This is a genomic window from Pseudomonas sp. 2 (assembly GCF_056627435.1).
On record NZ_JBWXNG010000015.1, the window covers coordinates 57672 to 115342 of the forward strand.

A 57671-nucleotide genomic window follows, 5' to 3' on the forward strand; every position below is an offset into this window, starting at 1 on the left:
CTCACGAATATCGTCCAGCGCCAGGTGGGTGCTGCCCTTCTTGAACTTCAACTCCGGTGACCAGCGCGCGGCCAGTTCCTTGAGGGTCGACACGTCCAGATTGCGGTAATGGAAGTAGTTTTCCAGGGTCGGCATGCGCTTATAAAGGAAGCGACGGTCCTGGCAGATGCTGTTGCCGCAGATCGGCGAGCTGCGCTCGGGCACCCACTGCTTGATGAAGTCCAGGGTCATGGCTTCGGCTTCGGCGGTGGAGATCGTGCTCTCGCGCACGCGCTGGGTCAGGCCCGAGCCACCGTGCTGGCGGGTGTTCCACTCGTCCATGCCAGCGAGAATTTCATCGCTCTGGTGCACGGCGATGACCGGGCCTTCGGCCAGGGTATTGAGTTCGCTGTCGGTGATGATGGTCGCCATTTCGATGATGACGTCGTTGTCGGGGTCCAGACCGGTCATTTCCAGGTCGATCCAGATCAGGTTCTGCTTGTTCTGCATATGTCGGCTCCTCAGCGTAGGCGCGCAGTTTAGCTCAAGAGCCGTGCTAGACTCCGCGCGTTTTACTCAATCAGCAACATCCTGCACTCCGAGAACGAGACACTGAACACCCATGGCCAAACGCCAACTCAACCGCCGCCAGAACTGGCGCATCGAAAAGATTCAGGGCGAACGCGCCGCCCGCGCCGCCAAACGTGAATCGCAAGCCTTGGAAACGCTGGAAGGCGGCGACCTGGGGCCCGAGCAGACGGGCCTGGTGATCGCGCATTTCGGCGTGCAGGTGGAAGTCGAGGCGCAGGATGGCGAATTGGCGGGTCAGGTGTTCCGCTGCTACCTGCGCGCCAACCTGCCGGCGCTGGTCACCGGCGACCGGGTGGTGTGGCGTGCGGGCAACCAGGGCACTGGCGTGATCGTCGCCCAGCTGCCGCGCAGTACCGAGCTGTGCCGCCCCGACACCCGAGGCCAGCTCAAGCCGGTGGCCGCCAACGTCGATCTGATCGTGATCGTGTTCGCACCGATGCCCGAGCCCCATGCCAACCTGATCGACCGCTATCTGGTGGCGGCCGAACACGCCGGCATTCGCCCGCTGCTGCTGCTGAACAAGTACGACCTCATCGACGAGCAGAACGCCCCGGCGCTCAACGCGCTGCTGGCGGTCTACCGGACGCTGGGTTACCCGGTGCTGGAAGTCTCGGCCCACCACGGCAACGGCATGCAACAGTTGCAGGATGAGCTGGACCATCACATCAGCGTGTTCGTCGGCCAGTCGGGCGTGGGCAAGTCGTCGCTGGTCAACAGCCTGCTGCCGGAAGTCGGCACGCGGGTCGGGCCGCTGTCGGAATATTCCGGCCAGGGCACCCACACCACCACCACCGCGCGGCTGTTCCACTTCCCCCGCGGTGGCGACCTGATCGACTCCCCCGGCATTCGCGAATTCGGCCTGGGCCATGTCAGCCGCGCCGACGTCGAGGCCGGCTTCATCGAATTCAACGACCTGCTCGGCCACTGCCGCTTCCGCGACTGCAAGCACGACCGCGAACCAGGCTGCGCGCTGCTCAAGGCCCTGGAAGACGGCCGCGTGCAACAGCAGCGCATGAACAGCTACCGCTCGATCATTGCCAGCTTGCCTGAAGACAGCTATTGAAGTGAGATCAGCCCCGTAGCAGTCACCGCCCCATATAAACAAAAACGCCGCGATCATCGCGGCGTTTTAGTTTGAACCGGCTATCAGTTCTTGGTCTCGTCGATCTTCAACTGCCCTTGATCGAAGATGTTCAGCTTCTGCCGGATCTCGTGCGGCTGGGCCTGTGGGTCGACCGCCGGGACACGATCAGAGAACAATCCGACTGCCCCTTGTCGAACAAATATTTGCTACGAATACAACGCTGATCATTACTGCCCGAAACGGCTCTTGCGCACTGTTCTTCAAGCATATGAGCAAAGAAACTCGCACAACCACACATTATTCAATATTAAAAAACTGTTTGCCGAACTACATATTTTTATGCAACGTAGAAATGCATCAACGGCTAGCAGGGCACTCTTAAAACCATCGCCACTGCTGCAAATGGAATAAAACAACAATACTCAGGAGCGTTAAAAATGCCCGACCAAATCAATTTGCCACCCATTATTGTCCGGCCCGATCCCGTCACACCGCCGCCAATTCCTTTCCCGGCATCTCCCGTTCTGCCACCGGTTTATGTGGCGCGACCCTTGCCTTGGAGCGAGCGCTTCTCCAGTGTGTCATCAATGTCAGAATTGGGAAAGCGCGTAAACCTTAGCCACCCCAACTCAAGTACTGCGGTGTACGTCGTCGTTCGAACTACTGCAGAGGCCATGGATAGAGACTACGCAACGCGTAGACAAAACATCGCCGCCAGTGTCAAAAGTGAAATTGCATCAGCCATCAGCGGTATCTCTCTTACGGCCATTGAGCATCTGATTCGCAAGAGAACGGCAGTAGGCATACTACTAACTTTAAAAACCGAAGAACTCCACCTGGCTCACCAAACAGCCAATGCGTTTTATGGGAGCAGCCCACTCAATCGTAACCACGTCGACTTTGTGAACAAATTCTATAAAATCAGGAGATTCACGGATCCTGACGAGCCTTTTAGGCAATGGATCGCATCCTACAGCGCAGCCCATGAGGTACCGTTACTCACAGAAAGCATTCAAATTCTCCATCATCTCTCTGCATCTCTCGACGCTGAAATCGGCGTCGCGCAAGCTCAACAGGCACTGGCGGCCGAAGCACAGCGCCAGGCGGAGGAAAAAGCTCAACAGGAAGCAGCTGCCGAAGCTAAACGGCAGGCCAAAGAACAAGAGCGACTGGCAGCGGAAGAACAAAGAGCATCAGAAGAGAAGCGCAGGCTGGAGGCCGAGGCCACAGCTGTAAAGATGGCCAATACTTACCATTTCAAAGGCGCCGTCGCGATTGCGCAACCGTTGTTTATAACAGCGTCGGGCATAATCGCCGTTGCAGAAACTGCGACACTCACCTTGCAGGCAGCCATCCGGGCTGCGATCGCGGGGTTAACGGCCGCAGCAGCCAGCGTCGGAGCGGGACTATTCGTGGGCGTATCGGCTTTGATTTATTCGCCCAAATTAGGCAATGGCGAGCTGCCCCAAAGCTACTCATTCAGCACTCCCCTATCGGATATTCTGCCCGACACTCAAGAAGACCTGCACGCCATCGCCAAGGCTGGGGGCTCGATCGAACTGCCATTTCGATTGGATTCAAGAACCGGCGACCAGGACGTTTCAGAGCTGATCGTGGTGAGTACCGGCGCGTCTGGTGTGTCCTCATCGGTAAAGGTCGTCGCTGCTACGCACAATCCGGTGAACAATACCTACAGCGTTCAAACCACCGAAACTCCGTCGAAGACTTTGATCTGGACGCCAGCTGAAACGCCTGGCAGCAGTTCGACTACGCTACCATCCGAGGAGCAGACACCCACAGTCATTGCCGGCTCAAGCGTAATGCCTGTTGAGGGGAGAATTGATTCGTTTCCTCAAGTCGCGGAAGTCACGTTCAACGACCGTATTGTCATCTTTCCCATAGACTCGGGGCTTCCTCCCATCTATGTGATGTTTAGCAATCCATACAAGGGTGCCGACACCAAAGGAAAATATAGCGGACGAATGTATAACCCCAATAACGCGGGAGGACCCACACAAGATCTGAACTGGGAAACCGCTACGATAACTCAAGCAGGTATTGATCTGGTCAAGCTGCACACTGGGAGATTTGAAGCGTCTGCAGCCAATGACGTCATGATTGATCGGCTAAGCAAAATCCTCAGTAAGGAGATCGAATCAACAGATATCGACAAGCGATTCTATACACACGAGATACGAGAGCTTGAACGCTACAGAGCACTTGGGATCGCAGACAATGTACAAGGGGACGTATGGAATAATGCCCATACGGCCACGCTGGAAGATTTCAAATTGAAGGACGACCCCAACCTGCTTTACACATCGGAAGCGACAGACGCCTATTACGAACAACAGTACGGAAAGCAACCATGACTCACATCAATGAAATTGTGAAAGCAGAAACTCCGAAAGACGTCATACTCTTTATCACCAGAGACAACAACTCTATATCCTATCCAAAGCTGGACATGCTGTACAGCCTGAACAAATGGGTTCATTTCGCTCATAACTTAGAGCTACAACAGCTCGTTGACAGCATGGAACAAGAAGGCTTGATTTTGCGCGGCAACGGCGGCATAAGAAAAGGCCCCAACTGGAGAGCGCCTGCTTTTCTTACTGATAACAAATACCCTATAAGCAAGCCATAGGACTCTGAACAGAAAGCCCAGCGTCTGCTGGGCCTTCTCAAAAACGCACATCTCAAGCTTTATCGCTTAGATACAGGTGTGAGATTGATACGACATTGACAAATATAGGCAACCCCACTAAACCTCCACATATTCATTCATATAAAAAGAACAATCCATCCATTTAGGACTACACCGAAGCAGAATTACTTAATTTAGTTCGCGCCCTATGCGACGGTGGCCAAGGTCCGAGAAGGAGGACATTAAAAACGTATTGCTATTCAAACAGCTTACTGAACACCTTGCCGGATCTGATCTGATTTTTTATCCAGAAGAAGGCCGCGAGGACAGCCCCGAGGGAATTGTGAAAGAAGTCAAAGAATGGCGTGCAGCCAATGGTAAACCCGGGTTTAAGCCAGAGTAACCCATCGCATTCACCAGCAAGCCGTCCCACAAGGATTGTGGATTAGCTGCAAAAACAAAAACGCCGCGATCATCGCGGCGTTTTCGTTTGAACCGGCTATCAGTTCTTGGTTTCGTCGATCTTCAACTGCCCTTGATCGAAGATATTCAGCTTTTGCCGGATCTCGTGCGGCTGGGCGTAGGCCTGTGGGTCGACCGCAGGGGCCGAACCGTTCGAGGCGCCTGGCTGGCCAGCCGGTGCCGGGGTGGGCGCCGGTGCCGGGGCTGGCTTGGGTGCGCCGCCGGCGTTCTGGTCGCCCTCGATCCGTGCCTGGGCCTTCTTGGTCAGTACGGTGATGTCGATCCGACGGTTGATCGGGTTCATCGGGTTGTCCTTGTCGTACAGCGACGACGAGGCGAAACCGACCACGCGCGCCACCTGCGGATCAGGATACCCGCCCGCGGTCAGCGCGCGGCGTGCGGCGTTGGCGCGGTTGGCCGACAGTTCCCAGTTGCCGAAACCGTTGTTGCCCACGTACGGCGTGGCGTCGGTATGGCCGCTGATGCTCACCTTGTTCGGCACTGTTTTGATGGTGTCGGCCATGGCCAGCAGAATGTCTTCGAAATACGGTTTCAGCCGCGCACTCCCGATGTCGAACATCGGCCGGTTTTCCGCGTCCATGATCTGGATGCGCAGGCCGTCCTGGGTGATCTCGAACAGGATCTGGTCCTTGAACTTGGCCAGTTGCGGGTTCTCGTTGACCTTGGTCTGCAGCTCCTGGAGCAGCATTTCCAGGCGTTCCTGCTCGACCTGCTCGGCCGCCGCTTCCTGCTGGTCGGCGTCCACCGGCACCTTGTCCGGGGCCGGGGTGGATTTGACTTCAGGGTTGAGCGTCTGGTCCGGCGACATTTCCGGCGAGCCGCCCAGGTCGATCACGTAAGGCGAGCCGCTGTCGGAAAAACCGACAGGGTCCTTGAAGTAACCGGCGATGGCGATCAACTGCTCAGGCGTTGCCGAGGACATCAGCCACAGCACCAGGAAGAACGCCATCATGGCCGTCGCGAAGTCGGCAAAGGCGATTTTCCAGGCGCCGCCGTGGTGCCCTCCGCCAAAGCGCTTGACGCGCTTTACGATAATCGGCTGATTATTTTCCATGGATCAACGACCGCGAACAGCTTGTTCCAGCTCGCTGAAGCTGGGGCGGTGGGCCGGATACAGGACCTTGCGGCCGAACTCGACGGCCAGCGAAGGCGGCACGCCCGAGGCCGAAGCCACCAGGGACGCCTTGATCGATTCGAAGACGTTCATCTCTTCCTTGGCATCGTGGGCCAGGCACTGCGCCAGCGGGCCGAAGAAGCCGTAGGCCGCGAGAATACCGAAGAAGGTACCGACCAGCGCCGCACCGACGTGCATACCGATCGCCGCCTTGTCACCGGAACCCAGGGACGCCATGGTCACCACGATACCCAGTACCGCCGCGACGATACCGAAACCAGGCATGCCGTCGGCAATACCGGTGACCGCGTGGGATGGGTGTTCGAGTTCTTCCTTCATGCTCAGCAGTTCCATGTCGAACAGGCCTTCGAGCTCGTGGGGAGCCATGTTGCCGGACGACATGATGCGCAGGTAATCGCAGATGAACGCGATCATGCGGGTGTCTTTGAGCACGCTGGGGTATTTGGCGAAGATCGGGCTGTTTTCCGGCTCTTCGATATCGCCCTCGATGGCCATCATGCCTTCACGACGGCTCTTGTTGAGGATCTCGTAGATCAGGCCCAGCACTTCCAGGTAGAAGGCATGGGTGAACCGCGAGCCGAACATCTTCACGGATTTCTTGATCACGTGCATGGTCATGTAGCCCGGGTTCGCCTGCAGGAATGCACCGAACGCGGCACCGCCGATGATCATCACCTCGAAAGGCTGGATCAACGCAGCAATCTGACCGTGGGAAAGTACGTAGCCGCCGAGTACGCTCGCGAAAACGACGATGATGCCGATAATTTTTGCCATAGGTAGAAAATACTTACTGAGTCGGGTTCATGGTCATTGTGCGAGAAGCGCTCAAAACTCTTGTTCTCCTTATCGGCACCAGTGCGCGAGACTATAGTCAAATCAGGCGAAAATCCTGCCTGTTGTCTGGCTCGGGCACAGCAGCGCGAAGGCCAGCATGATGCCACCATTCGACGCCGATCAAAACCTCCCAGCCGTATGGGTCTTGTGAATGCAATCAGATAAAGCTTCGACGCTCCTCGTTCCGCAAACTGTCGACACCTGGCTGACGCAGCTCGACGGCATTGCCCTGCCCGTCCCCGCCATCGCCCACGCCAAAGTGCAGTCGGCGCTGAACGACAGCCGCAAATCATTGCGCGATATTGCCGATCTGATGCAGGACAGCCCCGCCCTGGTGCTCAGCGTGCTGCGGGAAGCCAATCAGCACAGCGGTGGCCTCGCAGAGCCTGCCGAAAGCCTTGAAGTGGCGCTCAACCGCCTGGGCCTGGCGCGCACCGCCACCCTGCTGGCGCGTTTACCCAGCGTGGAATTGCAGCAGATTCCGGTGGCGCTGCGTCAGTTGCAGTTGATCAGCCAGCACGCGACCCAGCAGGCTTATGGCCTGTTCGCCAACCAGTTGGCGCGGCTGTGGCAAGACATCCATCTGGGCAGCCTGTTGTTTCTCGCGCCGCTGTGGCCCATGGCGCTGGCTCACCCCAAGCTGCTGGAGGAATGGGAACTACGGGTTATCCACAAGGGCGAGTGCGCCAAGCGCGTGGAAAAGGCCCTGTTTGGCGTGCGCCTGCTGGAAGTCTGCCAGGCGCTTGCCGAGCGCTGGCGGCTGCCGATCTGGGTCACACAGGGTTACAACCTGTTGATGAACGAGCAACGCAATCTGGTGAAAGTGCTGCGCATCGCCCACGAGAACGAAGAGCCGCTCAAACAGCAGCAGGCACTCGACGCCGACCTGCCGTTGCGTCGATGGCTCAATCAACCCGCCAATACCATTCTGCTGGCCAACGGGCTGGCGCTGTCGGCGCAACAGGCCTGGGATACCCCGCACAACCTGCGCTGGCAACTACTGACCAGCCTGTATCTGCAACAACCGCTGATGGAGCTGCAACAGCAGGTGCACCAGAACGCCGCCGCCAGCGCCCGCCAGCATGCCGCGCCGGGCGTCTGGCATCCGGCCGAAGCATTGCTCTGGCCGTGGGACACGCGCCGGGTGCACAAGGGCCTGCTGCCCGCGCCGCCGCCGTCGGCCGAGGCGATACAGACCTGGCGCAAGCACTGCGGCGATCTGCTCAAGGAGCCGAGCGTTTTCACTAACGCCATGCACCTGACCATCTGCGCCCGCGAGGCGCTGGAGGCTTGCGGCATGCAGCGGGTGGTGCTGATGATGCTCGACCGCAAAAACGACTGCCTGCGGGTGCATCAGATTGCCGGGGTGGACAAGGCCGCCGCCGCGTTGTTGATTCCCTACAAGGAGAGCACCGTCCTGCAGCGCCTGCTGGCACAGGCCACGCAATTGCGCCTGACGCCGGGCAACAACGCGCAGTTTTCCGCGCTGCTGCCGCCTCAGTTGCGCGGCCTGTTCAGCGGGGAAAACCTGCTGATTCGTTCGCTGGCCAGCAATGGCCGGGTGCTGATGCTAGTGGCGGCCGATCAGGGCGGCGGGCCGTTCTCGGAGGTCACCGTGCAGGCCTTCGGAAAAACCGGGCAATGCATCGAGAAGGCACTGACCACCTTTAGCCAACGCAATGGCTGACAGCTGAGCTACAATTCGCCTCTTTTTCGCGATCTGGAGACCTCACATGTCTGCCTTTTCAAGCTTGCCCCTGGTGATCGAGCCCGCCGATCTGCAGGCACGCCTTGGTGCTTCAGAGCTAATTCTGGTCGACCTGACCAGTGCCGCCCGTTATGAGGCCGGCCACATTCCCGGCGCGCGCTTCGTCGATCCGAAGCGCACGCAACTGGGCCAGCCACCGGCGCCGGGCCTTTTGCCGACCCAGCCGCAACTCGAAGCGCTGTTCGGCGAACTGGGCCACAACCCGGACGCCGTCTACGTGGTGTACGACGATGAAGGCGGTGGCTGGGCCGGGCGTTTCATCTGGCTGCTGGACGTCATCGGCCATTCGAAATACCACTATCTGGATGGCGGCGTTCTCTCCTGGGAAGCCGAAGGCCTGCCGCTGTCGCGCGAGGTGCCTGCCGCAGTTGGTGGCCCGGTGCCACTAACTCTGCACGACGAACCCACCGCCACCCGCGAATACCTGCAGAGCCGCCTGGGCGCCGCCGATCTGGCGATCTGGGACGCTCGCGGCCCGCTGGAATACTCCGGTGAAAAACTGGTCGCAGCCCGCGGCGGCCACATCCCGGGCGCGGTGAACTTCGAATGGACCGCCGGCATGGACAAGGCGCGCAACCTGCGCATCCGCAGCGACATGCTGCAGATCCTCGAAGAGCTGGGTATCACGCCGGACAAAGAAGTCATCACCCACTGCCAGACCCACCACCGCTCCGGCTTCACCTATCTGGTGGCCAAGGCGCTGGGCTACCCACGCATCAAGGGCTATGCCGGATCGTGGGGCGAATGGGGCAACCACCCGGACACGCCGATCGAGAAGTGACCCGACACCGGGCCTTCAACCTTTTTTCGAAACACCTTAGGAATCTTGATGAAACAGCGTCTGTTTATCCTTTTCCAATACCTGCTGCCGCACCACCTGCTCTCGCGCCTGGCCGGCTGCGTGGCCGAATGCCGCGTGCGCTGGTTCAAGAACGCGTTCACCCAGTGGTTCGTGCGTCGCTATCAGGTCGACATGTCCCAGGCCCTGGTCGAGGACTGCACCGCCTACCCGCACTTCAACGACTTCTTCACCCGCGCGTTGAAGCCCGGCGCCCGCCCGCTGGACGAAACCCCCGGCGCGATTCTGTGCCCGGCCGACGGCGCAGTGAGCCAGCTGGGCCCGATCGAACACGGCCGCATCTTCCAGGCCAAGGGCCACAGCTTCAGCGCACTGGAACTGCTCGGTGGCGACGCGCGCCTGTCGGCACCGTTCATGGGCGGCGAGTTCGCCACCATCTACCTGTCGCCGAAGGATTACCACCGCGTGCACATGCCGTTGGCCGGTACGCTGCGCGAGATGGTCTACGTGCCGGGCCGCCTGTTCTCGGTCAACCAGACCACCGCCGAAAACGTGCCTGAGCTGTTCGCCCGCAACGAGCGTGTGGTGTGCCTGTTCGACACCGAGCGCGGGCCGATGGCCGTGGTGCTGGTGGGCGCGATGATCGTGGCTTCCATCGAAACCGTGTGGGCCGGCCTGGTCACGCCGCCAAAGCGCGAGCTGAAAACCTTCCGCTATGACGAAGCGGCACGTGCGCCGATTCATCTGGAAAAAGGCGCAGAGCTTGGCCGCTTCAAACTGGGCTCGACCGCCATCGTGCTGTTCGGGCCGAATCAGGTGAAATGGGCCGAAACACTGGCCGCAGGTTCGCCAACGCAAATGGGTCAGTTGCTGGCCACCCCCGCTCAGGCCTGATTATTGCCTGACATATCGTGACAAAGTTTTTTGACGGGCTGGATTCGCCGAATGCAGCCCGCCAGAAACCTTCATGAACCCGACGTATCATGGCCGATACAATATCACTTTGATATTAAGACTGTGATTGCAGAACGATGGTGGTAAAGTCGTTTATCGGCGTTGTAGGAAATTTCGCTTCCAATTGACGTAAACTTGCTCGTTTCGCTCGGCCTGCGCACATTTATCGATGCAGTTTTTCGCAGCCTTTCGAGCCAGTAGCTTTTGGAGTTAACCCGTCACATGAGTAATTTGAGCCTCCCTCTGTTGTTGCGCGCGCCCGTGCCGACGCAGTCGAGCCTGTCGTTCTGTGACGCGACGCCGAAGGACCTCAAAAGGTGGATCTCCACCCTGCCAAAAGCCAACCTCGGCGAAATGGCCCGCCAGCTCTATCAGGGGCTCGGCGAACTGAACCAGCTGCTCACCCCTAGCGATAACCGTCTGCAATTGCTCGAGCTGCTGCGCCCAGAAGTGTTTTTCGTGTGCAAGCACCTGGAGCGGCACTTTCTCAACCAGTCGGTAGTGCTCGAAGAGCGCCCGCGCAAGGTCGCCAACCTGTGCCAGGCGCTGCAAAGCCACTTGGCGATCGGCTACAAACAGATCATCGCCAAGGTGGCGCCCAAGCTCACCCGCGACCGCATCACGCTGCTGGCCACCGCCCTGCAACGGGCGCTGCATTGCCTCAACGGCCCGCTGATCCGGGCCAACCAGCTTTACTGCCCGGTGCAGGACGGCCTGTGGCTGGAGCTGCACCAGATCTACCAGATCGCTCGCCAGCTCCAACTGCACAACATCCCGGTCGCTGACAATCAGGCGCACCACACGCGCACCCTGACGGTGGAACAGACCTACATCGTCGCGCTGCTGATGGGCTGTTCCCGTTGCAACCAGATGCGCCAGCACAACATCGGAAAACTGGCCGATGCGCTGGATGCCTGGAGCGCCATGATCACCCTGCAACAGCCGCTGGATGAGACCAGCCTGTACGCCGTGGCCCATGGCACCGACGCTGCGCCGCGCTACACCTCGCTGTTTACCGAGGAGCAGCGCAGCAAGTTGCTGGGGATCAATCCCCGGGCGCTGTCGGCAGCCTTGCAGCGCTACATTGACACGCCCGTCGAGCAGCGCTCGCAATCTTATCTGCACGTGCCGCCGGGCCTTTCGGTCGACGTTTTGCAGCATCTGGCTGCGGCCTGGGGCGATGTCTCGGAGCGCGCCTTTCAGCGCATGCCGGGCCAGGGCACGCTGACCGTCTGCGTCGGCATGAGCGCGCTGCACTATTTTGTCGGCGGGCAAACCTGCTTCTCCGACCTACTGCTGGTGCCGGCGGCGACCGTGAGCAAGATCACCGAATACACCCTCGAACCGCTGGAGCCCGCGCGGCATGACCCGTGGGGCCAGGCCATGGACGTGCAACGCACCGGCACTTCGTCGACGATGCTGCCGTTCGAGGAAATCGAATACCAGCGCGACGAAGCCGATGGCGGCGCGCCGGCTTCCGATGCGCAGAAGGGTTTTCCCACCTACAGCCTGAATATCGTCAACCACAGCCCTGGCGGCTATTGCCTGGCCTGGCCCAAGGATGTGCCCGACCAGTTGCAGGCCGGCGAGGTGATCGGCATTCAGGATCACGGCCATGGCTGGAGTATCGCGGTGGTGCGCTGGGTGCGTCAGGTGCGCAGCGGCGGCACGCAAATGGGCGTCGAACTGATCGCGCCGTTCGCCCAGGCGTGTGGCATGCAGTTGCTGCGCGAAGAACAGAGCAGCCAGTACCTGCGGGCGTTGCTGCTGCCTGAAGTGCGGGCCATCGATGTGCCCGCCACCGTGGTCGCGCCCCGCTTGCCGTTCGAGGACGGCTCCAAGGTGATGATCAACACCAGTGGCGACGAACGCCGCGCGACCCTGAAAAACCGCAAGGCGACGACCGGCAGCTACAACCAGTTCGAATATCAGATTCTGGAAGGACCGAAGAAAACCGCCCCGGACGCCAACGCGCCGGAGCAGGAATTCGATTCGTTGTGGACGGTATTGTAGCTGAAGGCAACACAGACTTGTGGGAGCCGGCTTGCTGGCGAAGCGGTGTGTCATTCAACACATGGGCGTCTGATCTGACGCATTCGCCAGCGAGCCGGCTCCCACATTATCGCCTCAATTTAGGCGCTGCGCCCTTCGCGATCGCGGAAGCCCAACAGGTACAACACACCATCCAGACCCAGCGTCGAAATCGCCTGTTTGGCCGATTGCTTGACCAATGGCTTGGCGCGGAATGCCACACCCAGGCCCGCGATCGCCAGCATCGGCAGATCGTTCGCGCCATCGCCCACGGCAATGGTCTGCTCCAGGCTCAGACCTTCCTTGCTCGCCAGCTCGCGCAGCAGGTCGGCCTTACGCTGGGCATCGACGATCGGCTCGACCGCAACGCCCGTGCACTTGCCGTCGACCACTTCCAGCTCGTTGGCGAAGATGTAGTCGATGCCCAGTTTCGCCTGCAGCTGACGGGCGAAGTAGGTGAAGCCGCCGGACAGGATCGCAGTCTTGTAACCCAGGCGCTTGAGTTCGGCGAACAGGGTTTCGGCGCCTTCGGTCAGGCGCAGCGAAGCACCGATTTCATCCAGCACCTTGATGTCCAGGCCCTTGAGCAGCGCCAGTCGCTCCTTGAAGCTGGCGCGGAAATCCAGTTCGCCACGCATGGCGCGCTCGGTGATTTCCGACACGCGGTCGCCCACGCCATGGGCCTTGGCCAGTTCGTCGATGACTTCGGCTTCGATCAGCGTCGAGTCCATGTCGAACACGGCCAGACGGCGATTGCGGCGGAACAGCGAATCTTGCTGGAACGCGATATCGACGTTCAGCTCCTGCGCCACGTGCAGGAACTCGGCGCGCATCTGCTGGGCGTCGGCAGGCTCGCCGCGCACGGAAAACTCGACGCAGCCCTTGCCCTTGTCGCTCGGCATGTCCAGCGGCATGCGCCCGGAAAGGCGGTCGATGCGGTCGATGTTCAGGCCGTATTTCGCAGTGATCGCACTGACCGTCTGCAACTGCTCGGCCGTGACCTTGCGGGTCAGCAGCGTGACGATGTGCCGGTCCTTGCCCTGATCGTCGACCCAGTGCTGGTAATCGTCTTCACTGACGTGCGTGAACAGCACCTGCTGCCCCAGTTCATCGGCTTTGGCCTGGACCTGATCCAGAACCTTCGAACCGTTTTCGGTATCCGGAATCTGCACCAGAATGCCGAACGACAGCGTGTCGTGGATCACGGCCTGACCGATATCCAGCACATCGACGCCACCCTGGGCCAGAACGCCGGTGAAGGCCGCAGTGAGACCCGGACGGTCTTCGCCGGTGATGTTTATCAGGACAATTTCGCGCAAGGCGCACCCCCGCAGTGGAAAAAAACCGCATTCTACGCACTTTCAGTGACCACCGGGCACAGCGAGCGCTTTGCCGCATCTGGGTCGCTCGCTATACTGCGCCCCAACTTCTCCAAGAGAGCCGTGCTCAGTGAACCGGCCCACGCCAGTAAAAACCGATAATTTCTTCTTGCTGATCTTCCGGGCATTGCGTCACCGACGCGTTCCGATAGCTTTGCGCATCGCCAGCCACAACGTGATCCTCGTCGCGCTGGCGCTGGTGATCTACGCCTGCGTGATGGGTTTGCAGTTCAAGCAAGCCATGCACGAGCAGGCCGACGCGCTGGGCCAGGCCCTGACCACGCAAACCGCGACCTCGGCCACTGAGCTGTTGGTGTCCAACGACATCCTCAGCCTCAACGTGTTGCTGGGCAATCTGGTCAAGAACCCGCTGGTGGCCCACGCGGCCATCTACAGCATGGATAACCGCATCCTTGCCGAAGCCGGCCAGCGCCCGAAAAACGGCCTGCTGGGCGAGGCCGAGGGCCTGTACGAAATCAAGATCACCTTCCAGGACGTGGTCGCAGGCACCCTGCGCATCAGCCTGGACATGAGCCAGTTCCAGCAGCCGTTGACCATCAGCCTGCAGAGCATGGGCATTCTGGCCGGTATCCTGCTGGCATTGGCGCTGGCCCTGAGCCTGCGCCTGGGTCGGCACATCTCAACGCCCATGCTGCAATTGCGCATGTGGCTGCGTTACATCGACCCGTACACGCCGGCCACCGATCGTCAGGACGAGATCGGCGACCTGGCGCGTCAGCTCAAGGCCTCCTACGCGCCGCCGGAGCCTGAGCCAGCGCCCGTTCCGGAGCCTGAGCACGTCGACGAAGACGACGATGCCTCGCCCGAGTTCGACGCCAGCGACCTGAACGACCCTGACTTCGACGACGCGCCGAAACCGCGCGCAACGGCCATCCCGGCCCGCCGCATCGTGGCCGAAGAAGACCAGGAAGACGAAGACGACCCGTTCGCCGACCTGCGTGACGAAACCCCGGTGGCCGCTGCAAAGCCTGCTCCGCGCCCTGTTCTGCCGGTAGTGCCGCTGACCCCGCAATACAGCGCCGTGCTGGCCGTGCAGCTGGGTTCGCAGGAGCAACTGCGTCGCCTGCCCCGCGCCCGTCTGACCGAACTCCTGGATCGCTATCGCGACTGCATCGACCAGGCCGCCTCGTTGTACGACAGCGAACTGCACACCCTGAACGACGGCAGTTCGTTGATGGTCTTCAGCACCCAGGACAGCGGCGATGACTATCTGACCAACGCCATTTGCTGCGGCGAGCTGCTGCGGGCCCTGAGCCACGCGTTGCAGATCGAAGTGGCCGACAGCGGCATCACCCTGCAATTGCAGCTGGGCCTGACCCTGGGCGAAGGCCTGCACGGCATGGACCAGATCGACCTGCTGCTGACCGAAACCGCTCAGGACGCACTGGCCCTGTCGCAACACAGCCGCAACCTGCTGCTGGTGGAGCGCAAGATCAGCGAAGACCACACCATCCGCCAACGCGCCCGCATCCGCCCGATCGCCAGCCCTGAGGGCGCCAGCTGCGTGGAACGCCTGATGGAGCCATATCCGTCGATGCTTGAACGCCAACTGGCGCGCATGCATGAGGCGCGCAAGGTTTGATCAGCCGTACACGGTCTCTGTAGGAGCGAATTCATTCGCGAAGGTGGATCAGGCGATAGAGATGCGTCGGACGTGCCGGCCAATCGCGAATGAATTCGCTCCTACAGGGATTACAACCCCGATCGGCATCCGTAGCAGCACGACTTGCCGGCGGTAATACCCTCAAGATCGATACCGCCGGCAAGCCGGACGGCTACAAAAGATCAAAAGCGTCGATATGACGCCCACAAAAAAGCCCGCATCGCTGCGGGCTTTTTTGTGGGCCGTGATCCTCAGAAGCGGAACACTTCCAGATCGGTGCGGATGGGCGAGGCCATCGGGATCTTCGGCTTGTCCTGATCGGTGCGGGTCTTGGCTGGCTGAGCGGCTTTCTTAGGCTCTTCGGCAACCAGAGGCTGAGCCGCGACAGGCTTGACCGCAGCGCTGAGCTGCTCTGCAAGACGCTGCAACAGCACGCCCTGGGCCTTGACCTGAGCGGCCGAGGTACCGGCATGGGGCTCTTCCAGGTGCACCAGCTTGCTGTCGCGCACGGTGCCGCGGCGGTCCAGCAGGCGCCATTGGGCGTCGAGTACCGCAGGTTGATTCTCACCGGAGTCCAGGCGAGTGATCGACAACACCACCTGCACATCCGGCGTGAAGTTCGCCGCCGCAGGCGCCATCACCACGCGCTGGCTGTCGAGCTTCCACGCCAGTTGGCGCAGCAGCAGTTGATCGATGTCGGCGGAAAGACTGCCCGCCCAGCGACCGTCCTTCGAAGCAGTCAGGCTGCCATCGGACTGACGCTGCAGTAATGTTTCCCGTTGCAGGTAGTCAGCAACGGAAACCGGCCCGAGCAATACAGCCACGCCGGCACTTTGTTTTGGTTGGCCTGGCTCGCCGCTGTCCAGTTGATAGAGCGATTGAGGCTGATGAACACTGCACCCGGCCAAACCCAGAACGCCGGTTAACAACAGAACAAAAGGAACGCGTAGAAAATTCATCATTCCGTCCAGGTGGGCACCCTAAATCGGGCCCACAACGTCAAATACACAAGAAACATGAAGGCACTCAGCCACGCTGGCGCCAAAGGACGTCATATCATCCGTGAATATGCCCGATGACTCCAGCGATTCTGCGTCGATCTTGGTGACAATACGAAGATCAAGCGCTGAAAACGGCCGTTTACGTAGCGCTTTCCACTAATAATGCATCAACTCGCTGGAAACCGCGTGGTAGCTTATTGCCACGTCTGCCTCGCTCACCCTTGTAGTGATCGAGGTCATCCGGTTTCAGAGACAGCGTACGCTTCCCAGCCTGAAGCACCAGTGTCGCGCCCTCGGGAATGACCGCCAGATCGGTGACGTATTCCTCGCGGCTGGCCACTCGATCCCCTGGAATGCCGATGATCTTGTTGCCCTTGCCTTTGCCCAGTTGCGGCAGATCGCTGATCTTGAACACCAGCAGGCGGCCTTCGGTGGTGACCGCCGCCAGCCAGTTGTTCTCGCGATCCGGCACCAGACGCGGCAGGATCACCTTGGCGCCCGTCGGCAGGCTGACCAGGCCCTTGCCCGCCTTGTTCTTGGCCTGCAGGTCCTCGCCCTTGACCACGAAACCGTAACCGGCGTCGGAGGCGATGACGTACAGCGCCTCGTCGTCCGGCAGCAGCACGCATTCAAAGGTCGCCGCTGGCGGCGGTGTCAGACGGCCGGTCAGCGGGTCGCCCTGACCGCGCGCGGATGGCAAGGTGTGCGCCGCCAGCGAGTAGCTGCGCCCAGTGGAGTCGATGAACACGGCAAACTGGTTGGAGCGACCCATGGCCGCCGCCTTGAAGCCGTCGCCGGCCTTGTAGGACAGCCCTGTCGCGTCGATGTCATGGCCCTTGGCGCAACGCACCCAGCCTTTTTCCGACAGCACGACGGTCACAGGTTCGGTCGGCATCAGTTCGTTTTCGGACAGCGCCTTGGCCTCTGCGCGCTCGACGATGGGCGAGCGGCGATCGTCGCCATAGGTTTCCGCGTCCTTGAGCAGCTCGGTGCGCACCAGCTTCTTCAGCTTGGTCTCGCTGCCCAGCAGCGCCAGCAACTTGGCCTGTTCCTTGAGCAGTTCGTCCTGCTCACCGCGCAGCTTCATCTCTTCCAGACGCGCCAACTGACGCAGACGGGTGTCGAGGATGTAGTCGGCCTGAATCTCGGACAGCTCGAAGCGCGCGATCAGCTCGGCCTTCGGGTGCTCGGCGGTGCGGATGATGTGGATCACTTCGTCCAGGTTCAGGTACGCAGTGAGCAAACCTTCCAACAGGTGCAGGCGCTTCTCGACCTTGTCCAGGCGGAACTGCAGGCGGCGGCGCACCGTGGTGATACGGAACTGCAGCCATTCGCTGAGCAGCGCCTTGAGGTTTTTCAGCTGCGGCTTGCCGTCCAGGCCGATGATGTTGATGTTCACCCGGTAGCTGGATTCCAGATCCGTGGTGGCGAACAGGTGCTGCATCAGCTCGTCGGCATCAACGCGGTTGGAGCGCGGGATGATCACGATGCGGCACGGGTTTTCGTGGTCCGATTCGTCGCGCAGGTCGGCGACCATCGGCAGTTTCTTGGCCTGCATCTGCGCGGCGATCTGCTCCAGCACCTTGGCACCGGAGACTTGATGCGGCAATGCGGTGACCACGATGTCGCCGTCTTCGGCGCGATACACGGCGCGCATGCGCACCGAGCCACGACCGCTTTCGTAGATTTTCAGCAGGTCGGCGCGCGGCGTGATGATTTCCGCTTCGGTCGGGTAATCCGGGCCTTGCACGTGCTCGCACAGCTGCTCGATGGTGGCCTTGGGCTCGTCGAGCAGGCGCACGCAGGCCGAAGCGACTTCGCGCAGGTTGTGCGGCGGTACGTCGGTGGCCATGCCCACGGCGATACCGGTGGTGCCATTGAGCAGGATGTTGGGCAGGCGCGCCGGCAGCACCGCTGGCTCATCCAGCGTGCCGTCGAAGTTCGGCACCCAGTCCGCCGTGCCTTGGCCCAGCTCGCTGAGCAGCACTTCGGAATAGCGCGACAGACGCGCCTCGGTGTAACGCATGGCCGCGAAGGACTTCGGATCGTCCGGCGCACCCCAATTGCCCTGGCCGTCGACCAACGTGTAGCGATAACTGAAGGACTGCGCCATCAGCACCATGGCTTCGTAACAGGCCGAGTCGCCGTGGGGGTGGAATTTACCGAGCACGTCACCGACGGTCCGCGCCGACTTCTTGTGCTTGGCGTCGGCATCCAGCCCCAACTCGCTCATGGCGTAGACAATACGCCGCTGTACAGGCTTCAGGCCGTCGCCGATGTGCGGCAAGGCGCGGTCCATGATCACGTACATGGAGTAGTTCAGATAGGCCTGTTCGGTGAAGTCAGCCAGCGACCGGCGTTCTACGCCGTCCAGGCTGAGGTCAAGGGAGTCGCTCATGCGGGCCTCATCATTTTGTCGTCTGGCGCAGCAGCAAGGTGCCGCCGCGCTGGGTGAATTCGAGTTGTTTGATGGCGCTCATGCCCAGCAGCACCTGATCGCCGTCCAGGCCGGGCACCACCAGGGCGCGCACGTTATCCAGGACGATATCGCCGATTTGCAGGCGATCCAGCGTGGTGCGGAACGCCTCGGTGCGGCCGTTGGCCGTGCTCACCTCGACCTGCGCCCCACGCTGCAGCTTCAATTTTTCAGCCACCTCTTGCGGGATCGCGACGTTGGTCGCCCCGGTGTCGAGCATGAACTGAACGGGGCGGGCGTTGATCTGCCCCGTCATCACGAAGTGCCCCTGGCGATTGCTCACCAGTTGCACCTCGACGTAACCGTCCCCGTGTTGGGAGGTCACGCTGGTATTGGGATTCTCCTGACGCTGCTCCCACTCGCCAAAAAACCGCGTCGCCAGAAACAGCGCCGCGGCCCAGACGATGATCAGCATCAGACGCCCGGCCCGTTTGCCGGGTGGAGCCTGGGTCAAGGCTTGCCGCTCCAGCCGCCCTCAGGCGCAGCGAAGCGCCAGACGATGGGGCGTTTCTCGCCATCGGCGCGGGCACCGAAATTGTTGTCGGTGCCCACCCAGGCGCCCGTCTCGTCAATGATCAGCGCTTCGGTCAGGCCGTATTTCTGATCGTAAAGCCGGTTGGGTTTCAGCGCCTCTTTGGCGAACGACCAGCAGGTCTCCAGTTGCCCGGTTTCCAGGGTCCGCCGGCAGATTCGGTACGCCGCGCGCTCAAGGGTGTAGAGCTTGCCCTTGTACAGCGAAATGTCGGAGAAGTCCTTGGACACCGACTTGCCGCCCAGTTGCGGCGGCAGAATGTCGTTGCCCGACTCGACCTTGAGGATGCAGCTGGCGTCGCACTGCCAGCCGTCGTTGCCCAGCTTCGCCGTCAGCAACCCGCGCTTTTCCCGCTCGGCGGCCAGCCAGATCCGGTCACCCGCCGGGTTGATCGCAATGCCTTCGAAAATCGCATTGAAGTGCTGGAGCATGCCCGCCGCCTGCGCTTCCTGAACCAGTTTCTGCGGCAGGTCGAGCCAGGTCGGCGCGCCGTCCACCGGCACTTTCAGCACCGTGGCGTAGGCTTCGCTGACGAGATAGCGGTTGCCCGCCGCGTCGCAGCTCACGCCTTCGAAATCCAGATCGCCGCCACGCACCAGCGCCGACGCCTTGGCCATGCCGCGCAGTGTCGCCGACAGGCCGCTGTCGGGGATCGGCGGGATCTCCAGCACCTGCGCCCGCGCCTTCCACACCGTCGCCGAGGTGTCGAGGCGATACAGCAACGTGTCGTCGCGGTCGGAAACCGTCCACAGCACGCCATCGCACGACGCCAGGCCCGAGAGGTTGCCGCCGACCATGTCGTCCACCGGATGCTCGGACAACAGCTTGAGCTCCGGCAACGGGGCGGCGAAGGCGGGAGTGGCGGCCAGCAGCAAGGCGGCCAGCCACGCTCGCATCAAACCATCACCTCGGCCAGGTTGCCTTTGGATTCCAGCCAGGCCTTGCGGTCGCCCGCGCGTTTCTTGGCCAGCAGCATGTCCATCATTTGCGAAGTGGCCTCGAAATCGTCCAGCGTCAGTTGCACCAGGCGCCGGGTGTTCGGGTCCATGGTGGTTTCGCGCAGCTGAGGCGGGTTCATCTCACCCAGGCCTTTGAATCGGGTGACCTGCGGCTTGCCGCGTTTCTTCTCGGCCACCAGGCGGTCGAGAATGCCGTCACGCTCGGCTTCGTCCAGGGCGTAGTAGATGTCTTTGCCCAGGTCGATGCGGTATAGCGGCGGCATCGCGACATAGACGTGGCCGGCATCGACCAGCGCGCGGAAGTGCTGGACGAACAGCGCGCACAGCAAGGTGGCGATGTGCAGGCCGTCGGAGTCGGCGTCGGCGAGGATGCAGATCTTGCCGTAGCGCAGCTGCCCCAGGTCCGTGGCGCCCGGGTCGACACCGATGGCCACCGCGATGTTATGCACTTCCTGGCTGGCAAGCACTTCGCCGCCGTCCACTTCCCAAGTGTTGAGGATCTTGCCGCGCAACGGCAGGATCGCCTGGAATTCCTTGTCCCGCGCTTGCTTGGCCGAACCGCCTGCGGAGTCACCCTCGACCAGGAACAGCTCGGCGCGCATCGGGTCCTGGCCCGCGCAGTCCGCCAGCTTGCCCGGCAATGCCGGCCCCTGGGTGATGCGCTTGCGCTCGACCTTCTTGCTGGCCTTCAGACGACGACCAGCGTTGTTGATCGCCAGCTCCGCCAGTTGCATGCCCATTTCAGGGTGTGCGTTGAGCCACAGGCTAAAAGCGTCTTTGACCACGCCCGACACGAACGCCGCCGCCTCACGGGACGACAGGCGCTCTTTGGTCTGGCCGGAGAATTGCGGTTCCTGCATCTTCATCGACAGGACGAACGCGATGCGCTCCCAGACGTCTTCCGGCGCCAGCTTCACGCCCCGCGGCAACAGGTTGCGGAATTCGCAGAACTCGCGCATCGCATCGAGCAGGCCCTGGCGCAGGCCGTTGACGTGAGTACCGCCCTGGGCTGTCGGAATCAGGTTGACGTAGCTCTCCTGCACGCTGTCGCCGCCTTCGGGCAGCCACAGCAGCGCCCAGTCCACAGCCTCTTTGTTACCGGCAAAGGCGCCACAGAAGGGTTCTTCCGGCAGGCGCAGGAAGTCACTGACCGAGTCCTGCAGATACGAACGCAGGCCGTCTTCGTAATGCCACTCGACCTTCTCGCCGGTGCCTTTGTCTTCGAAGCTGACCGTCAGGCCCGGGCACAGAACGGCCTTGGCCTTGAGCACGTGCTTGAGGCGGCTGACCGAGAATTTGGGGCTGTCGAAATACTTCGGGTCCGGCGAGAAGAACACGCTGGTGCCGGTGTTGCGCTTGCCCACCGTGCCGACGACCGCCAGTTCGCTGGCCTTGAAGCCGTCGGCGAAGGACATTTCGTATTCGTTGCCGTCACGCTTGACCCGCACCCGCACTTGGGTGGACAGCGCGTTGACCACCGAGATGCCCACGCCGTGCAGGCCGCCGGAGAACTGGTAGTTCTTGTTGGAGAACTTGCCGCCCGCGTGCAGTTTGGTGAGGATCAGTTCGACGCCCGAGACGCCCTCTTCCGGGTGGATGTCCACCGGCATGCCGCGACCGTCGTCGGCGACCTCAAGGGAGTTGTCGGCGTGCAGGATGACCTGCACCGAACGGGCGTGACCGGCCAGAGCTTCGTCGACGCTGTTGTCGATGACTTCCTGGGCCAGGTGGTTCGGCCGTGTGGTGTCGGTGTACATGCCCGGCCGTTTGCGGACCGGGTCGAGGCCCGAGAGGACTTCGATGGCGTCTGCGTTATAAGAGCTAGCGCTGGGATTGGCCATGGGGTCTCGTCATCAAGTCGTTCATGAAATTTCGGGTTGCCACTTTTGTTACAAGAATGTTCTACATGTTTGTTGCAGCAAACCCTTCGATCCGCCTGAAACGCTTACAGCGACGACAGATCGATAGCCTGCAGCAGCTCGGGAGCGAACCCGGCAAAGCTCAGCAGCGCGGGCAGCTTCTCGGTGAAGCCCTGAAAGCTATGGTCCCCGCCGGCCTCGATGCGCAACGCACAAGCGCGGTAGAACGCCTGGGCGCGCCGGTAATCCAGGGTTTCGTCACCGGTCTGCAGCCACACCTGAATGCGCTGCGGGTCCTGTGGTGCGGGCACCTCCAATTCTGCCAAGGCGTCCACGTGGTCGTGGGTCAGCTCCCAGGTTTGGCCGGTGTACAGGTTCGTTTGCGTGCCCAGAAAACCGTCGAACAGCTGGTGCGGATTGACCGCCGGGTTGATCAGAACCGCCTTCAAACCGTGGCGCTCGGCCAAGTGAGTCGCATAGTAGCCGCCGAGCGAGCTGCCGACCAGTAATGGCCGACCGCCTAGTTCCTCGATCGCCGACTCTAGCTGGGCGATAGCCTGACGCGGGTGATGATGCAACTCGGGCACACGCAATTGCTCGCTCAACCCCAGCGTTTGCATGAGGGATGCCAGTTGCGTGGCCTTTTTCGACAGCGCCGAGCTGTTCAGGCCGTGGATATATAGAAGCGTGGAGTGATCCGGATTCACGAAAAGCCTCCTGAGCCTGCGGGAGCTGGCTTGCTGGCTCCCACGAGGAAATCCAAAGCCACGCAGTTTACAGGGACAACGGCGTGAACACTCGTTTGTTGGTGGTTTGCGGCGAAATCAGGACATTTCCTTCAATATCCGGCGCCACTGAGGTCGACTTCGAACAGTTCCGGGTCGATGCGCGACACGCCGGTCTCGATCTGCCCGTCGTCGAACAGCCGCAGCCAGCGATAGCCCGGCGCCTTCGCATCCAGGGCAAAGTCTTGGCTATTGGGCGCGAACTGAATGCAGGTCGACGGCGAGGCCATCAGGCGCAGCCCGTGATGCAGCTGGTCGAATTCCTGATGCACATGGCCCCAAAGCAGAGCGCGGGCTTGTGGGAAACGCTCCAGCACCGAAAACAGCGCTTCAGGGTTGCGCAGCCCGATCGGCGCCATCCAGGCCGCGCCGATCGGCACCGGGTGATGGTGCAGACAGATCAAATGATGGCGTTGCGGCGCTTCGCTCAAGGCCTGAGCGAGCAGTTGCAGTTGCTTGTCCTCCAGATAACCCGGCACCGAGCCCGGCACGGCAGAATCGAGCATGGTCACACGCCAGTTGCCGATGTCGACCACTGGGTCCAGCACGTCGCTCTGCTGCGCGGCAATCGCCATCTCGCGCAATTCGTCGTGATTGCCCGGCAACCAGCGCTTGGGCGCGTCGAGCCGCTCGCTCTGCTGACGAAACGCCTGGTAGGACTCGACCGTGCCGTCCTGGGACAGATCGCCGGTGGCCAACACCAGATCGATCTGCGGCTGCTCGGCGAGCACTTGATCAACCACGGCCTTGAGGCTGTCGCGCGTGGTCATGCCCAGCAGCGCGCCGTCCGCCTCGGCGAACAGGTGGCTGTCGGACAGTTGCACCAACAGGACGGAAGATGAATCGGGAGTTGCGCTCGGCAAAGGCCATCTCCTTGAGCGGTTATGGCCGGATTATGGTGTTTGATTGTGGCAACGGCAAACCCGGATACGGGTGGCAGTTCTCATCTGTGCAAGATCAACACGGTGTTGGAGGCAGACCGTAGCAGTCCGGCTTGCCGGCGGGAGCGTTGTATCAGACAACGCATCATGCGCAGGAACACCGCCCCGCCGGCAAGCCGTGCTGCTACGAGAGGCAATTGAGTGGATTCAGCGAACCGCCTCGAACTCATGCCCGCACGCCAGGCAATGGCTCAGCCACTCGCCAAGAAACAGGTTGAGCTGGGCCTTTTCGTCGGGCTGGTGCATGTGCGCGTTGGGGTACGGATAGATGCCGCGAAAGCGCCGCGCATGTTCGGCGCCGACCACTTCGGCCATGCGCGCGTCGTGGTAGACCTGCACTTCCAGCACCGGCACCGGCAGCCATGGCAGGCTGTGTTCCTGGCGCACCAGCAGGGTCGAGGTGTACGGGCAGTTCTGCACCACCTCGACGGCCAGCACGCCGAGCATCTGATCGCCCTGGGTGACGGCCACCCGGCGCGAGCGTTGTTCGTTGCGCATGTCAGGTAACAGACGCATCAAGCGCGCGTAGTTCGCCTCGCAGGCTGCCTGCAGCCCGGCAAGGTCGACACGGTAGCGCTCGCGCAGAAGATTCACGACCACAGCCCCCTGATTTCGGCGCGATTAAGCGCCAGCCATTGTATTGCGATGATAGTTGCAGCGTTGACGATGCGTCCGTCTTTCACGGCTTGCATCGCGTCGTCGAACGACCAGACCGACACACGGATGTCTTCGGCCTCCTCCTCGAGCCCATGGACCCCACCGGCCCCCTCACTGTCGCACTTGCCCAGGTACAGATGAACGAATTCATTGCTGCCGCCGGGCGATGGAAAGTATTTGGTGATCGGCCACAACGCGTCGAAGACAAGCCCAGCTTCCTCCTCTCCTTCGCGGTGAGCAACCTCTTCGGGCTGTTCTTTTTTATCGATGAGACCTGCGACCATTTCGATCAGCCACGGGTTGGGATGCTTGCCGACCACGCCCACACGAAACTGCTCGATCAGCACCACTTGATCGCGTTTGGCGTCGTAGGGCAAAACGCACACCGCATCGTGACGCACAAACAGCTCGCGCTTGATCTGCGGGCTCATGCCGCCATCGAACAGCTCGTGACGCAGTTGCAGACGATCGAGCTGGTAGAACCCCTTGAAGCAGGTTTCGCGATGGGTGATCTCATGCTTTGTCGGTGTCGATTTGGCGCTGTCGGTCATGGATTTCTCACTGCAAGGCACTCGGTTCATGGCGCCATCCTAACGCGCTGCCGCGCGGGATGCAGCCCTCGGAGATGGCGAATCAGGCAGTAAAGGTAGACGACGACAATCGAAAGGCACTCTAATCCGCCCAGTGGCGAACTGATTGCGCCCAACGCAGTCCAAGCCCGTTGCCGTTGCACACAAGTGATGGCCGTTTATGGCCCTCTATGCCTATGCCAAGGATCACCATGTCGTTTCTGAAGATCATTTCGATGGCCTGCCTGGCCCTGATACTCGGCGCCTGCCAGAGCCTGTTCCAGCCCAACTACCGCAGCCCGCTGACCGTTCAGCGTGACGCCTCGGAGCTGGTCAAACCCGGCTGCACCGCCAGCGATTGCCCGCTGGTGAACATCGATACGGTGCACTTTCCTGACGAGCCGAAACTGGATGAAATCGTCCAGCGCACGTTGCTGCAACTGACCCGCAATGACTCCGACGGCCCGGTGCCGCCGAGCATCAAGGCTTATCAGGAGCAGTTCCTGGCCACGGCGCCAGCGCGCAACAGCAGCTATTTGCAAGCCAAGGTACGCGAGCAGCATGACGGTATCGTGGTGGTCGAGCTGTCCAGCTACCTGGACACCGGCGGCGCCCACGGCAATCCGGGCCGCGCGTTCATCAATTGGTCGCGCCAGCAGCAGCGCGTGCTGACCCTGGCCGACATGCTGGTGCCGGGCCAGGAAGCGGCGTTCTGGGCCAAGGCGGAACTGGCGCATCAGGCGTGGCAGGTCAGCCAGAAGCTGAACACGGACACCGAGTTCCAGAAGATGTGGCCATTCAAGCGCACTTCCAACGTCGCCCTGACGTACGGCGCGGTGATCCTGAAATATCCGGTCACCACGATTGCCCCATACGCCATGGGCCACATCGAGCTGAAGATTCCTTACCCTCAGCTCAACGGCATCATCAAGCCGGAACTGTTCCCCGGCCGGAGCTGATCGCCTTTCCCAGAATCAGCTGCAGCACGCCAGCCACGATCAGGGCTGGCAGTGTTGCACCGACATCCGGGTACAGATTGGCCAGCAGATGGTAGGTGGAAATCCCGCCCAGCCAGGCCAGCAGGGTCATCCAGCGTAGTCCTTCATTCGCAGCGCTCCGGCTGCTTTCACCAGTCCCGGCGCCATGGCTGCGACGACGCAGGATGAAGTGATCCACCAGCACCACGCCGAACAGCGGCGCGAACACCGAGCCGATCAGCAGCAGGAAATTCTGGTACTGCGCCAGTGGCGCAAAGCAGGCGATCAGCGTGCAGATCACGCCGATGGCCAGCGCCAGATGCTCGACCTTGGCCTTGACCAGAATCCCGCTGGAGACCGCCGCCGAGTGGATATCGGCGAACGCGTTCTCGGATTCGTCCAGCAGAATCAGCAACAGTGGAATGCCCATCCCGGCACCGGCCAGCGCCAACAGCAGTGCGTTGGCTTCGCCACTCGGCGCGAACGCCAGGGTGTAGGCGACGCCCAGGGTCATCAGCCAGAAGTTGCCAATAAAGAAGCCCAGCACTGTGCCGCCGAAAACCCCGCTGCCGCGCTTGCCGAAACGTGAGTAGTCGGCGATCAGCGGCAGCCAGGACAGCGGCATGGCGATGGCAATGTCGAAGCCCACCGCAAACGGCATCGAGCCATCCCCGGCGCGGGCCCACAGCGCGGCCAGATCGGCCTTGGCGAACAGGTTCCAGGTCAACCAGGCGCACGCGGCAAGCAGCAGCCAGATGCCCCACTTGCGCAGGATCTGGCGCACGAACGTCAGCGGCCCGCTGACCGCCAGCAAGGTCGCCAGCGCGCCGAACAGCAGGGTCCACAACAGCGGACTTGTCCACAAACTGCCCTCGGCGAAAGCACCGGCGGCAAGCAGGCTGGCTGCATCGCGCATGACGATGATCTCGAACGAACCCCAGCCCATCAGTTGCAGCAGGTTGAGAATCGCCGGCAGCGCCGCGCCCTTGCTGCCCAGGCTGAGCTTGAGCGTGGCCATGGAGGAAAGGCCGGTGTCGCTGCCGATCACGCCGACGGCCGCCAGCAGCAGCACGCCCACCAGCGTGCCCAGGAAAATCGCCAGCATGGAGCCGGAAAGACCCAGGCCCGGCGCCAGCAGCGCGCCAGTCTGCAGGACCATCAGGCCCACGCCCAGGGAGAACCAGAGCGCGAACAAGTCGCGCCCGCCGAAAACCCGATTGGCGGCGGGGACGGGGATGTCAGGGGAGTAAGTGCCGGGTGTGTTCACAATGTGTGATCTCAGAGGAGCATTGTTGTAATGAATTTTGCGGTGTGATTGCTGGCCTCTTCGCGAGCAAGCTCGCTCCCACAAAGATCCGTGTTCCTGCCCATACATCGGGAAACATACAAACCTGTGGGAGTGAGCTTGCTCACGAATGAAGCGACGCGATTTATCAGATTTTTTTGTAAAGCTGGCTGCCTTCATGCTTGAACCGCTCAGCCTGCTCGCGCATCCCTTCGGCCACCGAGATATCCACAGCCTCGATCTTCTGATTGGCCGCGTACTCGCGCACTTCCTGGGTGATTTTCATCGAGCAGAACTTCGGCCCGCACATGGAGCAGAAATGCGCGACCTTGGCCGAGTCCTTCGGCAGGGTTTCGTCGTGGAACGAGCGCGCGGTGTCCGGGTCCAGGCCGAGGTTGAACTGGTCTTCCCAGCGGAATTCGAAGCGCGCCTTGCTCAAGGCGTTGTCACGGATCTGCGCGCCCGGGTGGCCTTTGGCGAGGTCGGCCGCGTGGGCAGCGATCTTGTAGGTGATGATCCCGGTCTTCACATCGTCCTTGTTCGGCAGCCCCAGGTGCTCCTTGGGCGTGACGTAGCACAGCATCGCGCAACCGAACCAGCCGATCATCGCCGCGCCAATGCCCGAAGTGATGTGGTCGTAACCCGGGGCGATGTCGGTGGTCAGCGGGCCAAGGGTGTAGAACGGCGCCTCGTCGCAGCATTCCAGCTGCTTGTCCATGTTCTCCTTGATCAACTGCATCGGCACGTGGCCCGGGCCTTCGATCATGCACTGCACGTCGTGTTTCCAGGCGATCTTGGTCAGCTCGCCGAGGGTCTCCAGCTCGCCGAACTGCGCTTCGTCGTTGGCATCGGCAATCGAGCCCGGACGCAGGCCGTCGCCCAGCGAGAAGCTGACGTCGTAGGCCTTCATGATTTCGCAGATTTCGTCGAAGTGGGTGTAAAGGAAGTTTTCCTTGTGATGCGCCAGGCACCACTTGGCCATGATCGAACCGCCGCGGCTGACGATGCCGGTCACGCGCTTGGCGGTCAGCGGCACGTAGCGCAGCAGCACGCCGGCGTGGATAGTGAAGTAGTCGACGCCCTGCTCCGCCTGCTCGATCAGCGTGTCGCGAAACAGCTCCCAAGTCAGGTCTTCGGCCACGCCGTTGACCTTTTCCAGCGCCTGATAGATCGGCACGGTGCCGATCGGCACCGGCGAGTTGCGGATGATCCACTCGCGGGTTTCGTGGATGTGCTTGCCGGTGGACAGGTCCATCACCGTGTCCGAGCCCCAGCGAATGCCCCATGTCAGCTTCGCCACTTCTTCTTCGATGGACGAACCCAGCGCGCTGTTGCCGATGTTGCCGTTGATCTTCACCAGGAAGTTACGGCCGATGATCATCGGTTCGAGTTCGACGTGGTTGATGTTGGCCGGAATGATCGCGCGGCCACGGGCGATTTCCTCGCGCACGAACTCCGGGGTGATTTCCTTCGGAATGCTCGCGCCGAAGCTGTGCCCGGCGTGCTGCTGCTTGAGCAGGCCGGCGGCGCGGGCCTCTTGCAGCTTCATGTTTTCGCGGATGGCGACGTATTCCATCTCGGCGGTGATGATGCCTTTGCGCGCGTAATGCATCTGGCTGACGTTGGCGCCCGCCTTGGCCCGGCGCGGGTTGCGCACGTGGGCGAAGCGCAGCTTGGTCAGTTCTGCGTCGGCCAGGCGCTGCTGGCCGAACTCCGAGCTCAGGCCGTCGAGGCGTTCGGTGTCGCCACGGTCATTGATCCAGGCCGAGCGCACATCGCCCAAGCCCTTGCGCACGTCGATGACCACATTCGGGTCGGTGTAGGGGCCCGAGGTGTCGTAGACGCAGACCGGCGCATTGATTTCGCCGCCGAAGTCGGTGGGCGTAACGTCCAGGCTGATTTCGCGCATCGGCACGCGGATGTCCGGACGCGAACCCTGAACGTAGATTTTCTGGGAACGGGTGAACGGCTGAACCGACCCCGAATCGACCTGGGCGGACTCACTCAGATTGGCGTTTTTTAGTCTTGTACTCATCACGGGCTCTCCGGACATCATCGTGCAGCGCATGGATTGTCGGAGCTTGAGCCTGATTCGAACGGACGGATGCACCCTGTGGATAAATGGATGCTGAGAATCGAAAAGCGAGGACTGTTCAAAATTTGAACAACAAAGACCCCGGACGATACTCAAGAGGACTCGCCGGGTGACGAGAAATCTTGTTCCCTACGCAGGCGCTAACCTGATCAGGTTCAACGGGATCCGGATTATCCGATCTCAGCCTCACAGCAAGGCACCCCGACAAGAACGGCGTCAGTCTAGACGCGAGATGCCGCAAACGCCAAGCGCGGAATTCAAACGCTCGTTAAATGGCCGATATGCCGGATTGTTGTCGCGATCGTCCGCAACTACACTCGCAAGCTGTGCCAAAGCGGCTCGCCCCTGATCCGGCGACAACAACTACTAGGGAATGTCTATGCTGCGCAAACTCTCACTGGCCATTGCCGTTTCATGCGCATCGAACGCGATGGCCACAGCAGCGGATCTGCCTCTGCCGACCCGGACCGGGCTGGTCAGCGTTTACCAGGAAGCGGTGAACAACAACGCTGATCTGGCCGCTGCCCGCGCCAGCTACGACGCCCAGAAAGAAATCGTGCCCCAGGCGCGAGCAGGCCTGTTGCCCAATTTGTCCGGCGGCGCCGACATCAACAACACCCGCACCAAGATCGACGAGCCCTCGGCGGTGATCAACCGCAGCGGTACGGTCTATCGCGCCACGTTGAGCCAGCCGATCTTCCGCGCCGACCGCTGGTTCCAGCTCAAGGCCGCCAAGGATGTGAACGAGCAGGCGATCCTGCAGTTGTCCGCCACCGAGCAGAACCTGATCCTGCAAAGCGCCGAGGATTATTTCTCGGTGCTGCGCGCCCAGGACAATCTGGCCTCGACCAAGGCCGAAGAAGCCGCGTTCAAGCGCCAGCTCGACCAGGCCAACGAACGCTTCGACGTGGGCCTCTCGGACAAGACCGACGTGCTCCAGGCCCAGGCCAGCTACGACACCGCCCGCGCGGCGCGGATCGTCGCCAAGCGCCAGGTCGATGACGCCTTCCAGGCGCTGGTGACACTGACCAACCGCGACTACAACTCCATCGAAGGCATCGTGCACACCCTGCCGGTCCTCGCGCCCTCGCCCAACGATGCGAAATCCTGGGTCGATACGGCCTCGCAGCAGAACCTCAATCTTCAGGCCAGCAACTACGCGGTCAGCGCCGCCGAAGAAACCCTGCGCCAGCGCAAGGCCGGGCACGCGCCCACCGTCGATGCGGTCGCGCAATACCAGAAAGGCGACAACGACCCACTGGGTTTCACCAACCCGAACTACACCGGGCAGGATTTCCACGGCAGCGTCGAGCAGCGCACCATCGGCCTGCAGGTCAACATTCCGATCTACAGCGGCGGCCTGACCAGCTCGCAAGTGCGCGAAGCCTACGCCCGCCTGACCCAGACCGAACAGCAGCGCGAAGGCCTGCGCCGGCAGGTGGTGGAAAACACCCGCAACCTGCACCGCGCGGTGAACACCGACGTGGAGCAGGTACAAGCGCGCAAACAGTCGATCATCTCCAACCAGAGCGCGCTGGAAGCCACGGAAATCGGCTATCAGGTGGGCACGCGCAACATCGTCGACGTGCTCGACGCCCAGCGCCAGCTCTACGCCTCGGTGCGCGACTACAACAACACCCGCTACGACTACATCCTCGACAACCTGCGCCTGAAACAGGCCGCCGGCACCTTGAGCCCGGCCGATCTGCAGGACCTGTCGCGCTACCTGAAATCCGACTACAACCCGGACAAGGACTTCCTGCCGCCGGATCTGGCCAAGGAAGCGGCGAAGAATTTCGAGAGGCCGACGGAGCGGTAGCAATCTGAATTGAAGAACAGGCGACACCCGAGTAGCATCCGCACAATACAGTGAATACACGTATTGCGGAGACACCCATGCCAACTTCAATTCGGCTGGCCCCTGAGACCGAACAGCGCCTGGATCATCTCGCTGCCAGCACCGGGCGGACTAAAGCCTACTATCTACGCGAGATCATCGAGCACGGCCTGGCCGAGCTTGAAGAATATTATCTCGCGGCAGAAGTCCTCGAGCGCGTCCGCAAGGGCAAGGAAGCGACCTACTCATCCAGGGATGTAAGGAAAGAGCTTGGCCTGGACGATTGAGTACACCGAGACAGCGAAAAAACAGCTCAAGAAACTCGACAAACAGACGGCGCGACGCGTTCTTGATTTCATGGATGAACGCATCGCGACCAGGCAGGATCCATGCAGCACGGGCAAAGCATTGACAGGCCCGCTGGGCGGACTGTGGCGTTACCGTGTCGGCGATTTGCGCGTGATCTGTGACATCCAGAATGGAGCCTTGAGGATTCTGGTGATCGAGTTGGGTAATCGCCGAGAGGTGTACAGGTAGATTCACCTCAATAACAGGCCGATCCCATCCAGCAATCTGCGCAACGCGCCCTGATTGGCCTTGATCACGCCCAACCCGGCATCGGCCATGGCCCTGGCCTGCTCGGGCTGTTCGATCAAGCGCTGCACCGTCCCCGCCAATCCGGCTGAATCCGCCACCTCCTCCAGCGCCCCGGCACCGCGCAGCATTGCCGAGATTTCCAGGAAGTTGAACAGGTGCGGGCCGCTGAGCACCGGTTTGTCCAGCGCCGCAGGCTCGAGCAGGTTGTGCCCGCCGTTGGGCACCAGGCTGCCGCCGACGAAGGCGATGTCCGCCAGCGCGTAGAGAAACAGCAGCTCGCCCATGGTATCGCCGACCAGCACGGAGGTCTCGCGCGTCACCGGCTCGGCGGTCGAGCGGCGCACGCTGGCGAAACCCTGCTGCTGGCTCAGTTCGAACACGCTGTTGAAGCGCTCGGGGTGGCGCGGCACCAGTATCAACAACGCCTCGGGATGCTGTTCCAGCACCTGACGGTGAGCGGCGAGCACCACTTCGTCCTCACCAGCATGGGTGCTGGCGGCGATCCACACGGGGCGATCGGTGGTTTGCCAATCCACTCGCTGCTGCGCTGCGCGTTCCAGCAGTTGCGGGTCGATGGTCAGGTCGAACTTGATCGACCCCGTCACCGTCACGCATTCCGGGCGCGCGCCCAGATCACGAAAGCGCTGGGCTTCGGTTTCGGTCTGCACGGCGATCAGGCTCATCTCGGCCAGCATCGGCCGGGTCAGCCTGGCGAATTTTCCGTAGCCTCGGGCCGAACGCTCCGACAGGCGCGCGTTGGCCAACACCGTCGGAATCCCGCGTTTGGCACACTGGTGAATGTGATTGGGCCACAGCTCGGTCTCCATGATCACGCCGATCGCAGGCTTGATGTGATCGAGAAAACGCCCGGCCGCCCAAGGAAAGTCATAGGGCAAATAGCAGTGCTGAATGCGCGGCTCATTGCCGAACATCGACTGGATGCGCTCGGAGCCGGTCGGCGTCATGCAGGTAATGGTGATCGGCAGTTGTGGATAACGGGCCAGCAGCGCACGAATCATCGGCGCGGCGGCGATGCTTTCGCCCACCGACACCGCATGGACCCAGATGCCGCCTTTGTGCATCGGCGGCAGATTGCGCGCAAAGCGCTCGCCAATTCGTTTTGCGTACGCCGGCGCCTTGCGCGCGCGCAGCCACAGGCGCAGGGCGATCAGGGGCAGACCGAGGTGAAACAGGAGGGTGTAGAGAGTTCTATTCATGGGCGCGGAGTCTATCAGCCAATGGCCTTGAGATGATGAGTGAAACATTCGGCCAGCCAGCGAGCAGCGGGCCCAAGAGGTTCGTCACGACGCCAGACCATTTCCACCACCAGCGCGGGCGGCGTCCACTCGCTGCTCAGTTCGATCATCTGGTTCTGATAAGTCGGGTATTGCACCACGTGGCGCGGCAGCCAGGCCCAGCCCAGGCTGCGCATCAGCAACTCGGCCATCACGTAGAAACTGTCGGCGCGCCAGACCCTCGGGCTCAGCTGCTCACCGCCGGGATACCCGCTCTGTTGCGGGGCAATCAGCAATTGTCGATGCCGAGCCAATTGCTGACGGGTGATGACCGGCTCGTTCGCCAGCGGATGATCGACCGCGCAAACGGTGACCATTTCCACGCTGCCCAGCACCCGCCGCTCCAGCGCTTCAGGCATTTGCTCGTGGTGAAACAGCAGGCCCAGGTCGGCGCGGCGCTCCAGCAGCTTGCGCGCCACATCGCCCTGGGCGCCGCTGGCCAGTTGCACCTCGACAGTGGGAAAGCGCTGGTCCAGCGCGTCGAGGCTGTCGAGCACCGGCTGGTAGGGCATGGCTTCGTCATGGGCCAGGCGCAGGCGCGCTTCCTGCCCGCGCGCCAATGCCAGTGCTCGCCCATCGAGCCGATCGCACTGGCGCAGCAGTTCGCGCGCTTCTTCAAGCAGCGCTGCGCCCGCTTCGGTCAAGCGAGGCTGGCGGCCGCTGCTGCGATCGAACAGGGTCACGCCCAGATCCGTTTCCAGCATGGCAATCGCGCCGCTGACCGCCGACTGCGCGCGCCGGGATTCCCGCGCCACGGCAGAAAACGAGCGCTGTTCGGCCACACTGACGAATAGCCTGATGTGTTCGAGGTTCCATTCCATGATTCGGCAACCTATCAGCCACAGAGATAGGTAATGACTTTACCCCATCTCATTAATCTCTAGAATCGGCAGCCATTGAAGACGTATCTGCAAGAGGACTTCCATCATGTCTGCCTACTACCTGCTGGCCATCGCCATCTGCGCTGAAGTCATCGGCACCGTTTCCATGAAAGCCGTCAAAGGCCTGAGCACGCCCGTGCCGCTGCTGCTGGTGATCGTCTGCTACGCCGTGGCGTTCTGGATGCTGACCCTGGTGGTGCGCAGCATTCCGGTGGGCGTGGCGTACGCGGTCTGGGCCGGAATGGGCATCGTCATGGTCAGCATCGCGGCGCTGATCATCTACGGCCAGAAACTCGACCTGCCGGCCATTGCCGGGATGGCGATGATCGTCGCGGGGGTCGTGGTGATCCAGCTGTTCTCGAAAACGGCCGGGCATTAAGGGGGTTACTCGAAGGCCTGTTCCCCTATAATGGCGAGATTCGTTTCGCCATTTGAGGTGTTCATGTCGTCCCCCATTTCCACAGACGTGCTGATTGTCGGCGCGGGCGTTGCCGGTCTCTGGCTCAATGCGCGCCTGCGTCGCCAAGGCTTTTCGACGATCGTGGTGGAAAGCGCCAGCCTGGGCGGCGGGCAGACGGTCAAATCTCAAGGCATCATTCATGGCGGCGCCAAGTACGCCCTGCATGGCGCGCTGTCCGGCGCCTCCGAAGCCATCGCCGACATGCCCCGCCGCTGGCGTGAGGCCCTGGCCGGCAAGGGCGAATTGAATCTTTCCGGGGTCCGGTTGCTGTCCGAGGCGCACTACCTGTGGTCGCCGGGCACCCTGGCGGGCAATCTCACCAGCTTCTTCGCCAGCAAGGCGGTGCGCGGCCGGGTCGACCAGGTCAAGGGCAACGACCTGCCGCCAGCCCTGCAGGACCCGCGCTTCAAGGGCAAGGTCTATCGCCTGGCCGAGCTGGTCATCGATGTTCCCAGCCTGATCGAAAACCTGGCCGAACTGGCGGGCGACAGTCTGCTGGCCGGCGAAAAAATCGAGCCGCTGCGCCATGAGGGCGAGCTGGTCGGCCTGCGCGTCGACGGCCGCGACATTCACGCCCAGCGCGTAGTACTCAGCGCTGGCAGCGGCAACGCCGATCTGCTCAAAGCGCTGGACGTCAGCCATCCGGCGATGCAACGCCGCCCGCTGCACATGGTGATGGTCAAGGGCCCGACCCTCAAACCGCTCTACGCTCACTGCCTGGGCGGCGGGCCGAAGCCGCGCATCACCGTGACCACTCACCCGGCCGCCGATGGCCAGTGGGTCTGGTACCTGGGCGGCGACATTTCCGAGGCCGATGGCGTGGCCCGCGAGCCCGCCGAGCAGATCGCTACGGCGAAGAAAGAACTCTCACAACTGCTGCCGTGGATCGACCTCAGCCAGGCGCAATTCGCCACCCTGCGCGTGGACCGCGCCGAGCCTGCACAAAGCGGGCTGGTGCGCCCGGACAACGCCTTTCTCGACGTTCAGGGCCGCCTGATGGTGGGCTGGCCGACCAAGCTGGCACTGGCGCCGGACTTCGCCGACCGGGTACTCGCATCGCTGTCGCGCGACGACATTCACCCGATTCCGCAGCCTGCGCGCGTTGGCCTGCCCAAACCTGCGCTGGCCAAGCCTGTGTGGGACGTGTTGCTGCCATGACCATGAAGACCCTGCACGACCTGCATCGCCCGCTGGGCAGCCTGGGCATCGACGTCTCGCCCATTGGCCTGGGCACCGTTAAGCTGGGCCGCGACCAGGGCGTGAAGTACCCCAACGGCTTCACCATTCCTGGCGACGATGAAGCACGCATGCTGCTCAAGCAGGCGCGGGATCTGGGCATCAACCTGATCGACACCGCGCCCGCCTACGGGCGCAGCGAGGATCGCCTCGGCCCGCTGCTGCGCGGCCAGCGGCAGGACTGGGTGATCGTCAGCAAGGTCGGCGAAGAATTCGAAGCCGGCCAGTCGAGCCACGATTTCAGCCCGGCGCACACGCGCATGTCGGTGGAGCGCAGCCTCAAGCGTCTGGAAACCGACTTCATCGACCTGGTGCTGGTGCATTCGGATGGCAACGATTTGCACATCCTCAATGATTGCGGGGTGTACCAGACGCTGGCCGAGCTCAAGCGCGAGGGCAAGATTCGCGGTTTTGGTTTTTCCGGCAAAACCGTCGAAGGCGGCCTGCTGGCGCTGCGCGACGGTGACTGCGCCATGGTCACCTACAACCTCAATGAGCAGGGCGAAAAACCCGTGCTGGACTACGCTGCTCTGCACGCCAAAGGGATTCTGATCAAAAAAGCCCTGGCCAGCGGGCACGTTTGCGCAGGTTCCGGTGTCGATCCTGTGCGGGCCAGTTTCGAGCTGCTGTTCGAACACCCGGGCGTCACCGGGGCCATCGTCGGCACCATCAACCCGCTGCACCTGGCCCATAACGTGGCAACTGCTGCCTCCGTGATCCGCCGTCAACACTGACAAGGGCGGCCGACCCCAACGCAAGAAGGAGCCGATATGCCGCGAACGTTGATCCGCAAGAACCCGAGCAACTTCAAGACCCTGCCACTGTTCGTCGAAGCCACGCCCGAAGGCCTGAGTTACCAGAGCGTCGGGATGCCGCTGAACTTCTCCCAGACCCTGCAACGTCGGCGCAAGATCGAGGTGCAGGACAGCGAGCGGTTTTCCACGGAACTGGCCAACCTCGGCGTCTCGGTGCGCCTGACGCTCAACTGGCAGAACCGCGACTACTGGGTGCTGGTGCGCCAGCGGCGCCAGGACCGCGGCGATGTGGTGTTGAAGCTGATCTCGGGCTACGTGCCGGCCCACGAGTTGAATCTGCCGCTGCTCACGGCCATCCATGAAGTGGCCGAGGAATGCCTGATCGAAACGCCGCAAGGCTGGCTCGGCGGGCGTTTCAATGACACCTGGCTGCCCGCGCCCTACGCCGCCGCCCTGCACTACCGCGAGGCCATGCCGTTTCGCCTGAGCCCGCTGTCCGGTGCCGCGCGGCCGGTGCGCTGCGGCAGCATGACCCTGATCGAACGCCCTCGCGCCTACGTTCACCTGCCCACCGCGTCGCTGCAGCTGATCTACGACATGCGCCTGGAAGTGCCTCGGGAAGCCCGGCCGCTGAGCCTGTTCCACGTCGATGAAACCCTGGAAAACGAAGAACTGGTGGCGCGGCTCAACCGCAGCAAGCCGGACCTTTACCTGATGCCGCTGGAAAACGGCTCGCCGTTGCCTGAGCTGTACACGCTCAAGAACGACAAGCTGTCACCGGCGGGCACGCGCGGGTTGTACTTGGCTGAAAGCTTCGCCGCACAGGAAGGCTGGGTGGTGCGCGATGAGCGGATTCGCTGGAAGGACTGGCTGCAGGCGCAGGGGCTGGTGCCTGCGAAGGCGAAAAAGGTGGGGATCAAACGGCGCTTGAAGGTGGGCGCCAAGCAACTGCTACGCATGGCGCGCAAGACGTTGCACAAGACCTGAGACGCCTCGTCAATCACCACAAATCATTGTGGGAGCCGGCTTGCTGGCGAATGCGGTAGATCATCCACCATCGCGGTGTCTGACCTGACGCTTTCGCCAGCAAGCTGGCTCCCACATTTACCGCATCAACCTGAAATCACTGCCCGCGGATTTTCTCGACGATCGCGGTGGTCGAGCTGTTTTCCACCAGCCCCAGCACCCGCACTTCGCCGCCGTAGGCCTGGACGATCGGTGCGCCCACGACTTGATCGACGCTGTAATCGCCGCCCTTGACCAGCACGTCGGGCTTGACGTGGGTCAGCAGGTTTTCCGGCGTGCCTTCGGGGAAGCTGATCACCCAGTCCACCGCACCCAGGCCGGCGAGCACCGCCATGCGCCGGTCGACGCTGTTGATCGGGCGCCCCGGCCCCTTGAGGCGGCTGACCGAGGCATCATCGTTGACCGCCACAATCAAACGATCGCCCTGGGCGGCGGCCTGTTCCAGATAGGTCACGTGGCCTGCGTGGAGGATGTCGAAACAGCCGTTGGTGAAGACGATCGATTCGCCATGGGCGCGGGCATCCTCGATGGCCAGCAACAGCTGGTCGAGGGTCAGCACGCCGCGCTCCGAACCTTCGGCACGCTGAATAGCGCGGCGCAGTTCCGGGGCGCTGATGGCCGCGGTGCCCAGCTTGCCGACCACGATACCTGCCGCCAGGTTGGCCAGGGCCACCGCGTGAGGCAGTTCTTCACCAGCAGCCAGTGCGGCGGCCAGGGTAGAAATCACGGTGTCGCCAGCGCCGGTCACGTCGAACACTTCGCGAGCACGGGCTGGCAGATGCAGCGCGTGCTGATCCGGGCGCAGCAAGGTCATGCCGTGTTCGCCACGGGTGACCAGCAGCGCGCCCAGTTCCAGGTCGGTCATCAGCTTGGCGCCCTTGGCCACCAACTCGGCCTCGTCGACACAATGGCCGACGATGGCTTCAAATTCGCTGAGGTTCGGCGTGATCAGGCTGGCGCCACGATAGATGGTGAAATCCTTGCCCTTGGGGTCGGCGACCACCGGAATGCCGCGATCGCGGGCGGCCTTGATCAGCACCTGATGGTTTTTCAGCGCGCCTTTGCCGTAGTCGGACAGCACCAGCACCTTGACGCCGTCGAGCAGCGAGTCGACTTCTTCGCTCACGGCGATGGCGTCGGTATCGAAAGGCTCTTCGAAATCAATGCGCAGAAGCTGCTGATGGCGGCTCATGACGCGCAGTTTGACGATGGTCGGCTGATGGGCAACACGCTGGAAACGGGCGACAACACCCGCTGCCTTGAGGCTGTTGTTCAGGCTGATGGCGGCTTCGTCTTCGCCGGTGACGCCGACCAGCGACGCCTTGGCGCCCAGCGCCGCGATGTTCAGGGCCACGTTGGCCGCACCGCCCGGGCGATCTTCGATCTGATCGACCTTGACCACCGGCACCGGTGCTTCAGGGGAAATTCTGGAGGTACCGCCATGCCAGTAGCGGTCGAGCATGACATCGCCCACTACCAGAACTGGTGCCTGATCGAAACGCGGCATGGACAACTTCATCGAACAACCCGTAACTAAGAATGAACAAGGGCGGAATCTTAGCACAGGGTTTGCAAAGGCTTGAGGGCCGAACGGCAACTCGGTGTGACCGCAGATGGAGATTTTTTGCAGCGCTGCCGATTCGTAGCAGCACGGCTTGCCAGCGGGGCGTTGTCAAAATCGCTCCCGCCGGCAAGCCGTGCTGCTACGTCTGGATCGGTGACAGCCCTTAGACCGCGCCGACCGGCGCTGGCTCGTCCAGCCCCATCGCGTGCAGGCGCGCATAGTAGCCGTTCTGTGCCAGCAGCTCGCCATGGGTACCGCGCTCGACAATGCGTCCCTGATCCATGACCAGAATCAGGTCGGCGCGCTCGATGGTCGACAGACGGTGGGCGATCACCAGCGTGGTGCGGCCTTTCATGACGTGGTCCAGCGCCGCCTGGATGTGCCGCTCGGATTCGGTGTCCAGCGCCGACGTCGCCTCGTCGAGGATCAGCAGCGGCGCGTTCTTCAGCAATGCGCGGGCAATCGCCAGGCGCTGGCGCTGGCCGCCGGAGAGCAGCACGCCGTTCTCGCCCACCTGGGTATCGAAACCTTCCGGCAACTGGTCGACGAACTCCTTGGCGTAGGCATCGGCAGCCGCGGCTTCGATGTCGCTGCGCGGTGCGCCGGCCAGATCGCCATAGGCAATGTTGTTGGCCACGCTGTCGTTGAACAGGGTTACGTTCTGGTTCACCTGGGCCACGTGCCGGCGCAGGTTACGCAGGCGATATTCTTCGATCTCCACGCCATCGAGAAGGATTTCCCCAGCAGTGTGGTGATAAAAGCGCGGGATCAGGTTGGCCAGCGTCGACTTGCCGCTGCCCGAACGGCCCACCAGCGCGATCATCTGCCCCGGCTCGGCCGAGAAGCTGATGTCGTGCAGCACCTGACGCTCGGTTTCCGGGTAGGTGAAGCTCAGGTTGCGCACCTCCAGATGGCCCTTGACTCGGTCCAGTTCCACCGTACCGGTGTCGACTTCGGGTTCGACATCCAACTGTTCGAAGATGCTTTCAGCGCCAGCGACGCCCTTCTGGATGGTCGAGCTGACTTCCGACAGCTGGCGAATCGGCTTGGGCAGCAGGCCGGCGGCGGTGATGTAGGCCACCAGGTCGCCCGCCGTCGCGTCGCCGCGCAGCCACAGCACCAGGAACATCAGCACGGCCATGGCGGTGTAGATGACCAATTGCAGCATTGGCGTGTAGATCGCGCCGGTCTTGGTCATGCGCAGTTGCTTGTCGGTGTTGCTGGTGCTGGCGTGGGCAAAGCGCTCTTCTTCGTACTTCTCGCCGCCGAAGCTGCGCACCACGCGATAGCCCTGAATGGTTTCCGAAGCGACGTGGGTGACGTCGCCCATCGCCACCTGGATTTTCTTGCTCTGCTTGCGGAATTTGCGGCTGGAGCTGCCAACCATCACGGCGATCAACGGCAGGATCGCCAGCATCACGATGGTCAGTTTCCAGTTCATCCACACCAGGTACAGGAACAGGAACACCACGGTCAGGCCTTCGCGGATCACCACCTTGATGGCATCGGTCGCAGCGCCGGTAACCATGGTCACGTTGAAGGTGATGCGCGAGATCAGGTGCCCCGAGTTATGGGTGTCGAAATAGCGGTTGGGCAGCACCAGCAGCTTGTTGAACAGCTCCACGCGCAAATCGTGGACCAGCCCCAGCGAGACCTTGGCCAGGAAATAGTTGCCCAGATAGGAGCCCAACCCCTGCCACGCAGCGATCAGCACGATCAGCAGCGGCACTGCCTGCAAGAGCTGCAGATCCTTGAGGTATGGCGTGTTGGGAAACAGCGCTGCTTCCGGGTTGGTCAGGCCATCGACGAAGTACTTGAGAATGCCCGCCAGCATCGGCTGGGTGGAGGCAAAGATCACAAAACCGACGATGCTGAGCAGGAAAATGCCCACGTAGGGTTTCACGTAAGTCAGCAGCCGAAGGTAGATTTTCAGACTGGAGGATTCGCTTTTTTCTGGCGTGCTCATGGTCATCGATACGGGAAAAAGATCGGGAATACTAACACACGGCCAGAGCATTGGGCCTCTGCCGGCCTGCTGAGGTATCATGGCGGCCATTTTCGAAGGAGCCCGCATGCGCGCACTCGCCTACGCCGACTACCAAGCCTTACGCAGAGATGCCGAAGTCATAGAAGCCGACTTCTTCGGGGACAAGGTCTTACGCCTGGCCGATGGAAATTTCATGAAGCTGTTCAGGCGCAAGCGTCTGATTTCATCCGCCGCGTTGTTTCCCTATGCGAAGCGTTTTGCCAATAACGCGCTGGTGCTGCACAAACGAGGCATTCCCTGCCCGCAGGTGCTGGCCACCTATCGGGTAGGTGATATCGCCCGGGATGTCGTGCATTACGAGCCGCTGCCGGGTCGCACCCTGCGCCAACTGATTGCTGAGCCAGGCCAATATCAGGACACGGCCCTGCTCCGGCAATTCGGGCGTTTCGTGGCCGAGCTGCACAATCAGGGGATCTACTTCCGCTCGCTGCACTTGGGCAACGTGGTGATGACCCCCGAGAACGTGCTCGGGCTGATCGACATCGCCGACATGAAAACCCTGCGCCGCCCGCTACGCAAAAGCCTGTGCCTGCGCAATTTCCAGCACATGCGTCGTTACAAGAGCGATCATGCGTGGCTGATGCAGAATGACGGGGATGTGTTTTTCGAAAGCTACATCGAGCACAGCGCGCATTCATGGAAGCGCCAGACCCTCAACGAGCATCTGGCGCCCCAGGCTACGGCCTGACGTCGGTTTGTTTCGCGGACTTGCCCAGGCACAGCGACAGCACGAACGGCATCCACACCACCAGCCACATGGCACGCGCGCGACCGAAGACAGTGAACACGTCGAACTGCATCGCGACCGTGGCAAATACCCAGACCATCAGGATCGCCATGCCCAGGCTCTCGGTGCGATGACGCCATGCACGCAGACCCAGCCATAGCCATAGCCACATCCAGAGCACCGTGAACGGCACGCCGTATTGCACGGCAGTGTCGAGTATCAGGTTGTGGCAATGACCGTACACCACGCCACCGGCCGACACTTCGTAATCGCTCGACAAGCCGATGCCCAACCAGGGCCGTTGCTTGATCAGGTCAATCGCCCCTTGCATCAACGCCAGACGCTCGGAATCACCGCGCTGGAGAATGGACGGTTCGAGTATGACCAGAGCCACCACTGCAAGCAGTGCCATCACGGCCATCGTGCGATAGAAACGCCCTCCGCCCAACAGCAGCACCACGCCGGCGACCGCGAGTAACGAAATGATCGAACCGCGACTGCCCGTCATGATCACGAAGGCGACCGAGCACGCCTGTAACAATGCCCAGATGACCCGACCACTGGTTTTCTGCGGCCACCATGTGCAGCTGAGCACGACAAGCGCCGCGATGGTGTAACCGGCCGGGTTCGGGTTATCCATGAACCCGCCAAAACCATACATCCGGTCAATTTCACGCATCGGATAGGCGATCAGCGCCGCGAGGGAGTACAGGCCTCCCAGCCCTCCCCAGAGAATCATCTGGGTCTGCAGCGGACGATTGAACGTACGTCCCCATACGATCCAGCCCAGGATCAACAGCAAGAAGAACAGCTCGCGCTTGATGATGACCAGGTATCGCTCAGCGTCAGCACTCCATGAGAGCGACACCAGCGACCACACGAACAGGAACAGGAACAACCAGAGTTCGCGCCGGTTCAGAACGGTGTGCCGAAACTCGTGAAAATGGCGAGCAACCAGATACAGGCATGGCAGATAGACGAACGCCGTGAGCAGCCAGCTGTAGAACTTCATGGTGGGCGTCAGCAGCACCCCTGCCACGCTCCAGAACAGGCCGAAGGCCAGAACAGCCCCGGCAACACCCAGGTGCTCGACGATCTGACGCAGTTGTACATTTCCTTGCGAGGCGACCCTGATCACCAACGACTGTTCCTGTAATGGCCGACTCACTGCACACCCTTGGGTTTACTGTATTTGAAGACGAAATGCCTGAATCTCTTCCATGTCAGGCGATTCCAGCGATGAACCGGCAAGCTGGCGAACAGCGCCCGGGCAAACTTCTTGTCCGCCACAACAGACTCTTTCAGTGCCTTGTTGATGATTGCCAGCCGGGCAGACTCATAGGCGGGATTGTCTTTGTAGGGCTCGATAACCTGAAGATCGTAGTCAAGCTGGCTCTTGTACGCGGTCTTGGAAATGTTTGTTTCATGGCGACGATACAGCGTCACCCGGTCCGGGAGGATGTCGACCTCATAGCCTGCCTGGGCAATCCTGAGGGTCATCTGAAAATCCTGAACCTTGATCGACGGATCGTAACCGCCGACCTTGTCGATCGCCTCACGCCGATACATCGCGACCGGGGCGCCTACGGCGTAGGCATCGGCCAGCAGTTGGTCAAACGTCCAGCGCTGTACGGTGGCCCTGGCGTGTGCCTTGTGCTTGAGCGGCGTGCCATCGGAGTTGATATAGATGACTTTCGCACCCAGCAGCCCCACCTCGGGATGCTCCTGCATGTAACTGACCTGGCGACGGATTCGCCCGGCCAGCATCACGTCGTCGGAATCATGGGTGATGATGAATTCACCCCGGGCATGGCTCAGCGCATTGTTGAGCGCGGCACTGACGCCCTTGTTCACCTGCTGGTGAAACTGAAAACCGTGAATCTGACGAAGCGCCTCGATCTTCTGCGCGCTGGAGTCGGTCGATCCATCGTTGACAACGATCAGCTCGAAGTTTTCGTAATCCTGCTGAAGGATGCTCAGCAGGCATTCTTCAATGTAAAGCTCGTGGTTGAAACACGGCACCAGAATCGAGACTAAAGGCCATTTCATTTTTATGCTCGGTCCCTGGCTTCTGGCTGCTCACTCGACGGCCACGCGACTGCTTGTCCATCACAGTCGCCATCCCGGTCGAGGGGCAGGAAAAATAGCATGCAAGCATGATCTGATTTCAAATTGACTTCACTGTACGCTGCATCCGAACCGTTCAAGTCAGACCCCTAACGCGGCCCGCAGTTTTTCGAACCAGCTCAGCGGCGCCCGTTCGCGCAACGCTGGCTCCATCTCGCGTACGATCTTCGCACCAATGGCGCCAAAGGCGAACTGCGACACTGCCAGATCACGGCCATTGACCGCAATACGCGCGGCAAGGGCGGGGTCGTCACGAAGGATTGCAAGCTTTTGCTGCAACTGCGGGATATCGCTGTAGAACACCACGTTCTCCATATCCTGCAGACCCAGCGCACGATTTTCCGCCTCTCCTTGATCATAGGCAAAGAGCACGCATCCGCAGGCCATCGCTTCAAAATTCTTGATCATGTACTCGCCCATGCCGACGTCGGCACTGACGAAGAAACGAATTCTGTTGAGGGTGTCGCAATACTCTTCACCGGACTTGGTGCGCGTGACCACCAGATTTTCGACCTGGCCCAGTTCATCGAGCAGCGCTTTACGTCCGCTGTAGGCCACGCTGTTGGTGCTGCCGACGAAGGCCAGTTCGATATCCCGCTCGCGGCCCTGATCGCTGAGCAGCGTCTGGTCGTAGCCCTTGGGCACGAACACCGCGTCGAAGCCTTCCTGACGCAGCCGCTCGGTGACCATGAAGCCGGAGCTGATGACCCTTACCCACGGCATCTTGCGGTAGTGCGCGCTGAACTTGCCGGTGTACTTGCACGGGATGTAATTCTGGTAGGCGTCGTGCTCCAGGATCACCAGATTGGGAAGGGTGCGGATAAACGAAGCCTGGCGGATTTCCTGCTTGAAACGCAGGAAGAACACGATGCGGTCGTAGCGCGTGACGTCCACATGCTCGCGGAAATAGCGGCGCAGGTTGCGCTGTTCATCCGAGCTCAACCAGCGCAGGTCGCAGTCGCAGCTGGCTGCAACGCCGTCGTACAGACGATCCAGAATGGCGCGTTGCTCTTTCTGGACCAAAAATAGAACCTTCATGGGCTTCCTTACAAAACCAGATCACGCATCGCCCGGCCTGCCGACCCCGGATTCGAGGCCGACGGCAATCAAAGCTCCCTGCGCCAGAACAATTCGTGACGGCGCACGGCCTTTCTGAAAAATTCGTTCTCGCCCTCGGCCGGCCAGCGTCGGCCTGCGAGGACGTTCTGCAACCAGCGGCGCACACGCCGCTTGAGCGGCGCCTGAGGCTGCAGGTCATGCATCATACCCAAGGCCATGGCCTTGTCGCGCTGTCGATCTGTATCAAGCGTGATGCTGTAGGGCACAAGCGCCTGGCCCGTGTCGAACACCGGCGGCAGCGCAACGCCACTGTAGGCGTTGCCCATGGGCCAGCGGTCGTTGTCGTGCAAATGGTTGGCGTAGCCCAGCACCGTCTCGGGTTGCCACTCAAGCCCCTGCAATGCTTCAAACACCGCCGCCTGCGAACAGATGTGATCCGGATGCGGGTCGATGGTCGCGTGGGGCATCACAAGCACTTGCGGCCTGGCCTGCAAGAGCAAGGCGCGCAGGTCGGCGATCAGGTTGTTCCAGGTTGGTGCGCCATCGGCATCCCCCGGCAGCGTCATGCCGTTGAACTGGCGGAACAGCCGGATATCGCACAGATCCGCCTCGCGCGACGCGATCGACTGATCGGGCGCGGCCTGCATGGCGGGCAACTGCAGGCAGAAATAGCCCAGCTGCACGCAGCGCGATTCAGGTACGCCGGCCCAGCGCGGCACCGTGATGCTGTCCCAGGCCCGCAGGCGGCCCTTGATGCGCGCGGCTTCAGCGCGGCTCATGCCCATCTGCTGATAGTGCTCGGCTTCGATTTCACCGGCAGTCAGGGTGACGATCCAGCTTTCGTCCGCCTGGCTGTACAGGCCGAACGCCGCCAGCTCGGCATCGTCGGCATGGGGCGCGATCACCATCACCCGCTTGCGCCGGGCGTCGCCGTGCAGGAAGGACCACAAGCGAGGCGTGCCGAAAATCCTGCAACGCCGTCCGCGAATGTGCAGTGTGCCAGCGCTCAGCGGCTCGGCCATGCCAGTGAGATTGAGGTAGCGCAGGCCGTTCACGCCGCGCTCGAAGGCCTGGCTGTCGCTCGCGCCCTCGGCCGACAGCTCGATGGCCGGGTCGAAGAACCGCCCCAGCCAGCTTGCCTTGACGGTCAGTGCCAGCACGAGTGTTTGCGAGGTGTCCTGGGCCAAGGGTTGATCAAGGCACAACCGGTCGCCTTCAAGGCGAATGCCCGGCACCTCGTTCTGTTCAGGGAAACGGTACTGGTAGTCCTCTGCCGGCGAGTAGAACAAATGGTCGGAAAACCACGATTCATGGGCGACCCAGCCGAGAACGGCCAGCACTGGCGGCAGCCACCAGGCGACCAGAACGCCGACCAGCAGCAGAATGACCAGCGCCACCAGCAACGCCACGCGCTTGTTGCGGCGGTGGCGCTTGAGCAGTTCCTGTTTGCGGCTCACACCTGAAACACCGGTACGGGGTTGCACCAACGATCCTTGTATTCACGATCGGCGCGACCGAATGAGAAACGCAGCGCCTTGCCTTTGGCCCGCGCGTCTTCCCAGGCGCTCTGGGTATTGAGAAAGCTCAATACGCTGCCGGGGCTGAAGTCGCGGGTTTCGGGGTCGACACCACCGTTGATGTACTCGACGCTGATCCACTCCGGCGCTTCGACGCGGTAGATCAGCTGGATGGCGATGGGCGCATCGTTGAGGAAGATCACCGAACCGATCAACAACTCGCGCAGCAACTCGACCACTTCGGCCATGCGCTCGGCGCCGGTGGCGGCAAAGCCCCAGCGGCGCTGGAACAGGTCGCAGTACATGCGGGCGATCTCGGCACTGCTGAAGTCAGTGATGGCGCGCACCACACCGCCGGCTTCTTCGAGCAGCCGCAGTTCACGGCGCTGGTTGTAGCGAAACTTCTTCGACAGATCTTCCGGCGCGCGGGCCATGGCCAGGGATTCGGCCTGAGGCTTGAGCGTGGCGAAACGGCCCTGGCTGAGCTCGGACAGATAACGGCCACGATGGCGCAGCGGCGCCTGAGCGTCGACGGCAGCGGGCAGGATCAACTCGGCATTGCCCAGGTCGAACAGGCCTTTCTTGCCCTGGCTTTTCAGCACGTCCTTGGACAACGCCAGCGAGCGGCCCCAGGTCGGGATCGCGGCCTTGAGCTCGCCGTTCTGCTCCCAGCCCAGATAACGCACCGGAATGTCTGCCAGGGCAGCCAGGCGCTCGACCACCAGCGGGTGAGTCGCGACACTGCCGCCGAAGCGCTGCCAGGCTTGCGCATAGGCAGGCGCATCGATGGGCGTCCAGCCGCGTTCGCGAATGGCTTGAAAACGATTGAGCATCAGGACTCCGCAGTCAGGTCGGTGACTTGCGGCAGACGCCAGAACACGTCTCGCACAGCCTCGTCGGAGAACCGCTCGCGCAGGCGCACCCGCATCATCTCAGCGCACGACTGACGCTGCTCCTCATCGAGCCGCGACAAGTGCACAAGGCCCTGGGCCAGCCCTTCGGCATCGCCCAGCGGGAACAGAATCCCCACGCCTTCGACCACTTCCTTCGCCCCGCCGGCCGAGGTGGCAATCAGCGGCACCCCGGCGACCATGGCTTCGAGCAACACCATGCCGAACGGCTCGTGATCGGAGCTGAGGGCAAAAGCATCGAAAGCCTTGAAGTAGCGGCTGGCCTGGGGCACCTGGCCGAGCAGCATGACCTCGCGGCCAATGCCCAGCTCCATGGCCTGCTCCTTGAGGTCCTGCTCCAGACGCCCCTTGCCCATGATCACCACCAGGCTGTCGGCGGACAGTTTCGACTGCGCGCGGGCAAAACCGCCGAGCAGCGTGGCTTGGTCCTTGTCCGGATGCAGGCGGCCGACGTTGCCGACGATCCACGCATCCTGGGGCAGGCCCAGCGCTTCGCGAGCCTGCTCGCGGGGCAGCTGGACGGCCGCCAGCGCGTCGACGTCGATGCGGTTGTAAAGCGTCTGAATCCGCCCGGTCGGCCAGTTGGGCAGGCATTTACGCATGTCGTCGCGCACGGCGTCGGACACGCCCAGCAGGCTCAGCCGCTGGCGGAACAGATGGGCGAACAGCTTGCGGCTGCGGCGCTCGTAGTCGCCAAAGGCGTGATGCACGCCAATGACCGGCAGGCGCGTGCCCAGCAGCGCGATGTAGATCGGCTTGAAGCGGTGAGCGATGCAGAAGCTGAAATTGCGCGAGACCGCGATCTTGCGCAGGTCGCGGATGGCGCCCAGCTTCAGGCCGCGAATGGCCTTGGAGCTGTACTCCAGAAACAGCACTTCGTCCGACGCGCAGCCCGACGCCACATCGGCGTCGGCTGCGCCGGTCAGGAATACCGTGGTGACCCGGTATCCCTTGCCGGCGAACAGGCTGGCGTATTGACGGGCGCAGTCCAGAAACGGCCCGTCATAGCCGTGGCAGAACTGCAACACATGACGCTCAGCCGAGCGTGTCATAGCTGTCCGCGCCGTCTTTGACCACCAGGATGTCTTCCATGATCAGGTACTGCAGGTCCGAGCCGAAGAACATGTTCAGGGCATCGGTCGGCGAGCAGATCATCGGTTCGCCACGACGGTTGAGCGAAGTGTTCAGCGACACGCCGTTGCCGGTCAGGTTTTCCAGCGCTTTCATCATGTCGTAGTAGCGCGGGTTGTATTCGCGCTTGAGCACCTGGGCACGAGAAGTACCGTCTTCGTGGACGACTTCCGGCACGCGGGTTTTCCACTCTTCCGCCACTTCGAAGGTGAAGGTCATGAACGGCGCTGGGTGATCGATCTTGATCATCTGCGGGGCGACGGTGTCGAGCATCGACGGGCAGAAAGGTCTCCAGCGCTCGCGGAACTTGATCTGGTGGTTGATGCGGTCGGCCACGCCCTCGACGCTCGGGCAGCCGATGATCGAACGACCACCCAACGCGCGCGGACCGAACTCCATGCGGCCCTGGAACCAGGCGACCGGGTTGCCGTCGACCATGATCTTGGCGATCTGCTCGGGCATGTTTTCCAGCTTGCGCCATTTTGGCTGGCTCGGATGGCGGGCACAGGCCGCGATCACGTCTTCGTTGCTGTACGAAGGGCCGAGGTAGACGTGTTCCATCTTCTCCACCGGCACGCCGCGCTGGTGCGAAACATAGGCTGCGGCGCCCACTGCGGTACCGGCGTCGCCCGAAGCCGGCTGCACGAACAGCTCTTTGACTTCAGGGCGCGCGATGATCTTCTGGTTCAGCTTGACGTTCAGCGCGCAGCCGCCGGCGAACGCGATCTTGCCGGTTTCCTTGAGGATGTCGCCCAGATAGTGATCCATCATCTGCAGCGCCAGCTTCTCAAACAGCGCCTGCATGCTGGCGGCGTAGTGGATGTACGGCTCGTCGGCGATGTCGCCTTCGCGCTTGGGACCCAGCCACTCGATCAGTTTCGGCGAGAAGTAGAAACCCTTGCCTTTCTCTTTATAGCGACGCAGGCCGATGACGTTGGCGTACTCGGTGTTGATCACCAGCTCGCCGTTTTCAAAGCTGGCCAGACGCGAGAAATCGTACTTGCTGGCGTCGCCGTATGGCGCCATGCCCATGACCTTGAACTCGCCGTCGAGCATCTCGAAGCCGAGGAACTCGGTGATCGCGCCGTACAGGCCGCCCAGGGAGTCCGGGTCGTAGAATTCCTTGATCTTGTGGATCTTGCCGTTCTCGCCGTAGCCGAAGAACGTGGTGGCGTACTCGCCCTTGCCGTCGATGCCCAGGATCGCGGTTTTCTCTTTGAAACCCGAGCAGTGATAGGCGCTGGAAGCGTGAGCCAGGTGGTGCTCGACCGGCTCGATCTTGACCTTTTTCGGGTCGAAGCCCAGTTGTTCCAGGCACCAGACGATCTTGTTGCGGTAGCGCTTGTAGCGGCGGTTGCCCATCAGGATCGCGTCCAGCGCGCGGTCCGGGGCGTACCAGTAACGCTTGGCATAGTGCCAGCGCGCTTCGCCGAACAGGCTGATCGGGGCGAACGGAATGGCCACGACGTCAACGTCGGACGGCTTGATGCCAGCCTGCTCCAGGCAGAACTTCGCCGACTCGTACGGCATGCGGTTCTTTGCGTGTTTGTCGCGCACGAAGCGCTCTTCTTCGGCGGCGGCAATCAGCTTGCCGTCGATGTACAGGGCCGCGGAAGGATCATGGCTAAGGGCGCCGGACAGGCCAAGGATCGTCAATGCCACTAGGGTCTAGCCTCTCAAGTCTGCAGCAGGCGGCATGCGCCTGATCAATAAGTGTGCCCGGCGCAAGCACGGCGGGCAGCTAAAGGGCGGGATTATAGCGTAATGAAGCCGATATGGCGCTGGGCGGCGAAAACCGTCTTGTCGGTGCGCCGACACGCTGACCAGATACGCCGACGCCTCCTTATACATATGTACCCCCTCGACATGAACGAAGAGTGATTGATTGAAGCAATGAATCTCGCGGTTCTTTCCGCGCCATCAAGGTCCCCGTTCATGGGACCAAGGAACTCACACTTCATGCAGAATTACACACCGGCCAGGGCGATACCTGCCTCGACCCAGCCAGCCGCCAGTGCCGCTCTCCAGCGCCTGTCCGATATCGCCGAGCATCTGGACGCAGAGCTTGATGCATTGCCCCCGGTCGAATCATCGTTGCTCGATGCCCTTATCAATCAGGACAAGGAACAGGTCGACCAGCAGTTGGACAGGCTGCAGCAACGTCTCGATGAATATTGGCGAGCCCCCAGTGCGAAGGGCCAGAGCCGCCGGGCACTGTTCAGTCAACAACTGAAGCAGGCATTGCAGGACGAATCCGTCCTGAAGTCCCACGAAAACGACCTTGCATACGACATCGCACCGCTTCTGCCCGACCTCGACCAAAGCGAGGACGAGAACGCAGTGTCCGTCCATTCATTGCATATCAGGTTCAACTCCCGCTCGCTGGTGGAAATCAGGGGCGCACTGGTCATGGGTATTGGCATCGCACATACGCTGCTGGCTTTACCCGGCTGCGGGCTCATCGAGTTTTCCTCTCGGCAGGTCATGCTTGAAACCGTCGCTAAGTGGCTCAACGATGAAACCCTGCGATGGGCGCTGCTGAGGAATGCAGACCAGCGCCACCAGGGCACCGTGCTGGCGGTAACGAATGACACACAGCTGTCGCTGGATGCATTCGACACAGCTGACATACGGCTGTCCCTCATCAAAAACGACCCTTACAAACACGCGCTGAAACGCCAGTTTGCAAAACAGCGGGACGATCTGCTTCACGCTTGCGAACAGCATGTCGGTACCGAGCGGACGTTATTGAAGAAGCAGATTGAAACGGCCATGCGCATGCCGGGGCTGTTCGGACCCGCGGCAATGCTGCAACGACGTGAGCAGGCCGTGGATGAAGCAGCGTTACGCAATGATCTTCCCTACTGGATCAAAAAAGCGCCGATACAGGATGTTCAGCACTATCTCGGCCGCCTGGAACGCTACGATCAGGCCCGCGTGGCGCTGTCCAGCGTACTCAATGGCGCCGAGTCTGCAGAGCAATTCGCGCAAGTCAGCCTGCGCACCTGCCTTGCCAACGACCTGGGCCTGGACCTGGACCCTGCCCGGATCACGCTGCGGACCTTGCGCGACTTGCCGCTGAGCGATGACAGCTATTCCACTGTCCGGACGCTGCCCGAACTGGCCCTCTATGGCCTGCACCCGGGCGACGAGCAACAGGGATCGGACTTCCTGACCCGCACCACGATCAACATCGACGGCGATATCTCTGGGGATGCGCATGCTTTGCTAACCACGGCCTATGTCGGTGAACTGGTCGCCAGGCTGAAATTGCGCACAGGCTTTGCGCAATACCAGCGGGGCATTTACGCCCAGACTGAAAACCAGGCACTGATGCGCGATCTGCTGGACCTTAAAGTTGCGGAAGCCGCGTGTTCAGCGAAGATGCAGGGCCACATCACCCTCGACGACTACCGCGTCGTCGAAGCCATCCGCCAGTCCGAAGCGCCGCCTAAAGGCGAGGCATTCAAAGTGCAACGCATCCGGCTCAATGGCACCTCGGACATGAACCGGATGATAGTGTTTCGCCACGAGAACACGCGCGGCGCACTGGAGCGGCTGATCCTGTTCACCCCGGATGCACCGCGCGAACAGCGCTTCATGGGCTTCTACAACGAAATCCGACTGCTGCAGGAACTGACCAGCTGGACCACCGATACACAACTGACCGATTACCTGATCGGGCAGGCTTCGGTCAGCGAGCGCCCGGCACTGAAAACCGTACTGCAATCGCTTGAACATCTGCCCGCACCGGCCCCCGATTTCATGCAACTGGTCACGTTGAACGACTACGGCACAGCGTTACGCAAGCTCACTGAGGACGAGGTTGCAACGACGCTTGCCGAACATGCTGCCCATACGCCGCGCTGGTATCACCAGGCCATCGAGGCGAATCGCCAGAAGCTGATCGCGCTGGAAGATGCGGCGAACGGTGCGATCGAGCATGAGAAGGCAGCCAAATATCCGCAGGTCGAGGCGTTCGAAGACTACGTGCACCGACGCGCGAGCGAGAAGATCAACCGCTTGCTGGGCATGCCCGCCGGCTCGGTCGACCCTGACAAAATCATCGTGACGTCAGAGAAGGAAACCCTGACCTACACCCTGATGCTACGCAACGGCTACGACGACAGCATCGACCTGATCAACGCTTCGGCAGATACCGTCGCGACGTTTACCGGGCCGCAAGACGTCGACCTGAGCGCCCTCACACCGGCAAAGGTCGCAGCCTCCGTGCGCGGCACATGGCTGGCCGATGACTACGCAGCACTCGTCAAGGGTACGCTGCTGGACGCAAGTGCGGCGTCGTACTCATCACGGCGGGACGCTGCCGTGCGTATCGCTCAAGTTCAGATGCAGACAGCGGCCTTGCGCAGCCTTTTGAAGGGCAATATCGATGAGGCGCAGTATCAATGGCTCGAACAATCGATCAGCCACGTTCATGCCGCCGATGCGCAAACCCGCCGACGCTACCCGATCTATCCTCTGCAGATTCACGTGGATAAACCGTTCATCGCCTCCCACCTGAAACTGATCGACCAGTTGGTCATCCCCAGTACCAACTTGACTCAGGTCGAAACCGTCCAGGGCTGCTTCGCGTTTCTGCCAACCCATTTGCGTCAGAGCGCCTTGCTCTATACCCCGCAAGCACCCGACGGGGTTGAGTTCCGTGCGTTCTCCAGCTTCGTCGAATCACTCGAACAACCCGGGATGATCGACTATTACAAGGACCGCTGCCGGATCAAGGCGCGCCGAATCCTCTCGTTCTTCCTCAACGACATGAAACAGGGCAACGCCAACAAAGCTCCGTTCCTGCCCAAAGACTCGATCGCGGACTTTGCCCAGATCTGCTTCAACCGCGTGGTCGAACGCAAGTTGCGCGACGTGGAAGAAACCACCACCGGCCGGCATGACATGCTCAGCCAGATGATCTGGACCAGCGTCGACATCATTGCCACGGTACTGACACTGCCCTTCCCTCCCGCCAGCTTTGCCGTGGGTGTGGCGCTGTCGCTGCGCGACAACCTCAAGGCCGTTCAGGCTCTGGCGGGGCACTCGCCGCAAGAGGCCAACGGGCTGATTCTGGCATCGGTCCTCAACATGGCCGGAGCCGCGGGCGACCTTGCCGTAGGCTTGAAAGGGTTTGGCGGTGTAGCACGCAAGCTCGCCAGGGACTCGAAAAGCCCTGCGCGCCCGGTTGCCTTCAAACAGTCCACAGACTTGCCGACCTATGACGAGTTGTTCCCGGTCGAACTGAACCGAGAGCCTTACCTGCTGGCCAGGCCCAACACGAACCATCACGCGGCGGTGTTTCGCAACGTCGGATCTGATGTCGATGACATCGATTCGACCCGGCATTACGCCGTCAGGAACACCGCCGGCGATTGGCAGCCTCTCGGTCAATCCAGTGCCTCCGGGGTCGCGACCGGTACGGTGGTCAGTGCCGATCGCGCCGTCAACATCGCTCGCTCGCAACTGTCGCCACTCGAATTGGCCCATGGCAAAGGCGTCAGCCAGTACCGTGGCAAGTGCTACATCCAGATGAACGATCTGATTTACGAGGTGCACTACGACGCCGCCTTGGGCCGCTGGCACATCATCGATCCTGCCAACCCGTTTGCGTTTTTCGGACGCCAGCCGGTCAGGTTGAACGATCAGGATCAATGGCGGCTGGTGGGCCGCGAAGGGTTGCGCGGCGGTGGCAATGAAACGCCCAGCACTTACAAGCCACTTTCCGAAGAGGTGGAAGGAACGAACGCTGCGCCCAAGACCCGCCATGACTACGAGATGCCCAAAGCGCTGCAACCTCATCTGGAAAACATCCTGCAGACCACTGAAGTCGAACCGATGGGCTATGGAATGGGCCTGGACGAACTGTTCGAGGCCTATCACGCACAGGTCGGGGAGACGTACAAGAACCTGAGAGAGGCGCTCTACCAGGACGCCAACGCATTCTTTTCCGACATGCCGACGATTCCCGCGCGCCCGGTACTCCCTGAAGTCGAGTCATCCGCCAGTGTCAGTGATTGGCTCATCGACACATTCTCCCGCAGCAATGGGTTGGTACTCAGTGAAGCGCCCAAGTCCATCGCCAGCAAACGATTTCTGATGCAGCACATGCAGCATCTGGTGGAGCAGCGCGTCGAAGTGCTCTACCTGCCACACCTGTTCACCGACAAACACCTGAAGAAGCTCGCCAAGTACCGTGCCAGGGGAGCTAAGGTTCGAGCAGGCTCACATGAAATCAAGCATCACCTGGACGCCATCAATGGCGGCGCCCTGAACAACCTGAGCCGCGACTTCGATTATTACCACCTCATCAAGGAGGCCCATCGCCACAACATCGAGGTCAGGCCACTGAGTGCCTCCACCAGCTATGACGTGCAACTTCATCCCGTGGCCAGTGCATCGACAGACAGTGCCGCTGCTCAAAAGATGAGCAATTTTTTCGCTCATAAAGTCATCAGTGAAGACATGACCAGCGCTCCTGCCAAACGCTGGATAGCCCTGGTTGACCAGAAACAAGCAACGACTCATGAGGGCATCGCCGGTATCGCCGAACTGCAAGGTGCAATCAGCGCCCACATCGAGGAAATCCCCGCAGGCGGAACAACGCGACTCACTCGTCAGGCGAGCCTGGTTGAGACCGAGACCACCCATGCCCCCTGCGACTTCAACATCGAATTCGCCCAGACCTACCTGGCCAGCCCACCTGCAACGCCCAAGACGCCGATCACTGCGTCAAGCCCGGACCCCGTCCTGCCCGGCAGCAGGGCGAGTGCGACTGTCGAGAGTAGCAACGCGGCTGAAGCCGCATGGCGCTGGGACGAGAGTTCCGGATGGTTGCGCGCGTCATCCGAGCCTGCCAGCGCCAGCCCTCCCACCGCTTTGCAACAGTCACTGGCGGACCCCAGGTACGAGCTGCCGCTCGCGTCCAGAGACACGCTGTACCGACTGGCCTATTTCGAACGCAGAGGGATGGACACCCAATACCTGCAAATCGATGACCCGATGATGATGAAGGTCCAGGGCGAGTTTTACGCGCTTCGGGACAAGCTGATCCGTGATGCCCGCAAAGTTCTGGTGGCCGAGCTGCCGGCGCGTCCGGTCATGCCGGCCCTCGACCCACAACTTACCCCCGCGACGTTTATCGAACGGCTGTACGAGCAGACCGACGGCATGGTCATTGGCGAGCTGCGCGACTCGATAGTCAGCAAGCAGTTCATCATCGACAACCTCCCGTTGTTAAGCCAGCAAAACGTCAAGACGCTCTATCTGGAACACCTGCTGACCGATCTGCATCAAGCGGACCTGGATCGCTTCGCCGAAACCGGCATCATGAGCCAGCGCCTCAAGCACAGCCTCAAAGTGCTCGATAACGGGCACGGGACTGGCCCGGCTAGCGTTTACACCTTCGAAAAGCTGGTGCTCAGGGCTCGCAATCAGGGGATCGAAGTGCGCGCGATCGATTGCGCTGCCAGCTACCACCTCAAAGGTGCCAATGAACGCTGGACCACTCGTCAACAGGTGATGAAGTATTTCGCTTCGCGCACCATTCGTCGCCATCAGGCAATCATGGGCAAACACAGGTGGGTAGCACTGGTGCGCAACAGCCACTCCAATACCTTCGCCGAATCCGCGCCCGGTCTGGCCGAACTGGAAGGCGGGATTGGCGTGCGGGTCACTGATGGGCTCCCCGGATCAGGGCAGAAAATCAGCCTGGACCCGGGAGAAAATCTCTGGCTGCCGATGCATGACAAGGAAGTGTTTCTCAAAGGGGATTTCAGGATTGAAATGCAGCCCCCCGCCAGCCTGCTCAGCGTTCGCCCTCCCCAGCAGCTTCCACTCGATCAACGCCTTTCACGCCCCGGCATGTTCTTTACCGAACACAGCGCAGGCGCACATGTGATCGTTCACCGATCGCGAGACGGGGCGATCCATCGCACGCCAGTGCAGGTTAACGCGGCAGGCAAGGTTTACCTGGAACGCCCTACCTGGAAAGACGTGCATCGCCAACCTTACGACGATATCGATACGTTGATCATGGCGCTGGAGGAAATCAATCTGACCCGAGTCGGCTAAACACCCGGCAAACTCAGCGACAGCCGCCGGGCTGTCGCTGTTCTGCAAACCTCAAGACGCCTTCGGCAGGCGCTGCTCCAGCAACTGGTGCAGCGCGCTGTCCGCTGGCCAGTTGCGCATGAAACGCGCGCGATCCTTGGCGAATGCTGCGGCGAACGCGCTTTGCGAACTGTGCTGGCACATCGCGTCGAGGTCGATCAGCGCCCAGCGGTCCTGGTGCCAGAACACATTGTGGCCCTTGAGATCGCCATGGCTGATGCGCTCGCGCAGCAGTTGCGCGAACAAGGTGTCCAGCGCCTGCAACTCGTTTTCCGGTGCATCGCCATTGGCCACGTAGGGCGCGAAGCGTTCGATGATGTCCGGGCCTGGCAGGTATTCGGTCACCAGATAGGCCTTGCGCCGCAGCCAGAAGAAACGCTGTTCCAGCAAGGCCAGCGGCTTGGGCGTGGCGATGCCGAGGAACATCAGGCGGTTGCCTTCACGCCAGGAATGCCAGGCGCGGCTCGGGCGCCAGAAACGCTTGAGCCAGTGGGCGAAGTTCTTGATGTTGTAGCGCTTGATCACCAGCTCCCGGCTCGCGACTTCGGCCTTGGCCACGCTGGCGGCGCCACCGGTCTTGTACAGGTGGCCGCCGTCGATCAGCGCATCGGCTTTTTCCAGCACCGGCAGCATGGCGGGCTCTTCTTCGCGACGAATCGCCCGCAACGCGAACGGCCCATCGGACACGCTGAACAGGCTGCACTCGCGCCCGACCTTGATCAGGTAATCCCTCAAGCGCCAGGCGCTGACCTTGTCGATCTGCTTTTGCAGCGCCTCGACCGGCAGCGCGTGCTCGCCGTTGCTCAGCAGGTAATACACCAGCAGTTCTTCGGTGAAGGGCTCCAGCGACTTGGGCAACTGGGCGAAAAACACGCCGAGGTTTTCCAGCACCTTCTGCCGGGACAGCGGCTTGCCCGCCTCTTCGGCACGGATGCCGGC

45 protein-coding genes, 1 pseudogene and 1 riboswitch (2 of these 47 cut by a window edge) are annotated in these 57671 nt (G+C 61.6%); of the genes and pseudogenes, 19 read left to right on the forward strand and 27 right to left on the reverse strand.

The window, feature by feature from the left end:
- Nucleotides 1–489, reverse strand: partial view of an oligoribonuclease gene (gene orn / locus AC1MEK_RS22365; RefSeq protein ID WP_480398458.1) — the 5' portion only. Its footprint begins 48 nt before the window's first position; 489 of the gene's 537 nt are visible here — the first part of the coding sequence; it begins with the start codon at nucleotides 487–489; its stop codon lies beyond the left edge, outside the window.
- Between the two features lie 112 nt (nucleotides 490–601).
- On the opposite strand from orn, the gene rsgA reads away from it, so the two are divergent.
- From rsgA to AC1MEK_RS22385, 4 genes and pseudogenes are all read left to right on the forward strand, one after another.
- Complete coding sequence (gene rsgA, locus AC1MEK_RS22370; protein WP_480398459.1) at nucleotides 602–1633, forward strand: small ribosomal subunit biogenesis GTPase RsgA; 1032 nt, start codon at nucleotides 602–604, stop codon at nucleotides 1631–1633.
- Between the two features lie 458 nt (nucleotides 1634–2091).
- Nucleotides 2092–4026 (forward strand): S-type pyocin domain-containing protein, encoded by a 1935-nt coding sequence (locus AC1MEK_RS22375; protein WP_480398460.1) that lies wholly within the window; start codon nucleotides 2092–2094, stop codon nucleotides 4024–4026.
- Nucleotides 4023–4301, forward strand: coding sequence for a hypothetical protein (locus AC1MEK_RS22380; protein WP_480398461.1), 279 nt, complete (start codon nucleotides 4023–4025; stop codon nucleotides 4299–4301). The genes AC1MEK_RS22375 and AC1MEK_RS22380 overlap by 4 nt, the downstream gene beginning before the upstream one ends.
- 265 nt (nucleotides 4302–4566) lie before the next feature.
- A pseudogene (locus tag AC1MEK_RS22385) lies at nucleotides 4567–4704 on the forward strand (bacteriocin immunity protein); the annotation flags it as partial.
- Nucleotides 4705–4803: 99 nt separating this feature from the next.
- On the opposite strand, the gene motB reads toward AC1MEK_RS22385, so the two are convergent.
- Nucleotides 4804–5838 (reverse strand): flagellar motor protein MotB, encoded by a 1035-nt coding sequence (gene motB / locus AC1MEK_RS22390; protein ID WP_480398462.1) that lies wholly within the window; start codon nucleotides 5836–5838, stop codon nucleotides 4804–4806.
- A 3-nt stretch (nucleotides 5839–5841) separates the two neighbouring features.
- On the reverse strand, nucleotides 5842–6693 hold the full coding sequence (gene motA, locus AC1MEK_RS22395) for a flagellar motor stator protein MotA (RefSeq protein ID WP_480398463.1): 852 nt from the start codon (nucleotides 6691–6693) through the stop codon (nucleotides 5842–5844).
- Between the two features lie 211 nt (nucleotides 6694–6904).
- On the opposite strand from motA, the gene AC1MEK_RS22400 reads away from it, so the two are divergent.
- The 4 genes from AC1MEK_RS22400 (at nucleotide 6905) to AC1MEK_RS22415 (ending at nucleotide 12287) form a co-directional block, all read left to right on the forward strand.
- Complete coding sequence (locus AC1MEK_RS22400) at nucleotides 6905–8440, forward strand: HDOD domain-containing protein (protein ID WP_480398464.1); 1536 nt, start codon at nucleotides 6905–6907, stop codon at nucleotides 8438–8440.
- A gap of 46 nt (nucleotides 8441–8486) precedes the next feature.
- Entirely contained in the window at nucleotides 8487–9302 is an 816-nt protein-coding gene (gene rhdA / locus AC1MEK_RS22405; RefSeq protein ID WP_480398465.1) for a thiosulfate sulfurtransferase, read from the forward strand.
- A 42-nt stretch (nucleotides 9303–9344) separates the two neighbouring features.
- A complete protein-coding gene (gene asd / locus AC1MEK_RS22410; RefSeq protein ID WP_480398539.1) occupies nucleotides 9345–10214 on the forward strand; it encodes an archaetidylserine decarboxylase in 870 nt (289 codons plus the stop codon).
- Nucleotides 10215–10496: 282 nt separating this feature from the next.
- Complete coding sequence (locus tag AC1MEK_RS22415; protein WP_480398466.1) at nucleotides 10497–12287, forward strand: molecular chaperone; 1791 nt, start codon at nucleotides 10497–10499, stop codon at nucleotides 12285–12287.
- 119 nt (nucleotides 12288–12406) lie between these two features.
- Here the strand turns inward: AC1MEK_RS22415 and serB are convergent, their stop codons facing one another.
- Nucleotides 12407–13624, reverse strand: coding sequence for a phosphoserine phosphatase SerB (gene serB, locus AC1MEK_RS22420; RefSeq protein WP_480398467.1), 1218 nt, complete (start codon nucleotides 13622–13624; stop codon nucleotides 12407–12409).
- 130 nt (nucleotides 13625–13754) lie between these two features.
- Between serB and AC1MEK_RS22425 the strand changes: the two genes are divergently transcribed.
- On the forward strand, nucleotides 13755–15287 hold the full coding sequence (locus tag AC1MEK_RS22425) for a histidine kinase (RefSeq protein ID WP_480398468.1): 1533 nt from the start codon (nucleotides 13755–13757) through the stop codon (nucleotides 15285–15287).
- A 272-nt stretch (nucleotides 15288–15559) separates the two neighbouring features.
- On the opposite strand, the gene AC1MEK_RS22430 is transcribed toward AC1MEK_RS22425, so the two are convergent.
- The 9 genes from AC1MEK_RS22430 to AC1MEK_RS22470 all read right to left on the reverse strand — a co-directional run bounded on the left by AC1MEK_RS22430 (nucleotide 15560) and on the right by AC1MEK_RS22470 (nucleotide 25069).
- Nucleotides 15560–16267 (reverse strand): PqiC family protein, encoded by a 708-nt coding sequence (locus AC1MEK_RS22430; protein ID WP_480398469.1) that lies wholly within the window; start codon nucleotides 16265–16267, stop codon nucleotides 15560–15562.
- Nucleotides 16268–16448: 181 nt separating this feature from the next.
- Nucleotides 16449–18707 (reverse strand): DNA topoisomerase IV subunit A, encoded by a 2259-nt coding sequence (parC, locus tag AC1MEK_RS22435; protein ID WP_480398470.1) that lies wholly within the window; start codon nucleotides 18705–18707, stop codon nucleotides 16449–16451.
- Nucleotides 18708–18717: 10 nt separating this feature from the next.
- The gene (locus AC1MEK_RS22440; RefSeq protein WP_480398540.1) at nucleotides 18718–19200 is read right to left on the reverse strand and encodes a retropepsin-like aspartic protease family protein; all 483 of its coding nucleotides are present in this window, start codon (nucleotides 19198–19200) and stop codon (nucleotides 18718–18720) included.
- Nucleotides 19201–19235: 35 nt separating this feature from the next.
- The gene (locus tag AC1MEK_RS22445; RefSeq protein WP_480398471.1) at nucleotides 19236–20213 is read right to left on the reverse strand and encodes an esterase-like activity of phytase family protein; all 978 of its coding nucleotides are present in this window, start codon (nucleotides 20211–20213) and stop codon (nucleotides 19236–19238) included.
- The gene (gene parE / locus AC1MEK_RS22450) at nucleotides 20213–22117 is read right to left on the reverse strand and encodes a DNA topoisomerase IV subunit B (protein ID WP_480398472.1); all 1905 of its coding nucleotides are present in this window, start codon (nucleotides 22115–22117) and stop codon (nucleotides 20213–20215) included. The genes AC1MEK_RS22445 and parE overlap by 1 nt, the downstream gene beginning before the upstream one ends.
- Nucleotides 22118–22221: 104 nt before the next feature.
- Entirely contained in the window at nucleotides 22222–22842 is a 621-nt protein-coding gene (locus tag AC1MEK_RS22455) for a YqiA/YcfP family alpha/beta fold hydrolase (protein WP_480398473.1), read from the reverse strand.
- A 131-nt stretch (nucleotides 22843–22973) separates the two neighbouring features.
- Nucleotides 22974–23783: a 3',5'-cyclic-AMP phosphodiesterase gene (cpdA, locus tag AC1MEK_RS22460; RefSeq protein WP_480398474.1), complete on the reverse strand. Its 810-nt coding sequence runs from the start codon at nucleotides 23781–23783 to the stop codon at nucleotides 22974–22976.
- 225 nt (nucleotides 23784–24008) lie between these two features.
- A complete protein-coding gene (locus AC1MEK_RS22465) occupies nucleotides 24009–24461 on the reverse strand; it encodes a DUF1249 domain-containing protein (RefSeq protein WP_480398475.1) in 453 nt (150 codons plus the stop codon).
- The gene (locus AC1MEK_RS22470) at nucleotides 24452–25069 is read right to left on the reverse strand and encodes an NUDIX domain-containing protein (protein WP_480398476.1); all 618 of its coding nucleotides are present in this window, start codon (nucleotides 25067–25069) and stop codon (nucleotides 24452–24454) included. Before AC1MEK_RS22470 ends, AC1MEK_RS22465 begins: the two co-directional genes overlap by 10 nt.
- 230 nt (nucleotides 25070–25299) lie before the next feature.
- Here AC1MEK_RS22470 and AC1MEK_RS22475 point away from each other — a divergent pair, with 230 nt between their 5' ends.
- Nucleotides 25300–26046, forward strand: a complete 747-nt coding sequence (locus AC1MEK_RS22475) for an RsiV family protein (protein ID WP_480398477.1) — start codon at nucleotides 25300–25302, stop codon at nucleotides 26044–26046.
- Here AC1MEK_RS22475 and cytX read toward each other — a convergent pair.
- Both cytX and thiC read right to left on the reverse strand, forming a co-directional pair.
- Nucleotides 26015–27331, reverse strand: a complete 1317-nt coding sequence (gene cytX / locus AC1MEK_RS22480; RefSeq protein WP_480398478.1) for a putative hydroxymethylpyrimidine transporter CytX — start codon at nucleotides 27329–27331, stop codon at nucleotides 26015–26017. The two genes, AC1MEK_RS22475 and cytX, sit on opposite strands and share 32 nt — an antisense overlap.
- Nucleotides 27332–27497: 166 nt before the next feature.
- Nucleotides 27498–29384 carry a phosphomethylpyrimidine synthase ThiC gene (thiC, locus tag AC1MEK_RS22485; RefSeq protein ID WP_480398479.1) on the reverse strand — a complete coding sequence of 629 codons (1887 nt, stop codon included), beginning with the start codon at nucleotides 29382–29384 and terminating at the stop codon, nucleotides 27498–27500.
- Nucleotides 29385–29553: 169 nt separating this feature from the next.
- Nucleotides 29554–29658: riboswitch (TPP riboswitch) on the reverse strand.
- Between the two features lie 165 nt (nucleotides 29659–29823).
- On the opposite strand from thiC, the gene AC1MEK_RS22490 reads away from it, so the two are divergent.
- From AC1MEK_RS22490 to AC1MEK_RS22500, 3 genes are all read left to right on the forward strand, one after another.
- Entirely contained in the window at nucleotides 29824–31263 is a 1440-nt protein-coding gene (locus AC1MEK_RS22490; RefSeq protein ID WP_480398480.1) for a TolC family outer membrane protein, read from the forward strand.
- A 77-nt stretch (nucleotides 31264–31340) separates the two neighbouring features.
- Complete coding sequence (gene relB / locus AC1MEK_RS22495) at nucleotides 31341–31568, forward strand: type II toxin-antitoxin system RelB family antitoxin (protein WP_480398481.1); 228 nt, start codon at nucleotides 31341–31343, stop codon at nucleotides 31566–31568.
- Nucleotides 31552–31818 carry a type II toxin-antitoxin system RelE family toxin gene (locus tag AC1MEK_RS22500; RefSeq protein WP_480398482.1) on the forward strand — a complete coding sequence of 89 codons (267 nt, stop codon included), beginning with the start codon at nucleotides 31552–31554 and terminating at the stop codon, nucleotides 31816–31818. Before relB ends, AC1MEK_RS22500 begins: the two co-directional genes overlap by 17 nt.
- A 2-nt stretch (nucleotides 31819–31820) precedes the next feature.
- Here the strand turns inward: AC1MEK_RS22500 and waaA are convergent, their stop codons facing one another.
- The gene (gene waaA, locus AC1MEK_RS22505; RefSeq protein WP_480398483.1) at nucleotides 31821–33095 is read right to left on the reverse strand and encodes a lipid IV(A) 3-deoxy-D-manno-octulosonic acid transferase; all 1275 of its coding nucleotides are present in this window, start codon (nucleotides 33093–33095) and stop codon (nucleotides 31821–31823) included.
- Nucleotides 33096–33109: 14 nt separating this feature from the next.
- On the reverse strand, nucleotides 33110–33994 hold the full coding sequence (locus tag AC1MEK_RS22510; protein ID WP_480398484.1) for a LysR family transcriptional regulator: 885 nt from the start codon (nucleotides 33992–33994) through the stop codon (nucleotides 33110–33112).
- A 106-nt stretch (nucleotides 33995–34100) separates the two neighbouring features.
- On the opposite strand from AC1MEK_RS22510, the gene AC1MEK_RS22515 reads away from it, so the two are divergent.
- The 4 genes from AC1MEK_RS22515 to AC1MEK_RS22530 all read left to right on the forward strand — a co-directional run bounded on the left by AC1MEK_RS22515 (nucleotide 34101) and on the right by AC1MEK_RS22530 (nucleotide 37492).
- The gene (locus AC1MEK_RS22515; protein ID WP_480398485.1) at nucleotides 34101–34433 is read left to right on the forward strand and encodes an SMR family transporter; all 333 of its coding nucleotides are present in this window, start codon (nucleotides 34101–34103) and stop codon (nucleotides 34431–34433) included.
- A 63-nt stretch (nucleotides 34434–34496) separates the two neighbouring features.
- A complete protein-coding gene (locus AC1MEK_RS22520; RefSeq protein ID WP_480398486.1) occupies nucleotides 34497–35672 on the forward strand; it encodes an NAD(P)/FAD-dependent oxidoreductase in 1176 nt (391 codons plus the stop codon).
- Entirely contained in the window at nucleotides 35669–36484 is an 816-nt protein-coding gene (locus tag AC1MEK_RS22525) for an aldo/keto reductase (RefSeq protein ID WP_480398487.1), read from the forward strand. Before AC1MEK_RS22520 ends, AC1MEK_RS22525 begins: the two co-directional genes overlap by 4 nt.
- A gap of 36 nt (nucleotides 36485–36520) precedes the next feature.
- Entirely contained in the window at nucleotides 36521–37492 is a 972-nt protein-coding gene (locus tag AC1MEK_RS22530; RefSeq protein ID WP_480398488.1) for a metal ABC transporter ATPase, read from the forward strand.
- A gap of 136 nt (nucleotides 37493–37628) precedes the next feature.
- On the opposite strand, the gene hldE is transcribed toward AC1MEK_RS22530, so the two are convergent.
- Both hldE and msbA read right to left on the reverse strand, forming a co-directional pair.
- Nucleotides 37629–39050 carry a bifunctional D-glycero-beta-D-manno-heptose-7-phosphate kinase/D-glycero-beta-D-manno-heptose 1-phosphate adenylyltransferase HldE gene (gene hldE / locus AC1MEK_RS22535; RefSeq protein WP_480398489.1) on the reverse strand — a complete coding sequence of 474 codons (1422 nt, stop codon included), beginning with the start codon at nucleotides 39048–39050 and terminating at the stop codon, nucleotides 37629–37631.
- Nucleotides 39051–39258: 208 nt separating this feature from the next.
- Nucleotides 39259–41061 (reverse strand): lipid A export permease/ATP-binding protein MsbA, encoded by a 1803-nt coding sequence (gene msbA / locus AC1MEK_RS22540; RefSeq protein ID WP_480398490.1) that lies wholly within the window; start codon nucleotides 41059–41061, stop codon nucleotides 39259–39261.
- A gap of 106 nt (nucleotides 41062–41167) precedes the next feature.
- On the opposite strand from msbA, the gene AC1MEK_RS22545 reads away from it, so the two are divergent.
- Nucleotides 41168–41830 (forward strand): phosphotransferase, encoded by a 663-nt coding sequence (locus AC1MEK_RS22545; RefSeq protein WP_480398491.1) that lies wholly within the window; start codon nucleotides 41168–41170, stop codon nucleotides 41828–41830.
- Here the strand turns inward: AC1MEK_RS22545 and AC1MEK_RS22550 are convergent.
- The 7 genes from AC1MEK_RS22550 to AC1MEK_RS22580 all read right to left on the reverse strand — a co-directional run bounded on the left by AC1MEK_RS22550 (nucleotide 41820) and on the right by AC1MEK_RS22580 (nucleotide 50276).
- Nucleotides 41820–43037 carry an O-antigen ligase family protein gene (locus AC1MEK_RS22550; RefSeq protein ID WP_480398492.1) on the reverse strand — a complete coding sequence of 406 codons (1218 nt, stop codon included), beginning with the start codon at nucleotides 43035–43037 and terminating at the stop codon, nucleotides 41820–41822. The two genes, AC1MEK_RS22545 and AC1MEK_RS22550, sit on opposite strands and share 11 nt — an antisense overlap.
- Entirely contained in the window at nucleotides 43034–43918 is an 885-nt protein-coding gene (locus tag AC1MEK_RS22555) for a glycosyltransferase family 2 protein (protein WP_480398493.1), read from the reverse strand. Before AC1MEK_RS22555 ends, AC1MEK_RS22550 begins: the two co-directional genes overlap by 4 nt.
- Nucleotides 43919–44077: 159 nt before the next feature.
- Nucleotides 44078–45034, reverse strand: coding sequence for a glycosyltransferase family protein (locus AC1MEK_RS22560; RefSeq protein ID WP_480398494.1), 957 nt, complete (start codon nucleotides 45032–45034; stop codon nucleotides 44078–44080).
- Nucleotides 45035–45102: 68 nt separating this feature from the next.
- Entirely contained in the window at nucleotides 45103–46512 is a 1410-nt protein-coding gene (locus AC1MEK_RS22565) for a PIG-L deacetylase family protein (protein ID WP_480398495.1), read from the reverse strand.
- Nucleotides 46509–47405 carry an antimicrobial resistance protein Mig-14 gene (locus AC1MEK_RS22570; RefSeq protein WP_480398496.1) on the reverse strand — a complete coding sequence of 299 codons (897 nt, stop codon included), beginning with the start codon at nucleotides 47403–47405 and terminating at the stop codon, nucleotides 46509–46511. The genes AC1MEK_RS22565 and AC1MEK_RS22570 overlap by 4 nt, the downstream gene beginning before the upstream one ends.
- A complete protein-coding gene (locus AC1MEK_RS22575) occupies nucleotides 47405–48535 on the reverse strand; it encodes a glycosyltransferase (RefSeq protein WP_480398497.1) in 1131 nt (376 codons plus the stop codon). Before AC1MEK_RS22575 ends, AC1MEK_RS22570 begins: the two co-directional genes overlap by 1 nt.
- Nucleotides 48519–50276 (reverse strand): carbamoyltransferase family protein, encoded by a 1758-nt coding sequence (locus AC1MEK_RS22580; RefSeq protein WP_480398498.1) that lies wholly within the window; start codon nucleotides 50274–50276, stop codon nucleotides 48519–48521. The genes AC1MEK_RS22575 and AC1MEK_RS22580 overlap by 17 nt, the downstream gene beginning before the upstream one ends.
- Before the next feature lie 297 nt (nucleotides 50277–50573).
- On the opposite strand from AC1MEK_RS22580, the gene AC1MEK_RS22585 reads away from it, so the two are divergent.
- Nucleotides 50574–56693 (forward strand): dermonecrotic toxin domain-containing protein, encoded by a 6120-nt coding sequence (locus tag AC1MEK_RS22585; RefSeq protein WP_480398499.1) that lies wholly within the window; start codon nucleotides 50574–50576, stop codon nucleotides 56691–56693.
- Nucleotides 56694–56744: 51 nt separating this feature from the next.
- On the opposite strand, the gene AC1MEK_RS22590 is transcribed toward AC1MEK_RS22585, so the two are convergent.
- Nucleotides 56745–57671, reverse strand: partial view of a lipopolysaccharide kinase InaA family protein gene (locus AC1MEK_RS22590; protein ID WP_480398500.1) — the 3' portion only. 513 nt of this gene lie beyond the right edge of the window; only the last 927 of its 1440 coding nucleotides appear in the window; its start codon lies beyond the right edge, outside the window; it ends in the stop codon at nucleotides 56745–56747.

What these genes read in the sequence shown, in the direction of transcription:
- AC1MEK_RS22475 (WP_480398477.1), top strand. Translation starts at nt 25,300, where the DNA reads ATGTCGTTTCTGAAGATCATTTCGATGGCCTGCCTGGCCCTGATACTC.
- AC1MEK_RS22515 (WP_480398485.1), top strand. Translation starts at nt 34,101, where the DNA reads ATGTCTGCCTACTACCTGCTGGCCATCGCCATCTGCGCTGAAGTCATC.
- parC (WP_480398470.1), bottom strand. Translation starts at nt 18,707, where the DNA reads ATGAGCGACTCCCTTGACCTCAGCCTGGACGGCGTAGAACGCCGGTCG.
- AC1MEK_RS22380 (WP_480398461.1), top strand. Translation starts at nt 4,023, where the DNA reads ATGACTCACATCAATGAAATTGTGAAAGCAGAAACTCCGAAAGACGTC.
- AC1MEK_RS22445 (WP_480398471.1), bottom strand. Translation starts at nt 20,213, where the DNA reads ATGCGAGCGTGGCTGGCCGCCTTGCTGCTGGCCGCCACTCCCGCCTTC.
- waaA (WP_480398483.1), bottom strand. Translation starts at nt 33,095, where the DNA reads ATGAATAGAACTCTCTACACCCTCCTGTTTCACCTCGGTCTGCCCCTG.
- AC1MEK_RS22430 (WP_480398469.1), bottom strand. Translation starts at nt 16,267, where the DNA reads ATGAATTTTCTACGCGTTCCTTTTGTTCTGTTGTTAACCGGCGTTCTG.
- AC1MEK_RS22375 (WP_480398460.1), top strand. Translation starts at nt 2,092, where the DNA reads ATGCCCGACCAAATCAATTTGCCACCCATTATTGTCCGGCCCGATCCC.
- AC1MEK_RS22510 (WP_480398484.1), bottom strand. Translation starts at nt 33,994, where the DNA reads ATGGAATGGAACCTCGAACACATCAGGCTATTCGTCAGTGTGGCCGAA.
- hldE (WP_480398489.1), bottom strand. Translation starts at nt 39,050, where the DNA reads ATGAAGTTGTCCATGCCGCGTTTCGATCAGGCACCAGTTCTGGTAGTG.
- motA (WP_480398463.1), bottom strand. Translation starts at nt 6,693, where the DNA reads ATGGCAAAAATTATCGGCATCATCGTCGTTTTCGCGAGCGTACTCGGC.
- msbA (WP_480398490.1), bottom strand. Translation starts at nt 41,061, where the DNA reads ATGAGCACGCCAGAAAAAAGCGAATCCTCCAGTCTGAAAATCTACCTT.
- AC1MEK_RS22440 (WP_480398540.1), bottom strand. Translation starts at nt 19,200, where the DNA reads ATGCTGATCATCGTCTGGGCCGCGGCGCTGTTTCTGGCGACGCGGTTT.
- rsgA (WP_480398459.1), top strand. Translation starts at nt 602, where the DNA reads ATGGCCAAACGCCAACTCAACCGCCGCCAGAACTGGCGCATCGAAAAG.
- AC1MEK_RS22575 (WP_480398497.1), bottom strand. Translation starts at nt 48,535, where the DNA reads ATGACACGCTCGGCTGAGCGTCATGTGTTGCAGTTCTGCCACGGCTAT.
- AC1MEK_RS22490 (WP_480398480.1), top strand. Translation starts at nt 29,824, where the DNA reads ATGCTGCGCAAACTCTCACTGGCCATTGCCGTTTCATGCGCATCGAAC.
- AC1MEK_RS22545 (WP_480398491.1), top strand. Translation starts at nt 41,168, where the DNA reads ATGCGCGCACTCGCCTACGCCGACTACCAAGCCTTACGCAGAGATGCC.
- AC1MEK_RS22570 (WP_480398496.1), bottom strand. Translation starts at nt 47,405, where the DNA reads ATGCTCAATCGTTTTCAAGCCATTCGCGAACGCGGCTGGACGCCCATC.
- motB (WP_480398462.1), bottom strand. Translation starts at nt 5,838, where the DNA reads ATGGAAAATAATCAGCCGATTATCGTAAAGCGCGTCAAGCGCTTTGGC.
- thiC (WP_480398479.1), bottom strand. Translation starts at nt 29,384, where the DNA reads ATGAGTACAAGACTAAAAAACGCCAATCTGAGTGAGTCCGCCCAGGTC.
- AC1MEK_RS22415 (WP_480398466.1), top strand. Translation starts at nt 10,497, where the DNA reads ATGAGTAATTTGAGCCTCCCTCTGTTGTTGCGCGCGCCCGTGCCGACG.
- AC1MEK_RS22555 (WP_480398493.1), bottom strand. Translation starts at nt 43,918, where the DNA reads ATGAAATGGCCTTTAGTCTCGATTCTGGTGCCGTGTTTCAACCACGAG.
- AC1MEK_RS22520 (WP_480398486.1), top strand. Translation starts at nt 34,497, where the DNA reads ATGTCGTCCCCCATTTCCACAGACGTGCTGATTGTCGGCGCGGGCGTT.
- AC1MEK_RS22585 (WP_480398499.1), top strand. Translation starts at nt 50,574, where the DNA reads ATGCAGAATTACACACCGGCCAGGGCGATACCTGCCTCGACCCAGCCA.
- AC1MEK_RS22560 (WP_480398494.1), bottom strand. Translation starts at nt 45,034, where the DNA reads ATGAAGGTTCTATTTTTGGTCCAGAAAGAGCAACGCGCCATTCTGGAT.
- AC1MEK_RS22530 (WP_480398488.1), top strand. Translation starts at nt 36,521, where the DNA reads ATGCCGCGAACGTTGATCCGCAAGAACCCGAGCAACTTCAAGACCCTG.
- AC1MEK_RS22400 (WP_480398464.1), top strand. Translation starts at nt 6,905, where the DNA reads ATGCAATCAGATAAAGCTTCGACGCTCCTCGTTCCGCAAACTGTCGAC.
- relB (WP_480398481.1), top strand. Translation starts at nt 31,341, where the DNA reads ATGCCAACTTCAATTCGGCTGGCCCCTGAGACCGAACAGCGCCTGGAT.
- rhdA (WP_480398465.1), top strand. Translation starts at nt 8,487, where the DNA reads ATGTCTGCCTTTTCAAGCTTGCCCCTGGTGATCGAGCCCGCCGATCTG.
- AC1MEK_RS22525 (WP_480398487.1), top strand. Translation starts at nt 35,669, where the DNA reads ATGACCATGAAGACCCTGCACGACCTGCATCGCCCGCTGGGCAGCCTG.
- AC1MEK_RS22470 (WP_480398476.1), bottom strand. Translation starts at nt 25,069, where the DNA reads ATGACCGACAGCGCCAAATCGACACCGACAAAGCATGAGATCACCCAT.
- parE (WP_480398472.1), bottom strand. Translation starts at nt 22,117, where the DNA reads ATGGCCAATCCCAGCGCTAGCTCTTATAACGCAGACGCCATCGAAGTC.